At 60.2% G+C, this 55,632-nt stretch carries 54 protein-coding genes, 3 tRNA genes and 1 other RNA gene (2 of these 58 cut by a window edge); 34 read left to right on the plus strand and 24 right to left on the minus strand.

What is annotated here, in order from left to right:
* The 6 genes from MHAR_RS01385 to carA all read right to left on the minus strand — a co-directional run.
* Positions 1–244, minus strand: partial view of a HEAT repeat domain-containing protein gene (locus MHAR_RS01385; protein ID WP_014585845.1) — the start only. Its footprint begins 434 nt before the window's first position; 244 of the gene's 678 nt are visible here — the first part of the coding sequence; it begins with the start codon at positions 242–244; the stop codon falls past the left edge of the window.
* 271 nt (positions 245–515) lie between these two features.
* Complete coding sequence (locus MHAR_RS14015) at positions 516–647, minus strand: hypothetical protein (RefSeq protein ID WP_266335526.1); 132 nt, start codon at positions 645–647, stop codon at positions 516–518.
* A 132-nt stretch (positions 648–779) separates the two neighbouring features.
* Positions 780–853, minus strand: a tRNA-Phe gene (locus tag MHAR_RS01390).
* Positions 854–861: 8 nt separating this feature from the next.
* A tRNA-Val gene (locus MHAR_RS01395) sits at positions 862–935 on the minus strand.
* A gap of 116 nt (positions 936–1,051) precedes the next feature.
* Complete coding sequence (carB, locus tag MHAR_RS01400; protein ID WP_014585846.1) at positions 1,052–4,264, minus strand: carbamoyl-phosphate synthase large subunit; 3,213 nt, start codon at positions 4,262–4,264, stop codon at positions 1,052–1,054.
* 5 nt (positions 4,265–4,269) lie between these two features.
* Positions 4,270–5,361: a glutamine-hydrolyzing carbamoyl-phosphate synthase small subunit gene (carA, locus tag MHAR_RS01405; RefSeq protein WP_014585847.1), complete on the minus strand. Its 1,092-nt coding sequence runs from the start codon at positions 5,359–5,361 to the stop codon at positions 4,270–4,272.
* Between the two features lie 256 nt (positions 5,362–5,617).
* Between carA and MHAR_RS01410 the strand changes: the two genes are divergently transcribed.
* A complete protein-coding gene (locus MHAR_RS01410) occupies positions 5,618–6,856 on the plus strand; it encodes a saccharopine dehydrogenase family protein (RefSeq protein ID WP_014585848.1) in 1,239 nt (412 codons plus the stop codon).
* A 162-nt stretch (positions 6,857–7,018) separates the two neighbouring features.
* On the opposite strand, the gene MHAR_RS01415 is transcribed toward MHAR_RS01410, so the two are convergent.
* On the minus strand, positions 7,019–7,372 hold the full coding sequence (locus MHAR_RS01415; RefSeq protein WP_014585849.1) for a hypothetical protein: 354 nt from the start codon (positions 7,370–7,372) through the stop codon (positions 7,019–7,021).
* A 204-nt stretch (positions 7,373–7,576) separates the two neighbouring features.
* Here MHAR_RS01415 and glyS point away from each other — a divergent pair, with 204 nt between their 5' ends.
* From glyS to pyrH, 6 genes are all read left to right on the plus strand, one after another.
* Positions 7,577–9,310 (plus strand): glycine--tRNA ligase, encoded by a 1,734-nt coding sequence (glyS, locus tag MHAR_RS01420; RefSeq protein ID WP_014585850.1) that lies wholly within the window; start codon positions 7,577–7,579, stop codon positions 9,308–9,310.
* A 56-nt stretch (positions 9,311–9,366) separates the two neighbouring features.
* Complete coding sequence (locus MHAR_RS01425; protein ID WP_014585851.1) at positions 9,367–10,023, plus strand: membrane protein; 657 nt, start codon at positions 9,367–9,369, stop codon at positions 10,021–10,023.
* A gap of 29 nt (positions 10,024–10,052) precedes the next feature.
* The gene (locus MHAR_RS14020) at positions 10,053–10,187 is read left to right on the plus strand and encodes a hypothetical protein (RefSeq protein WP_266335527.1); all 135 of its coding nucleotides are present in this window, start codon (positions 10,053–10,055) and stop codon (positions 10,185–10,187) included.
* A gap of 57 nt (positions 10,188–10,244) precedes the next feature.
* Positions 10,245–10,889 carry an adenylate kinase gene (locus MHAR_RS01430; protein ID WP_014585852.1) on the plus strand — a complete coding sequence of 215 codons (645 nt, stop codon included), beginning with the start codon at positions 10,245–10,247 and terminating at the stop codon, positions 10,887–10,889.
* A 197-nt stretch (positions 10,890–11,086) separates the two neighbouring features.
* Positions 11,087–11,224, plus strand: a complete 138-nt coding sequence (locus MHAR_RS13570; RefSeq protein ID WP_187287836.1) for a hypothetical protein — start codon at positions 11,087–11,089, stop codon at positions 11,222–11,224.
* Between the two features lie 44 nt (positions 11,225–11,268).
* A complete protein-coding gene (pyrH, locus tag MHAR_RS01435; RefSeq protein ID WP_048144229.1) occupies positions 11,269–11,937 on the plus strand; it encodes a UMP kinase in 669 nt (222 codons plus the stop codon).
* A gap of 17 nt (positions 11,938–11,954) precedes the next feature.
* Here the strand turns inward: pyrH and MHAR_RS01440 are convergent, their stop codons facing one another.
* Genes MHAR_RS01440 through hisI form a run of 3 tightly spaced genes read right to left on the minus strand, consistent with a single transcriptional unit; the run spans position 11,955 to position 14,354 of the window.
* A complete protein-coding gene (locus MHAR_RS01440) occupies positions 11,955–12,848 on the minus strand; it encodes a CBS domain-containing protein (protein WP_338039951.1) in 894 nt (297 codons plus the stop codon).
* Entirely contained in the window at positions 12,733–14,010 is a 1,278-nt protein-coding gene (locus tag MHAR_RS01445; protein WP_014585855.1) for a radical SAM/SPASM domain-containing protein, read from the minus strand. Before MHAR_RS01445 ends, MHAR_RS01440 begins: the two co-directional genes overlap by 116 nt.
* Positions 14,007–14,354 (minus strand): phosphoribosyl-AMP cyclohydrolase, encoded by a 348-nt coding sequence (gene hisI, locus MHAR_RS01450; protein WP_014585856.1) that lies wholly within the window; start codon positions 14,352–14,354, stop codon positions 14,007–14,009. The genes MHAR_RS01445 and hisI overlap by 4 nt, the downstream gene beginning before the upstream one ends.
* Positions 14,355–14,403: 49 nt before the next feature.
* Here hisI and MHAR_RS13575 point away from each other — a divergent pair, with 49 nt between their 5' ends.
* From MHAR_RS13575 to hsp20, 4 genes are all read left to right on the plus strand, one after another.
* A complete protein-coding gene (locus MHAR_RS13575) occupies positions 14,404–15,729 on the plus strand; it encodes an Nre family DNA repair protein (RefSeq protein ID WP_081472240.1) in 1,326 nt (441 codons plus the stop codon).
* A gap of 37 nt (positions 15,730–15,766) precedes the next feature.
* On the plus strand, positions 15,767–15,943 hold the full coding sequence (locus MHAR_RS13580; RefSeq protein ID WP_014585858.1) for a hypothetical protein: 177 nt from the start codon (positions 15,767–15,769) through the stop codon (positions 15,941–15,943).
* Between the two features lie 72 nt (positions 15,944–16,015).
* The gene (locus MHAR_RS01460; protein ID WP_143763225.1) at positions 16,016–16,651 is read left to right on the plus strand and encodes a hypothetical protein; all 636 of its coding nucleotides are present in this window, start codon (positions 16,016–16,018) and stop codon (positions 16,649–16,651) included.
* A 373-nt stretch (positions 16,652–17,024) separates the two neighbouring features.
* Entirely contained in the window at positions 17,025–17,609 is a 585-nt protein-coding gene (gene hsp20 / locus MHAR_RS01465) for an archaeal heat shock protein Hsp20 (protein WP_014585859.1), read from the plus strand.
* Between the two features lie 82 nt (positions 17,610–17,691).
* Here the strand turns inward: hsp20 and ffs are convergent.
* An RNA gene (ffs, locus tag MHAR_RS12765) (signal recognition particle sRNA) lies at positions 17,692–18,006 on the minus strand.
* Positions 18,007–18,150: 144 nt separating this feature from the next.
* Here ffs and MHAR_RS01470 point away from each other — a divergent pair.
* Genes MHAR_RS01470 through MHAR_RS01485 form a run of 4 tightly spaced genes read left to right on the plus strand, consistent with a single transcriptional unit; the run spans position 18,151 to position 20,317 of the window.
* Positions 18,151–18,396, plus strand: coding sequence for a hypothetical protein (locus MHAR_RS01470; protein ID WP_014585860.1), 246 nt, complete (start codon positions 18,151–18,153; stop codon positions 18,394–18,396).
* Between the two features lie 4 nt (positions 18,397–18,400).
* Positions 18,401–18,913: a nitroreductase family protein gene (locus MHAR_RS01475; protein WP_014585861.1), complete on the plus strand. Its 513-nt coding sequence runs from the start codon at positions 18,401–18,403 to the stop codon at positions 18,911–18,913.
* A 55-nt stretch (positions 18,914–18,968) separates the two neighbouring features.
* Positions 18,969–19,385 (plus strand): peptide-methionine (R)-S-oxide reductase MsrB, encoded by a 417-nt coding sequence (msrB, locus tag MHAR_RS01480; RefSeq protein ID WP_014585862.1) that lies wholly within the window; start codon positions 18,969–18,971, stop codon positions 19,383–19,385.
* A gap of 35 nt (positions 19,386–19,420) precedes the next feature.
* On the plus strand, positions 19,421–20,317 hold the full coding sequence (locus tag MHAR_RS01485; RefSeq protein ID WP_014585863.1) for a DUF2099 family protein: 897 nt from the start codon (positions 19,421–19,423) through the stop codon (positions 20,315–20,317).
* Positions 20,318–20,354: 37 nt separating this feature from the next.
* On the opposite strand, the gene MHAR_RS01490 is transcribed toward MHAR_RS01485, so the two are convergent.
* Positions 20,355–21,428, minus strand: a complete 1,074-nt coding sequence (locus tag MHAR_RS01490) for a GHMP family kinase ATP-binding protein (protein ID WP_014585864.1) — start codon at positions 21,426–21,428, stop codon at positions 20,355–20,357.
* A 517-nt stretch (positions 21,429–21,945) separates the two neighbouring features.
* On the opposite strand from MHAR_RS01490, the gene MHAR_RS12770 reads away from it, so the two are divergent.
* Positions 21,946–23,736 carry an ATP-dependent nuclease gene (locus MHAR_RS12770; protein ID WP_014585865.1) on the plus strand — a complete coding sequence of 597 codons (1,791 nt, stop codon included), beginning with the start codon at positions 21,946–21,948 and terminating at the stop codon, positions 23,734–23,736.
* Positions 23,737–23,742: 6 nt separating this feature from the next.
* Positions 23,743–25,644, plus strand: a complete 1,902-nt coding sequence (locus MHAR_RS12775; protein WP_014585866.1) for an ATP-dependent helicase — start codon at positions 23,743–23,745, stop codon at positions 25,642–25,644.
* Between the two features lie 166 nt (positions 25,645–25,810).
* On the opposite strand, the gene ribC is transcribed toward MHAR_RS12775, so the two are convergent.
* Together ribC and MHAR_RS01510 are read right to left on the minus strand one after the other, a co-directional pair.
* Positions 25,811–26,272, minus strand: coding sequence for a riboflavin synthase (ribC, locus tag MHAR_RS01505; RefSeq protein WP_014585867.1), 462 nt, complete (start codon positions 26,270–26,272; stop codon positions 25,811–25,813).
* Positions 26,273–26,375: 103 nt separating this feature from the next.
* Complete coding sequence (locus tag MHAR_RS01510; RefSeq protein WP_228369589.1) at positions 26,376–28,286, minus strand: adenosylcobalamin-dependent ribonucleoside-diphosphate reductase; 1,911 nt, start codon at positions 28,284–28,286, stop codon at positions 26,376–26,378.
* Between the two features lie 101 nt (positions 28,287–28,387).
* Here MHAR_RS01510 and MHAR_RS01515 point away from each other — a divergent pair, with 101 nt between their 5' ends.
* Complete coding sequence (locus tag MHAR_RS01515; RefSeq protein WP_081472241.1) at positions 28,388–29,185, plus strand: ATP-binding protein; 798 nt, start codon at positions 28,388–28,390, stop codon at positions 29,183–29,185.
* A gap of 145 nt (positions 29,186–29,330) precedes the next feature.
* Positions 29,331–29,516: a hypothetical protein gene (locus tag MHAR_RS01520; RefSeq protein ID WP_014585870.1), complete on the plus strand. Its 186-nt coding sequence runs from the start codon at positions 29,331–29,333 to the stop codon at positions 29,514–29,516.
* Between the two features lie 133 nt (positions 29,517–29,649).
* Here the strand turns inward: MHAR_RS01520 and purM are convergent, their stop codons facing one another.
* Entirely contained in the window at positions 29,650–30,642 is a 993-nt protein-coding gene (gene purM / locus MHAR_RS01525; RefSeq protein WP_014585871.1) for a phosphoribosylformylglycinamidine cyclo-ligase, read from the minus strand.
* A gap of 11 nt (positions 30,643–30,653) precedes the next feature.
* Positions 30,654–32,054, minus strand: a complete 1,401-nt coding sequence (locus tag MHAR_RS01530) for an aspartate kinase (RefSeq protein ID WP_048144234.1) — start codon at positions 32,052–32,054, stop codon at positions 30,654–30,656.
* A 275-nt stretch (positions 32,055–32,329) separates the two neighbouring features.
* Between MHAR_RS01530 and MHAR_RS01535 the strand changes: the two genes are divergently transcribed.
* The 7 genes from MHAR_RS01535 to gatB all read left to right on the plus strand — a co-directional run bounded on the left by MHAR_RS01535 (position 32,330) and on the right by gatB (position 39,616).
* Positions 32,330–34,525 (plus strand): elongation factor EF-2, encoded by a 2,196-nt coding sequence (locus tag MHAR_RS01535; RefSeq protein WP_014585873.1) that lies wholly within the window; start codon positions 32,330–32,332, stop codon positions 34,523–34,525.
* A gap of 71 nt (positions 34,526–34,596) precedes the next feature.
* Positions 34,597–35,865 carry a translation elongation factor EF-1 subunit alpha gene (gene tuf / locus MHAR_RS01540; RefSeq protein ID WP_014585874.1) on the plus strand — a complete coding sequence of 423 codons (1,269 nt, stop codon included), beginning with the start codon at positions 34,597–34,599 and terminating at the stop codon, positions 35,863–35,865.
* Positions 35,866–35,890: 25 nt separating this feature from the next.
* Entirely contained in the window at positions 35,891–36,199 is a 309-nt protein-coding gene (rpsJ, locus tag MHAR_RS01545; protein ID WP_014585875.1) for a 30S ribosomal protein S10, read from the plus strand.
* 2 nt (positions 36,200–36,201) lie between these two features.
* Positions 36,202–36,275 (plus strand) — tRNA-Arg (locus MHAR_RS01550).
* A 182-nt stretch (positions 36,276–36,457) separates the two neighbouring features.
* Positions 36,458–36,739: an Asp-tRNA(Asn)/Glu-tRNA(Gln) amidotransferase subunit GatC gene (gene gatC / locus MHAR_RS01555; protein ID WP_014585876.1), complete on the plus strand. Its 282-nt coding sequence runs from the start codon at positions 36,458–36,460 to the stop codon at positions 36,737–36,739.
* Positions 36,740–36,744: 5 nt separating this feature from the next.
* Positions 36,745–38,172 carry an Asp-tRNA(Asn)/Glu-tRNA(Gln) amidotransferase subunit GatA gene (gene gatA, locus MHAR_RS01560; RefSeq protein ID WP_014585877.1) on the plus strand — a complete coding sequence of 476 codons (1,428 nt, stop codon included), beginning with the start codon at positions 36,745–36,747 and terminating at the stop codon, positions 38,170–38,172.
* Between the two features lies 1 nt (position 38,173).
* Complete coding sequence (gene gatB / locus MHAR_RS01565) at positions 38,174–39,616, plus strand: Asp-tRNA(Asn)/Glu-tRNA(Gln) amidotransferase subunit GatB (RefSeq protein WP_014585878.1); 1,443 nt, start codon at positions 38,174–38,176, stop codon at positions 39,614–39,616.
* Between the two features lie 66 nt (positions 39,617–39,682).
* Here the strand turns inward: gatB and MHAR_RS01570 are convergent, their stop codons facing one another.
* Positions 39,683–40,777 (minus strand): hypothetical protein, encoded by a 1,095-nt coding sequence (locus MHAR_RS01570; protein ID WP_014585879.1) that lies wholly within the window; start codon positions 40,775–40,777, stop codon positions 39,683–39,685.
* A 182-nt stretch (positions 40,778–40,959) separates the two neighbouring features.
* Between MHAR_RS01570 and MHAR_RS01575 the strand changes: the two genes are divergently transcribed.
* Positions 40,960–42,264 carry a phenylacetate--CoA ligase family protein gene (locus MHAR_RS01575; RefSeq protein WP_048144236.1) on the plus strand — a complete coding sequence of 435 codons (1,305 nt, stop codon included), beginning with the start codon at positions 40,960–40,962 and terminating at the stop codon, positions 42,262–42,264.
* Between the two features lie 55 nt (positions 42,265–42,319).
* Entirely contained in the window at positions 42,320–42,754 is a 435-nt protein-coding gene (locus MHAR_RS01580) for an ACT domain-containing protein (protein WP_014585881.1), read from the plus strand.
* A 92-nt stretch (positions 42,755–42,846) separates the two neighbouring features.
* On the opposite strand, the gene MHAR_RS01585 is transcribed toward MHAR_RS01580, so the two are convergent.
* The 6 genes from MHAR_RS01585 to MHAR_RS01610 all read right to left on the minus strand — a co-directional run bounded on the left by MHAR_RS01585 (position 42,847) and on the right by MHAR_RS01610 (position 51,447).
* Positions 42,847–44,031, minus strand: a complete 1,185-nt coding sequence (locus tag MHAR_RS01585) for a hypothetical protein (RefSeq protein WP_014585882.1) — start codon at positions 44,029–44,031, stop codon at positions 42,847–42,849.
* A gap of 60 nt (positions 44,032–44,091) precedes the next feature.
* Complete coding sequence (locus tag MHAR_RS01590; RefSeq protein ID WP_014585883.1) at positions 44,092–44,673, minus strand: hypothetical protein; 582 nt, start codon at positions 44,671–44,673, stop codon at positions 44,092–44,094.
* Between the two features lie 75 nt (positions 44,674–44,748).
* Positions 44,749–47,745 carry a PKD domain-containing protein gene (locus tag MHAR_RS12335; protein ID WP_052300972.1) on the minus strand — a complete coding sequence of 999 codons (2,997 nt, stop codon included), beginning with the start codon at positions 47,743–47,745 and terminating at the stop codon, positions 44,749–44,751.
* A 333-nt stretch (positions 47,746–48,078) separates the two neighbouring features.
* Positions 48,079–49,083 (minus strand): THUMP domain-containing protein, encoded by a 1,005-nt coding sequence (locus MHAR_RS01600; protein WP_014585886.1) that lies wholly within the window; start codon positions 49,081–49,083, stop codon positions 48,079–48,081.
* A 1-nt stretch (position 49,084) separates the two neighbouring features.
* A complete protein-coding gene (locus MHAR_RS01605) occupies positions 49,085–50,182 on the minus strand; it encodes a phosphotransferase family protein (protein WP_014585887.1) in 1,098 nt (365 codons plus the stop codon).
* Positions 50,183–50,193: 11 nt separating this feature from the next.
* Positions 50,194–51,447, minus strand: a complete 1,254-nt coding sequence (locus MHAR_RS01610) for an adenosylhomocysteinase (protein WP_014585888.1) — start codon at positions 51,445–51,447, stop codon at positions 50,194–50,196.
* Between the two features lie 175 nt (positions 51,448–51,622).
* Between MHAR_RS01610 and MHAR_RS01615 the strand changes: the two genes are divergently transcribed.
* Positions 51,623–52,372, plus strand: a complete 750-nt coding sequence (locus MHAR_RS01615; RefSeq protein WP_048144238.1) for an MBL fold metallo-hydrolase — start codon at positions 51,623–51,625, stop codon at positions 52,370–52,372.
* Positions 52,373–52,401: 29 nt separating this feature from the next.
* Here the strand turns inward: MHAR_RS01615 and MHAR_RS01620 are convergent, their stop codons facing one another.
* Positions 52,402–52,980, minus strand: a complete 579-nt coding sequence (locus MHAR_RS01620) for an FmdE family protein (protein WP_014585890.1) — start codon at positions 52,978–52,980, stop codon at positions 52,402–52,404.
* Between the two features lie 411 nt (positions 52,981–53,391).
* Between MHAR_RS01620 and MHAR_RS01625 the strand changes: the two genes are divergently transcribed.
* The 5 genes from MHAR_RS01625 to MHAR_RS01640 all read left to right on the plus strand — a co-directional run.
* Positions 53,392–53,718, plus strand: a complete 327-nt coding sequence (locus MHAR_RS01625; RefSeq protein ID WP_014585891.1) for a DUF3467 domain-containing protein — start codon at positions 53,392–53,394, stop codon at positions 53,716–53,718.
* Between the two features lie 10 nt (positions 53,719–53,728).
* On the plus strand, positions 53,729–54,265 hold the full coding sequence (locus MHAR_RS01630; protein ID WP_014585892.1) for a tetratricopeptide repeat protein: 537 nt from the start codon (positions 53,729–53,731) through the stop codon (positions 54,263–54,265).
* 53 nt (positions 54,266–54,318) lie between these two features.
* Entirely contained in the window at positions 54,319–54,552 is a 234-nt protein-coding gene (locus tag MHAR_RS01635; RefSeq protein ID WP_187287837.1) for an Lrp/AsnC ligand binding domain-containing protein, read from the plus strand.
* Positions 54,553–55,027: 475 nt separating this feature from the next.
* Positions 55,028–55,306 carry a hypothetical protein gene (locus tag MHAR_RS13885; RefSeq protein WP_143763226.1) on the plus strand — a complete coding sequence of 93 codons (279 nt, stop codon included), beginning with the start codon at positions 55,028–55,030 and terminating at the stop codon, positions 55,304–55,306.
* Between the two features lie 239 nt (positions 55,307–55,545).
* Positions 55,546–55,632: the 5' portion of a hypothetical protein gene (locus MHAR_RS01640; protein WP_048144239.1), read on the plus strand. Its footprint extends 285 nt past the window's final position; 87 of the gene's 372 nt are visible here — the first part of the coding sequence; the start codon lies at positions 55,546–55,548; its stop codon lies off the right edge, out of view.

Below are 55,632 nucleotides of genomic sequence, written 5' to 3' on the forward strand. Positions count from 1 at the left end.
ATCTGACCATCATCTCTCCGTCCTTCAGGGCTTCTATGATGGGCTCTGTGGCCCTGGGGTCGCCGATCTTCCCTAGAGACCAGGCGGCTCGCTCCCGAACCTTCCCGTCCCCGTCCTTCAGAGCTTCGATGAGGGGTCCGACGGCCCGGGGGTCGCCGATCCTCCCCAGGGCGTAAGCCGCCATCTGACGGGCATGCAGATCGCCACCCTTCACAGCCCGCAACAGGTCATCAATCTCTGCCATCTCAGGCCACCGCCGCAAAAATCAGCTCCGATCTCATCTCCTCACCCTCTTTGAAGGGGACTGTAACAACCCACCAAAAATGTATCGGCATCGCCAAGCTGATTCTTCTTCCGCTGTTCTCGCTAATCCGCCTTCCGCCAGCACCAGGGGCCATAGGGGGAATCAATTAAACTAAAATTATGAAGCCAGAAGAGCCATTTCTCTTCAGTGACTTATGCCCCTCAGGTCCCCATCGTATCCTACTAATCGAGGGTGGCATCTTGGGCAGGCTTCACCTTTTGACGACCACGACCTTCATGCTCTTCGGCTCTGCCTCAGATCTCCCCTTCTGCCCGACCTTTTCAGCCCCTTCTCCGCCTACCTTCTCGAGAGGATCCAACTTCGATTTGGTCTTCTGCGCCATGACCAAATATTTTTATACTGCATCTATATAACCATTTCTTTCCTTTACCAGAACTCTTGGTGGATCCCCGCCCGCTGGAGACGAGCAGATGGCTCGGCCACGAGGAAGTATCGCTATATAAAAGAAAGCTAGTGCCCAGACCCGGATTCGAACCGGGGACATTCAGATCTTCAGTCTGACGCTCTCCCGGACTGAGCTACCTGGGCGAGTAAGGTGGGCTCGATGCGATTCGAACGCATGATCCCCGCCATGTCAAGGCGATGTCATAACCAGCTAGACCACGAGCCCACGCGACGGAAGCCCCCTCTGAGCTTTTCGGAGATAAACCCTTCGGTCTGGGGAGGGCGGGAGCGGGATGCGGATGGCGTCGGAGCCCCTCTCCGGCCCCCTTCCCTCGCCATCCCTCACCGGACCTCCCGGTGGTACTCTTCCAGGGGCTTGATGGTGATCTCCCCCACCTTGGCGATCTCGATTGCCTGGGCTGCGGCCCGGGCCGCCTGGACGGTGGTGATGTAGGGGACGTGGTAGTCGACGGCGTTCCGGCGGATCTGGAAGCCGTCCTTCACCGACTGCTTCGTCGTCGGGGTGTTGATGATGAGGCTCACCTCTCCCCGCTTCATGTAGTCGAGGACGTTGGGGCTTCCGACGTAGATCTTCTCGACCCTCTTGACGGCGACCCCCATCTTCGTGAGGAACTCGGCCGTCCCCTGGGTGGCGATGATCGAGAGCCCCGAATCGGCGAGCTTCCTCGCCACCTCGGCCACCGGCCCCTTGTCCTCGTCCCTCACCGAGATGAAGACCACCCCCTCCGTCGGGAGGGGGTTCTCGGCGGAGAGCTCCGCCTTGAAGAAGGCGAGGCCGGGGATGTAATCGATCCCCATCACCTCCCCCGTCGACCTCATCTCCGGCCCCAGGAGGGTGTCGGCGCCGGGAAGCTTCTCGAAGGGCAAGAGGACCTCCTTCACCGAGACGTAGGGGATCGTCGGCTCGCGGGTGACACCCTGCTCCGCCAGGCTCTTTCCCGCCATGACGCCCGCGGCGATCTTCGCCAGGGGCAGCCCCACCGTCTTCGAGACGAAGGGGATCGTCCTAGACGACCGGGGGTTCGCCTCCAGGACGTAGACGATCCCGTCCTTGTACGCCATCTGGATGTTGAGGATCCCCTTCACCTCCAGGGCGAGGGCGATCTTTTTGACGTACTCCCGGACCGTATCCTGGACGGCGGCGGGGATCGTCTGGGGCGGGATGATGCAGGCGCTGTCGCCGGAGTGGATTCCCGCCTCCTCGATATGCTCCATGATCGCCCCGATGAGGACGTCGTGGCCGTCGGAGACGGCGTCGACGTCGATCTCGACGGCGTTCTGGAGGAAGTCGTCGATGAGGATCGGATGCTCCGGGGAGACCCTCACCGCCTCCCTCATGTAGACCACAAGCTCCCGCTCGTCGTAGACGATCTCCATCGCTCTGCCGCCGAGGACGTAGCTCGGCCTCACCAGGACGGGGTAGCCGATCCGCCGCGCCTCCGCCTTCGCCTCCTCGGGGCTGGTGGCGTAGCCTGCCTCCGGCTGGGGTATCCCCATCTCCCGGAGGGCGAGGTTGAACCTCTCCCGGTCCTCGGCCATGTCGATCCTCTCGGGGCTCGTCCCCAGGATCTTCGTCGGCAGGCCCCTTCTAGCGATCTCCCTCTCCAGGGGGATGGCGAGGTTCATCGCCGTCTGGCCTCCGAACTGGACCATGACGCCATCGTGCCTCTCCTTCTCGATGATGTTCATGACGTCTTCGAGGGTCAGGGGCTCGAAGAAGAGCTTATCGGAGGTGTCGTAGTCGGTGGATACCGTCTCGGGGTTGTTGTTTGCTATGTGGGCCTCGATCCCCAGCTCCCGGAGGGCCTGGACGGCGTGGACGGTGGAGTAGTCGAACTCGATCCCCTGGCCGATCCTGATGGGGCCGGAGCCGATGATCAGGACCTTCTTCCTCTCGGAGGGGAGAAGCTCGCACTCGTCCTCGTAGGAGGAGTAGTAGTAGGGGGTCCTGGCCGCAAACTCCGCGGCGCAGGTGTCGACCATCTTGAAGGTCGGTAGGATCCCGCTCTCGATCCGGAGGTCGGCGATCTCCTCCCTCCTCTTCCCCAGGATCTTTCCTATCCTCTCGTCGGAGAACCCCATCCTCTTCGCTCTCCGGAGGACCGGGACCGAGAGGCCGGCGGCGATCTCCCTCTCCATCTCGATGACGTTCTCGATCCTCGCGATGAAGTAGGGGTGGATCCCGGTCAGGTCCGAGATCTCCTCAACGGTGACCCCCCGCCGGAGGGCCTCATAGATGGCGAAGAGCCGCTCGTCGGTCGGCGTCGCCAATAGATGCCTCAACTCCTCGTCGGTCCAGGGCTCGTACTTGCCGGCGTAGCCGAGGTCTTTGTCGATCTCCAGGGACCGGACCGCCTTCATCAGGGCCTCCTCGTAGCTTCTGCCGATGGCCATCACCTCCCCCGTCGACTTCATGGAGGTGGTGAGGGTCCTGTCTGCCTTGACGAACTTGTCGAAGGGCCACCGGGGGATCTTCATGACGACGTAGTCGACCGTCGGCTCGAAGGAGGCGGGGGTCTCGCCGGTGACGTCGTTTCCGATCTCGTCGAGGGTCATACCGACGGCGATCTTCGCGGTGACCCGAGCGATGGGGTAGCCGGTGGCCTTGGAGGCTAGGGCCGAACTCCTCGATACCCGGGGGTTCACCTCGATCACCCGGTACTCGCCGTCCTTCGCCGCGAACTGGATGTTGCACCCCCCCTCAATCTTGAGGGCGCGGATGATGTTTATGGCGGCGGTGCGGAGGGTCTGGACCTCCTCGTCGGTGAGGGTCTGGATGGGGGTTACGACGATCGATTCGCCGGTGTGGATCCCCATGGGGTCCATATTCTCCATGTTGCAGATGGTGATGCAGGTGTCGTTTCTGTCCCTCATCACCTCGTACTCCAGCTCCGTCCAGCCGACGAGGCTCTCCTCCACCAGGACCTGGTGGATCCGGGACCTCTTCATCCCCATCTCGACGATCCTGAAGAACTCCTCCTCCGTCTCCGCCGAGCCCCCCCCGGAGCCGCCGAGGGTGTAGGCGGGCCTGATGATGAGGGGGAGGCCCAATTCCTTCAGGGCCTCCTTCGCCCCCTCCGGGGAGTCGACGGCCCGGCTCCTGGGGACCGGCTCGCCGATCCTGATCATGGCGCTCTTGAAGAGGTCCCGGTCCTCCGTCTCCCGGATGGCGGAGACGGACGTCCCGAGAACCTCGACCCCGAACCTCTCCAGGACCCCTCCCTCGGCGAGCTCGCTGGTGACGTTCAGGCCGGTCTGCCCCCCGATCCCGGCGATGATCCCGTCGGGCCGCTCCCGCTCGATGATCTTGGCGACGACCTCGGGGACGAGGGGCTCGATGTAGATCCTGTCCGCCATCTCCGGGTCAGTCATGATGGTGGCGGGGTTGGAGTTGACGAGGACCACCTCCACCCCCTCCTCCCGGAGGGACTTGCAGGCCTGCGATCCGGAGAAGTCGAACTCCGCCGCCTGGCCGATCTGGATCGGTCCAGATCCTATCAGGAGGACCTTCTTTATCTCGGGCCTCTTAGGCATTTCCTTCACCTCCTCCTCTTCTCAATCTCTTTCGCCACGGAGGAGAAGAACCTCTCCCGGGTGCAGAGGGGGCCGGGCCTCGCCTCGGGGTGGTACTGGACCGCCTCCATCCCCAGGTAGCTGCTCCTGACCGCCTCCACCGTCCCGTCGTTGGCGTTGACCTGGGTGATCTTGAGGCCGGTCCCCTCTGCCGACTGGGGGCGCAAGGCGAAGTTGTGGTTCTGGGATGTTATATAGACGATCCCGCTCTCTAGGTCCTTCACCGGCTGGTTTCCGCCGTGGTGGCCGAACTTCAGCTTGTAGGTCTCCGCCCCCAGGGCGAGGCAGATCACCTGGAGCCCCAGACATATTCCGAAGACCGGCTTCTCTCCCGCGAAGTGCTTCACCGCCTCGATCGCCCGCCCGGCCTTTTCAGGGTCGCCGGGGCCGTTGGATATGAATAAGGCTTCTGGATCGTACCTCTCGATATCCGATATCCTCGAGTCCGAAGGCACCACCACTATGTCAAAGCCCTGGCACGCCATGGAGTCGAGGATGTTCCTCTTGATCCCCAGGTCCATCATCACCACCTTCGGGCCGTCTCCGGGGATCCGGTAGGGACTTTTGCAGGAGACGGCGCTTATCAGGTCGAGGCTCGATATGTCCGGCTGATCTTTTGCGAGGCCGACGACGTCCTCGTCGATCACATCCGGCCCCTCGCCGACGGCGAGGGCAGCCCTCATAGCCCCCTGATTTCGAATCTTGATGGTGAGCATCCTCGTGTCCAGGCCGTGGATTCCGGGGACCCCCTCCTCCTCCAGGAACTGGGATATCGTCCTCGTCGACCGGTGGTGGAGGGGCCTGTTCCAGATCTCCTTGCAGACCATGGCGGCGGCACCGATCCGGTCTGACTGAAAGTGGTCGCCGCTCACCCCGTAGTTGCCCATGAGGGGGTAGGTGAACGTCAGAAGCTGTCCCTTGTAGGAGGGATCAGTGAGAGCCTCCTCGTAGCCGGACATCACCGTCACGAAGACCAGCTCGCCAGAGACGACGCCGGGAGCCCCGAAGCCCACCCCTTCGACCCTGGTGCCGTCTTCCAACCCTAAGACGCCGATCATAGTATCGCCAACACAAGCAAGGAGGTGGTCTAAATAGGTTTCGACATGATCGAGGGGCGAAGGGCGCAAAGCCCCGCCGGAAAGCCGTTTCCGGGTCGGGCGGCGCCCGGGCCCCCAGCAGGCCGAGATCGTTGGCCCCATCTCCCGTCTCCCGCCTCTCTCCACCCGGCGGGTCCTTGATATAAAATAGGGGACGAGAACCTCAAAGAGGTGATGATATGCCGAGAGAGGACGGTCGCTGTGGAGGTGCCGGAATATGAGGGTGCTGGTCATTGGAGGGGCCGGCAGGATCGGGTCGGCGGCGGCCCGGGACCTGGCGGGCTCCGGCGAGGTGGAGGTGGTGGGGCTCGTCGGCCCCAGGGCGGGGCGGCTGGAGAGGGCCGCCGCCTGGATCGGGGGCGACAAGCTCCGCCTCCATCCTTGCGACGTCGGCGGGGGCGACGCCCGGGAGGTCCGGCGGCTGATGGAGGGCTACGACGTCGGGGTCATCGCCCTCCCCGATCGGAGGACGAGCTACCGGGCCCTGGAGGCGGCCATCGACGCCTCCCTCGACGCCGTCGACGTCCTGGAGGAGTACCACCGGCGGCCCGACCCCTACGAGACGGAGGGGCTCCCCGTCCCGGCCAGCATGACCCCGGACGAGTACGGCGAATCCCTCCACCGGAGGGCGGAGGAGAACGGCGTCACCCTCCTCGACGGGATGGGGTTTGCCCCGGGGCTCTCGAACGCCTCCATCGGCCGGGGGATCGACCTCCTCGACTCCGCGGAGAGGGCCACCGCCCGGGTAGGAGGCGTCCCCTCGAAGGAGGCGGCGGCCCGCCACCCCCTATGGTACACCGTCACCTGGTCCTTCGGGCACGTCCTCCGGGAGTACATGGTCCGGCCGAGGGTCCTCCGGGGCGGGAGGATCGTCGAGGTCGCCCCCCTGACGGAGCGGGAGAGGTTCGTCTTCGGGCCCCTGGGGGAGGAGTTCGAGGCCGCCGCCACCCCCGGGATGCCGAGCCTTCTCTATACGAGGCCGGGCCTCGCCGAGTTCACCGAGAAGACGGTCCGGTGGCCGGGGCACTGGGAGGGGATCGACCTCCTCCGGCGTTGCGGCCTGTTGGATCTTGAGCCGATGGAGGTCGCTGGCTGCTCTATCAGCCCCAGGGAGCTCTTCATCTCGGTGGTGGAGCCGAGGCTCCGGCCTCTGCCGGGGGAGACCGACCTCTGCATCATGGCAAACTCCGTCCAGGGGCTGAAGGGAGGGGAGGCGGCCAGGGTTGACCACCTCCTCCTCGCCGGCCCCGACCAGGTGGCTGGCGTATCGGCGATGGCTAGGGTGACGGGCTCCTCGGCGGCCGTCGCCGCGAGGATCCTCGGCCGCGGCGAGCTCCGGGGGCGGGGGATCGTCGCCCCCGAGGACGGGATCCGGGGGGCGGTCTACGAGGGGTACCTCCGGGAGCTGGAACTGCGGGGGATCTTCCTCCTGGAGACGGTCCGGACGGGGGTCTGAGCCTCTCCTGGGATCTATCGAGGACGGAAGAGAGGGCTCCCCGGGGGGGCGGCGGAACAAAATGAGGCGCTGGCTCTAAAGTACGGAATTTAGCCGAGGATGGAATATGGTTGGAGTTGGCCGGGGCGGTGCATTCCGCCTCCCCGGCCATCATCTCCAAAATCAGGAAATGAGGGGAAGCTCCACCAGATAGAGGTCCGCGGACCGGTTGTCATCGGGGCCGAAGACCTGGTCGATGACTCCATTCACGTAGGGGATCACCTGCTGGTTGAAGAGGGTGGTCTGGTTGTTGTAGTACTCGACGATGTCTGCCGTCTCCGGGGTGGCTTCTCCGCCCAGAGCGTTGTAGAGCTGCTCCAGGCTTCCGCCCATCCCGGTGGCCTGGCCGATGACCACGGCGGCGTCGTAGAACCCGTTCTTGTAGTCCTCAGAGGGCTCCTCTTGAGCGCTGGCGGCGCCGATGGCGGCGCAGAACAGAACGCCCATCACTAACCCTAACTTTATGATCTCTTTCATGAGTTATCACTCACCGACCGCTGATACGCTCACCTACTTAAAAACTCTGTCGGATAGGGGAGGCCCCCGGCGCTCCGCCCCAGCCGACCCCGGCGCCGGGGCGATCTCGAGGATCTGCCGCCTATTATTCGGATTGAGACCCCAGGAGCCGTACGACAAAGGTTAAATGGGCTCTTGCGGTCTATGGGGGGCGAGGATTGGCTTATGGACACGTACGAGAAGGTGATCGAGCTTGCCAGGAGGCGGGGCTTCATCTGGCCCGCCTTCGAGCTCTACGGCGGAGCTGCGGGCTTCTACGATTACGGCCCCCTGGGAGCCCCGCTCAAGAGGGGGATCGAGGACCTCTGGAGGGGGTTCTTCGTCATCCGGGAGGGGTTCTGCGAGATCGAGTGCCCCACCATCGGTGTGGAGGAGATCTTCAAGGCCTCGGGACACCTATCCGGCTTCTCCGACCCCCTCACCGAGTGCCGGGAGTGCGGCGAGATCTATCGGGCTGACCACCTCATAAAGCACATCGTCGAGGTCCCCGACGCCCTCGCGAACGAGGAGATATACCGCGTCATCCAGGAGAACGACGTCTTCTGCCCCGAGTGCGGCGGCGACCTCTCGGAGATCTACGAGTTCAACCTGATGTTCAAGACCTCCATCGGCCCGGGAGGAAAGCAGCCCGGCTACCTCCGCCCCGAGACCGCCCAGGGGATGTTCGTCAACTTTCAGCGGCTTCTGCGCCACTACCGCGACCGCCTCCCCTTCGGCGCCGTCCAGATCGGAAAGTCCTACCGAAACGAGATCTCCCCCCGCCAGGGGGTCATAAGGCTCCGGGAGTTCTCCCAGGCCGAGGCGGAGATCTTCATCAACCCCCAGGATAAGAGCCATCCCCGGTTCGGGGAGGTGGCGGACCTGGTCCTCCCCCTCCGCTCCCAGGAGGCCCAGGAGAGGGGGGAGACGGAGGAGATGGCCGTCGGCGAGGCCGTCGCCCGAGGGATCATCGCCCACGAGACCCTCGGCTACTATGTCGCCCGGACCTATCAGTTCCTGATCGAGGCCGGGCTATCGAGGGATAGGCTCCGGTTCCGGCAGCACAAGGCGGATGAGATGGCCCACTACGCCGCCGACTGCTGGGACGCCGAGGCCCTCCTGGACAGGTTCGGCTGGATCGAGATCGTGGGGGTCGCCGACAGGACGAACTACGACCTCCGCTCCCACATGGCTCAGAGCGGTTCGAACCTCACCGTCTACCTACCCTTCGCCGAGCCCAGGCGGGAGGAGCGGCTCGTCGTCAGGCCCGACATGAAGCGGCTCGGCCCCCTCTATCGCGGGAGGGCGAAGGCCGTCGCCGACGCCCTCACCGCCCTCCCGATGGAGGAGCTGAAGAGGGTGCCAGTGGTGGTGGAGGTGGAAGGCGAGCGGGTCGAGGTGGACCCCTCCCTCGTCGCCTTCGAGATGGTGACCGAGGAGGTCCGGGGCGAGGAGGTCGTCCCCCACGTCATCGAGCCCTCCTTCGGGATAGACCGGATCCTCTATTCCGTCCTCGAGCACTCCTACCGGGAGGAGGAGGTGGAGGGGGAGACGAGGGCGGTCCTCGCCCTCAAGAACCGGGTCGTACCGATCCAGGTGGCGGTCCTGCCCCTGATGGACCGGCCCGAGCTGATCGGCCCGGCGGAGGAGATCGCCCGGGAGCTGCGCTCCCTGGACCTCCGGGTCGAGTACGACTCCTCGGGGTCGATAGGCCGGCGGTACCGCCGCAACGACGAGGTGGGAACCCCCTACTCCGTCACCGTCGACTACGAGACCCTGGAGGAGGGGACGGTCACCATCCGGGACCGGGATTCCATGGCCCAGATCCGGATCGCCAGGTCCGACGTGGCGAAGATCGTAGCCTCCCTGCTGAGAGGGGAGGCGGACTTCTCCGGGGCCGGATCCCCCCTCCGGGGCTGAGGGCGAGGGGATCTCAGGCGGCAGGCGGCCGGACCTCTCCATCGAAGGGGGATTGGATGGCGTTGATGAAGGGGTCAGAGCGGCGGGCGGCTCTCTCGACGGAGGCGAGGAGGAAGGCGATCCATCTGACAGGGCTCTCGGTCCCGGCGGCCCTACTCCTCTTCGGAAAGGCCGCAGCCATCGGCTTCGTCGCCGCAGCCCTGGCGGTGGCGGCCCTCCTGGAACGGGCGAGGCTCTCCGGGAAGCTCCGGCTTCCGGCGGTCCGGGACCACGAGGAGGAGAGGGTCGCAGGGTACTTCTACTACATCTTGGGAGCCCTTATGACGGTCGCCCTATTCTCCCCCCCCATCGCCGCGGCTGCGATGTTGATGCTCGCCCTGGGGGACGCCGCCTCCGGGATCATCGGATCCGTCGTCCGGGGGTCGGCGGTGAGGACCCGGATGATGGAGGGCGGGGGGCGGAGGAGGAAGCCCCTGCCGGTGGTGGCGGGGACCTTCGCCGTCTGTCTTGCCATCGGATATGCCGCAAGGATCCTCGAGGGGACCTACTTCTCCGGCCCCGGGGTTTTATCCCTCCTCGTCTGCACCGTCGGCGCCGCGGCGGCGACCTTCGCCGATGCCTTTCCCCTCACCTTCCGGGGAAAGGTCGTCGACGACAACCTCACCATCCCCCTCTTCGCCGGGTCGGCGATGTCCCTGGCAGCTCTCCTCTGAATCCGGCGGAGAAAGGTTTTTTAACGTTGTTGAGAGTCTCCTTAACGGAGACGAGAGCAACTGCCAGCGGCCATGCCATCCGCCCCAGGGGCGGGGTCCCGAAAGCTTTGGATGGAGACGCGAGATCAACGCCCCGGAGGGCGAGGGCGAAGGCGAAGCTGTAGGGGGAGGCGCGGGCTCGAAGAGTTGCTGTTCATCGGAAGGAATACAGGAGGGATATTATGAACATAGTACTGCTAGGTCCACCAGGATCCGGAAAGGGCACTCAGGCGAAGATGATCGCAGACAAGTACGGCGTGGTTCACATCTCCACCGGGGACATCCTCAGGGAGAACGTCAGGAACGGCACCCCCCTGGGAGTGGAGGCGAAGAAGTTCATGGAGGCGGGAAAGCTCGTCCCCGACAGCCTCCTCATCGACATCATCAAGGACAGGCTCGCCAAAGACGACGTCAAGGGCGGCTGGATGCTCGACGGCTACCCCAGGACGATGCCCCAGGCCGAGGCGATGGACAAGATCCTCCCCAACCTGGGCCAGAAGATCGACGTCGTCCTGAACATCGACGTCCCCGACGCGGAGCTGGTCAAGAGGGTCACCGGCCGGCGGATGTGCAAGTGCGGGACCACCTACCACGTCCAGTTCAACCCGCCAAAGGTAGCCGGCAAGTGCGACGCCTGCGGGGCCGACCTCTACCAGAGGGCCGACGACACCGAGGAGACGGTCAAGGAGAGGCTCCAGGCCTACCACGCCCAGACCCAGCCCCTCATCGACTACTACGACAAAAGGGGGATCGTCGCCACGGTCGTCGGCGTAGGCGATATCAAGGAGATCTTCGGGAAGGTCGCCGTGGCGCTGGATAAGATTTAAAGCGCCCCTCATCATAACTTTTTTGCTCTTTTTGGTTGGTGTTATCCAAAAACTTATCATCTTCATTCACCAACTTATCTTTCGATTTAAATGGTACTTGATCCGGCAAGTTTGGCCGCCTTTGCCGCACCGCTCTTAGCTAAAGGCGCGGAAGCGTTCACCAAGACCGCCGGGGCGAAGGAGCCGACCTATTCAATATGACCCTCTCTCTTCACGCCCTGGGCCAAAATGAGAAGGCCGTCTCTCTGGCCAGGTCCGCCCTTGCGATCTACGAGGAGATCGAGAGCCCCCACGCAGAGACCGTCCGCCGAAAGCTGGCTGAGTGGGGGAGCTGAATCACAAGCAACCTATTTATCCGCCGATAATCCTGCCCTCCCCCATGATACTCGTCTATTCCCTCGGCGGCTCCATCCTGGCGGGCCGCGATGCTGAGAGCCTCAAGGGTTACGCGCACGCCCTCAAGGAACTCGCTGAAGAGCACCAGGTCTTCGTCGTCGTAGGAGGCGGCAAGATCGCCCGCGAATACATCGCCAAGGCCCGGGCCCTCGCGGCGAGCGAGGCCTTCTGCGACCTCCTCGGCATTGGCGCGACGAAGATGAACGCCATGCTCCTCATCGCCGCCCTCGGGAGAGCCGCCGCCCCCGAGCCGGCCGAGAGCTACGCTGGCGCCCTTTCGGCCTCTGCCGGAGGAAAGATCGTCGTCCTCGGGGGGATGGCCCCCGGCCAGACGACGGACGCCGTGGCGGCGCTGCTGGCCGAGTACGTCGGAGCCGACCGGCTGATCGTCGCGACCTCCGTCGAGGGGGTCTACTCCGCCGACCCCGAGATCGATCCGGGGGCGAAGAAGTTCGATAAGATGACCGCCAAAGACCTCGTCCGACTCGCCATGGAGACGGAGATGAAGGCCGGGTCGCGCTCCCCGGTGGACCCCCTGGCGGCGAAGATCCTGGAGCGGAGCCGGATCCCCGCCGCCGTCGTCTACGGCGGCGAGGTCGAAAATCTGAAAAGAGGGGCCGAGGGTGGCCACTCGGGGACGGAGATCTCCTGAGCCGGAGGGGCCGGGGCTCAGAACCGGACCATGCAACGGATCAGGTCTCTCGCGTCCAGCATCCCGAAAGGAACGTCTGATTCGGTGACGACGACCTGAGAGGCCCCCGTCTCTCCAAGCTTGCTTATGGCGACGTGGAGCGGCTCGTCCCCTTCGACGGTGGGATAATCCCTCTCCATACACTCCAATACAGGCATGTCCTTCTTCCCCTCGGCCATCCCTCTGACGATATTCTCGAGGGAGATGACCCCGCTACGGTTGCCGTTCTTCCCGACGAGGGCCGCCCTCGCCTTCAAGTGGTGGAGCTTGCTGCACGCCTCCAGGAGGGATATTTCGGGATCTATGGTAATGGCAGGCCTTGCCAGGTTTTTCACCGGGATCTTGGGGATCGCGGCCATCTCCTTAATATCGAATATCAGCCGGTTGGTGGTATCGTCCCTGCCTGTCACGACTCCCTTTATGTGGGTCTTGTTGACGGGGGTCGGCCCTATCTCTATCTCGTCGTCTATGTCGAAGTCCCTGATGTTCCCTATGATCTGGACGATCCCGCTGCACTGGTTCGGCCTCATGACGGTGAAGAAGGTGATCTCGTTGGCTGTAGCGCCATCGACGGGCGATCCGTTCCTGATCACCGGCACGTCCACCACATTATCATCGGCGTCCAGGTTGATCGCCTCGTAAGCGGCGGCGATGGCCTTATATCCGCCTTTTGGCCCTGGAACCCCCTCTACCAGGTGGAGGGCTTTGAGAGACTGCATCTGGTTCCTGATGGTTCCAGGGTTGCGATCTATGATATCAGCGATCTCTTCGCCCTTTACGGCTCTTCCCTCTCGTCTTTGCAAGTTTATCAGCGCAGTTAGTATCTCCCTTTGTATCTGTGTGAGTTCCATGCTGATCGGAAGGTCCGTCATGATTATCAGCTATATATACGTGTTGATCTTCAGAGCAAAACCTCCGCGCAGGGCAGCGTTTGCTGCCTCCATAAGGCAGTTTCGCCATCCTTCGCCATATTCTCTTGACAGACTCCTTCCGGACGTTTCCGACCACTTTGGGAAGACAGGCGCAAGGATAGACGTCCCCCTCCGGGGTGATGTGCATCCAGCTCCTCCCGGCGAAGCAGCCCACCTCCCGGAAGGCGGCGGGGACGGAGAAGGTCCGGGGCGGCGGAGCCGCCGAGACGAACTCGTCGAGGGCAGCGTAGTCCTCCACCGACAGGATCGAACCGACCTCCTCCGACCACCTCCCCGTAGGGACGACCTCGAAGAAGGTCAGCTCATCAGCGCCGATCTCGGCGGCCAGCCGATGAAACGCCTCGATCTCTGAGACGTTATCCCGCCGGAGGACGGCGTAGAGGTCGACGAGGAGGCCGGCGGCAAGGGCTTCCTCGACGGCCCTCATGGCGTCGCGAAAAGCGCCTGCCCTACCCCTCATCCGGTCGTGCTCCGCCTCGGCGGCGGAGTCGAGGCTGACGTTGACGGCGTAGAGGCCCGCATCTTTCAAATTCCGGGCGAGCCGTTCGGTGAAACCCGCCCCAGAGGTGAAGATAGTCGATACTGCCCGTTCGTCGACGGCCCGGACGAGGTCGGGGAGCTCCCGGTAGGTTGTCGGCTCCCCGCCGTCGAAGATGACGAGGGTGGTTCCCAGATCGAGGACCTGGCTGACGACGTCTTCGACCTCCTCGACCTCCAGGCGGTGGTGTCTGCCTGAGTCGGGGAGGGCGCAGTGGAGGCAGCGGTTGGGGCACTCTTCGGTGATGGATATCGTCACCTGGTCGGGGGTCCGGACCCCGAAGGAGGCCTTGACGTAGCTTCTCACCAGCCGGTCGAAGGGCCTGCTCGGTATTGGCGGAGACCAGGTGGAGAGGATCAGCCTCTCCCCGGCCGAGACCGGGATCTGGCCGTCGGCGATCCCCAGGGCGGACCGCACGAAGGGGAGGCGGGATAGCGGACCCTCGCCCCTCAGCCGGACCCTCCCCTCCTCCACCGACGCCTCGACCCGGAGGAGGGGGCTTCTGGCGAGGGTGTACCGCCCGGCCTCCTCGCCCTCCGCCCCTTCCCTCGACCTCTCCCTCACCGGTAGACCTCTTCGGGGTCGAAGACCCGTTCTCCGACGATCTTCCCCTCCAGGTCGCGGTAGAAGCAGGATCGATAGCCCGTATGGCACGCCCCCCCCAACTGGTCGACCTTCAGGAGGATCGCGTCCAGATCGCAGTCTATCCTCGCCTCCACCACCCTCTGGAAGTGGCCGGAGGACTCCCCCTTCAGCCAGAGCTTACCCCTCGACCTCGACCAGTAGTGGGCCTTTCCCGTCTCCAGGGTCTTCGCCAGGGCCTCCCGGTTCATGTAGGCGAGCATGAGAACCTCCCCGGTCCGGGCGTCCTGGACGATCGCCGGGACGAGGTCGCCCTTGATCTCCATCATGCCTCGATGATAGGGGCTATATCCTATAAAAGCCGTTTTCGATCCGTTGGCTACGAGGTGCGTCCGGTGCAAGGGGCGGGGGCTCTGCGGAAGGCCGGTCTGTCCGATCCTGAGGAGCTTCCGGGTGGCATCGGAGCTTCCGAATTTGGGAACGACCCTCGAGGGGCCGTCGCCCCCAGAGGTCTTCGTCGGCAGGTTCGGCTACCCTCGGGTCTCCGCCGGCCCCCTCCTCCCGGCCCAGGGCGCAGGGCTGGAGGACGGGGTCGCCGCCCTCGCCTCAGCCCTCGTATCAGGATCCGGCTCCGGCTCCGCCTCCACTGCCGCCGCCACCGCCACCGGATCGGGCCCCGTCCCCAGGGCCCGCCCCCCTCTCTCCCCCTCCCTCTTCACCCGGCCGGCGGAGCTGGCGGAGATGGGGGTCGGCGATATCGTCGCCCTCCGGTCCTCGATGGTGAGGTCCTCCACCAGGGTCGAGGTCTGGGACGCGAAGAACCCAGGAAAGCTCCTGGAGATGGCCCAGGAGATCGCCATCTCCTCGACCCCCGTCGAGACGGAGGTGACCTTCGCAAAGCCGCCCCGAGGGCGGCTCCGATTCGACGGGTTCATGATGCCCTCGGGGCCGGTCGGGACCGTCGAGGAGATGGAGATCATCTCGAACCCGACGGTCCCCCGGAAGGTCGACGAGGTGGTGGGGGATACCGACCTCCTGGCCACCGCCGCCGTCGGCGAGCTCTTCGAGGCGGGGGTCGAGGTGGACGGGATCTCGCGGCTCCTCTCCCTGGGGCTCCTGGGAAAGAACAGAAAGCTCGTCCCCACGAGGTGGTCGATCACCGCCTCCGACGACATCGCAGGAAAGCATCTCGCCGCCGCCATCCAGGACGATCCGCCCGTAGGCGACTACCTCCTCTTCTCCGGCGAGAGGCTGGCAAATCACTTCGAGATCCTCCTCGCCCCGGGCTCCTTCACCTACGAGCTCATCGAGATCTGGCTCCCCCGGTCCGTCTGGTCCGGCGGCGAGGCGTGGATCGGCGCGGACCGGGAGGGGCCCGGCCCGAAGAAGGGTTATAGCGATCTTGCCGGAGGGTACTACGCCGCCCGCCTCGCCGTTTTAGAGCGGCTCGCCGATATGAGGCGGCAGTCTGCGATCCTCGCAGTCCGGGAGATCACCGAGGAGTACTGGGCGCCCCTGGGGGTCTGGGTCGTCCGGGAGGCGGCCCGGGCCGCCCTGGCGGGCGAGCCGCGGAGCTTCGAGACCCTGGAGGCGGCCCTGGCGGAGATGGCGACGCGCCTGCGGACGCCCGCGCGGGAGTGGCGGCCTCACTCGGAGCTGGCGCGAGGGGCGGGGCAGACGACGCTGGCAAGGTTCTTTTGAAGGTGTATGATGGATTATAATTCGGTGAGGAGCGCCTATGGAACGCGGAGATAATGAAACGAGGGATTTGATGTCTTCGGTCAAATTTAGGCGAGATTCGGTTCGATGTGTTGATGAAGGCGAATCCGAGGCCGAGGAGCTGGACAGGCTCGCCCGAGAAACGAGGGAGAAGGGCATTTCGTGGAAGAGCCACAAGGCAGAACTCGGATTATGAGATATGGTCGCACCTATAAATCTCTAGGAATATGTCCAGAAAATTTATATTAGATAAAATTATGTTATATTCATGGCCAATTTCAACTTTGCCGGATGGCAAAATGGAACTAATTGGTATAATATGGCAAAAACTCTAAAAAACTCAGCTGATATGATCCGTGAAGCTTACCTAGAAGCTTATACTCACTTAAATAAGAGAATCATGGAATCACTCAGTAACGGAGGAGTGCTTCACACGACTCACGAACATTTCTTTAATATTGATCAGTACCCCGTTTTTATGATGCTTATGGGATACTCAATGGAGAATATATTCAGAGGAATAGTTATCTGCGGGGAATGGTTAGATGATAGCGATTCTGTTGATGCAATTGTTGATTACGCTGCATTCAAAGCTCAGGTAAGGGGTGATATGAGTTCGAAAATAATTCTCAATAAGCATGGGCTTCGAAGACTCTTGGATGCAAAGCATATGGGGATAAAATTCAGCAAAGAAGAAAAAAGCATGATGGATGAACTCGATAAGTTTGTAAGATGGGGCGGTAGATACGCAGTTCCACTGGAGCACGATCCAAGCGATCCACACGGACTTCTAAAACTACAACCAATTGATGCACCTTATCCCTTTCAGGTTATCGATACTATGTACGTTAAATCGATGGAGGAATTAGAACGACTGTGTATATTGCAAGGGGAAAAAGTCTGATATAGAAGGAATATCGAGTCTTTTTTTCTGCCCTTGTAGCCGCGAGAACATGGGTCACCCATCAGGGAAGCATGTGAAGCCTATTAAATGCGAAATTTCTCTAACGCTCTTCTGACTAAACATTTTGGATAAAAACTTTTAAGATTATTTAGAACTAATGTATTTGCGTATTATCTCTGCTAGCGGTCTCAATCTCCAGATGGTTGGGTGATACAATCATTTAAACCTCAGCTCAGCCTCCAAAATTTCTCATTACAGGACCGTGATTTGGATCTTCTCATCCATTCCTTCGCTCCACGATCACCAAAAAGCGTATATCCGAGCGCCCCTATAATAATAACCTTGACCGATAAAATAGAGGTGACAGATTCGCATGAGAAAGAGAAGATACCCATCCATATTCGACGCCTTCGAGGGGCTCTTCAGAGGCTTTCCCTTCGAGGAGGAGAGAGAGGAGGGGATCTATCGAGACCCCTTCGAGGACCTGATCAGGAGGTTTCAGGAGGGGATCCCCGAGGACCTGAAGGAGCTGGTCCGGGAGGAGGAGACCCCCGGCGGGACGTCCCGTCGCTACGGCCCCTTCGTCTACGGCTTCAGCTACACCGCCGAGCCGGGCAAGGAGCCGACCTTCCGGGAGTTCGGAAACATCCGCCCCAGCCGCGGCGGGATCGAGCCTAGCTCTGGGCGGGAGCCCTTAGTCGACGTGATGGAGGATGGCGACCTCTACAAGATCTTCGCCGAGCTTCCCGGTGTGGAGAAGGAGAATATCAAGCTCGACTCGACGGAAAGGTCGGTCCGGATCGAGACGACCGGCGAGAAGAAGTTCGCGAAGACCATCGCCCTCGATGCCGAGGTCGACCCCGACAGCGCCAAAGCGTCCTACAAGAACGGGGTCCTCTCCATCGAGCTGGAGAAGAAGCTGAAGGCGGAGAAGGGGAAGGAGATCAAGATCGAGTAAATTTATCCCGGATCGATTTATCCCGGACGGATCCCAGTCGGATCCCCGTCGGATAATCTATCTCGGATAAGTTTATTTTTTAATGCGGGCGCGCCGGCGGTAGCCAGCAACGCCACAGGCCAGGTGCCCCAGAGACCTTCTCCTCCCCGCAAGTCTGCAAGCGACAGTTATCCGCGGTAGGTCTGCTCCCTTCCGGGCCTGAACCGGTCCCCGCAGTTGAGATGAACAGACCTGCCCTCCGGCAGGCCCGAACGTCAATGCTGTCCCCACAGGGCGGAGAATCACAGTCGGCAACTGGACTGTACCTGCAGCACCGCAGTCGTCCACCAGCTTCGTCCCCCGCATATCGGCGATCTCGGGTTACAGGTGACGCCGAGCCACCCGGACTAGCCCGCGGATATCAGAGTCTTCTGGTGGAACATAAACCTAACGCAAGATTTGACCCAAAATATGATCCCGGATCGGATCGAGGATCAAATTCGGGGTTTGGACGGGGATCTCTATAAGGACCTGAACGACGATTAAGGTGAGGAGGTGCGAGATGATGGAAGAGCTGATAGGCTTTGTGATGGGAAACAAGCAGAGGATCAAGGTTTTGGAGATCATCGAGTCGAAGGGGCCCCAGCCCGCGGATAAGGTCGCCAAGTTCGGCAGACTCACCGGACCCGTGGTGGGGAGGGCCCTGGAGGAGGTCGCCGGCAAGGGGCTTCTGAGGGAGAAGGGCGGGGTCTGGGAGTTCACCGACCTCGGGGTCGAGCTATCGAAAGAGCTGAAGAAGAGGGCGTGATCGGATGGACCTCGCCGAGGCGATAAAAAAGAGGCGGAGCATAAGAAAGTACCTCACCCGGAAGGTCGAGAACGACAAGCTCGACCGGGTCCTGGAGGCGGGACGGCTCGCCCCCTCCGCGAAGAACCTCCAGGAGTGGAGGTTCGTCGTCGTTCGGGACGAGGGGAGGCGGAAGCGGCTCGCCGAGGCGGCGAAGGGCCAGACCTTCGTCGGCGAGGCCCCGGTGGTGATCGCCGCCTGCGCCACCGTCACCGACTACGTCATGACCTGCGGCCAGCTCACCTACCCCATCGACCTCGCCATCGCCGTCGAGCATATGGTCCTCACGGCGGCGGCCGAGGGGCTGGGGACCTGCTGGATCGGGGCCTTCTACGAGGAGGAGGTTAAGAAGATCCTGAACATACCCCCAGAGGTGAGGGTGGTGGCGCTCCTGCCCTTGGGCTATCCGGACGAGTCCCCCCATCCGAGGCCCAGAAAGGAGATCGGCGAGATCGTCGCCTTCGAGAGCTGGGGATGAGGGGGCCGCCGGGAAGAGATGGCGCGAAGATCTCAGGTCCGAGGTAGGTATTCTGATGGTCGAGAAGGTGGTCAAGACCGACGAGGAGTGGAAGAATCTTCTCACTCGGGAGGAGTACATCGTCACCAGGAGGCGGGGGACCGAGCCCCCCTTCACCGGCAAGTACTACGACTTTAAGGGAAAGGGCATATACCGGTGTGTGGCCTGCGGAAATGACCTCTTCTCCTCAAAGGCGAAGTTCGACTCTGGCTCCGGCTGGCCGAGCTTCGTGGAGCCGATCTCCGAGGATGCCGTCGCGGAGCGGGAGGACGAGAGCTACGGGATGGTGAGGGTCGAGGTGATCTGCGCGCAGTGCGACTCCCACCTCGGCCACGTCTTCGAGGACGGGCCGCCCCCGACGGGGCTCAGGTACTGCATCAACTCGGCCGCCCTGAAGTTCGTCCCCGAGGAGGAGCTGGTTTCTGAGGGATGAGGAAAGAAGAGAGAGGCGTTTGAAGGCGGATTCGCTTGGCAGAGCACATGCTGGAGATGGCCGGGGCCCTGGTGAGGGTGAGGGACGGCGAGATCGAGGTCCTGACGGACCCGAAGGTCAGATGGTGTCCCTTGCGAAGCGGCCTCTATGGGCACGGGGTCGAGTCCCGCAAGACCGTCGAGTCGGTCCTGAGGGGCCACATGGTGGAGCTGGGGATGTACGGCCCCCATCGAGTCCTGGAGCTCTCGGATAGGCCCGTCAGCTTCGGAGCCTCGGAGATGATCGCCGACGCCATGAGATCGGGGCTCGTCGACGCGGCCGTCGTCGTCTGCGAGGGGGCGGGGACGGTCGTCGCCGCGAGGCCCGAGGTCGTGGCCGCCCTGGGCGCCCACATGACGGGCCTCATCAGAACCGAGCCGATCGAGGAGATCCAGGCGGGCCTTCGTGAGAGAGGGTGCATCCTCCTCGACGACCGGGGCAGCATCGATCAGGTGGAGGGTTACCGGAGGGCCCTTGCCGCAGGCTACCAGCGGATCGTCGTCACCATCACCGGGAAGAGGGCCTTCGAGGCCGGAGAGATCAGAAAGCTTTCTTCAGCCTCGGCTTGCGGGCAGGCGGGCGAGGGGCCGGTGATATTCGCGGTCCACAACCTCGACGTCGCCGAGGATCAGGCGGAGGTCCTGGCCGAGACCTGCGACGTCGTCTGGGGCTGCGCCTCGCGGGAGGTCCGGGAGGTCGTCGGAAAACGGGCGAAGCTTCAGATCGGGATCTCCATACCCGTCTACGCCCTCACCGATTCTGGGAAGAGGCTGGTCCTGAATCGGGCGCTCGCCTTCGACGAGAGCCTGGTGATGCACAGGGCGACCCTTCCTTACGGGCCGGAGGAGAAGCTGCCGGTCTACCAGGGATTGAGGGGTCCAAATAAGGGATGAGGAAGGGTCTCGGCGGGGGATGGGTCGAAGGCGGCTCCTACTCGATCCACTCCACCTTCAGGCCAACGTTGTCCACCTTCGTCGATATGGCGACGGAAAGCCCCATCGGCGCCAAAATCTCCGCCATCTCCATCTCCGACCGCTCGGTCACGACGGCGATCGAGGGGCCGACGGAGCTCATCCCGACGAACTCCAGCCCCGCCTCCCGAAGGCGGCTCATATGCTGGTAGATGAGAAAGCCGTGGTGCTCGACCTCGGCCCGTTTCGAGCCCCGAAACTCGATCTCCCAGATGACTTCCCCGATCTTCTTGAGGTCGCGGCGCTCCAGGGCGGGGATCAGGTCCATCAGGATGAAGTAGGCCTTCAGCTCCCGGTCCTGGTAGTCGAGGTTACGGGCCCGGTTCATCAGGAGGTCGAACTCCGCCCTCCCCGAGGAGGAGACGGTCGTCTCGGGGATGATGACGAAGACGTTCTTTCCTTCGGCGAAGGGGTGGTGGTAGGCAAGAGTCAGTTCGTCGCCCATCACCGCCATCCCGCCGTAGGTGACGGCGGCGGGGCCGACGCCGGTCTCGAAGCCCAGCGTCACGCGGCCGTCCTCCGTCTCCTCGACGTAGTTGTTACCGATGAGGAGGCGGATCTCGTCCTTCGTCAGGGGTCCCCCGAGGGCCTCGTTCATGGCGTTGGCAAGAGCCACTAAAACCGAGCCGGTGGACCCGAGGCCGACGTGCTTTTGGTCGTGGTCCCTCACCCTGATCAAAAAGCCGCCGCTGTAGCCGGTCGCCTCCTTGAAGACGGCGACGAAGTGGCGGACGATCGGCTCTCGCGAGTAGTCGATCTCGGTCTTTCCGGGCGTGCACTCCACCTCGGCGAAGCAGTAAATCTGTAGGGCGAATCCGACCCCTCCGCCGCCGGGCCTGTTGGGGGCGAAGCGGTTCATGTCCAGGACGGTGAGGTGGATCCTCCCCGGCGCCGTCACCCTCACCTTCCCCTCCCGGGGGGCGAGGGTCCGGCCACCGATCCCCAGGGCCTTGATCTTCTCGCCGGGGGTGAAGGGGCTGAACTCGTACTCCACCAGGTCCAGGTCCCCGCCCCGGATCTTCAGCTTGGGCATGTAAGGGGCCTCCAGCCTATTGTGATTATGATCATGATCGAGCTTCCGCTGGGCATATCCTCATAATGTTCGGTCAAAGTATATTCTCTTGGCGGGGATCGGGGAGCCTTCGGCCGGGGATGAAGGTGGCGGCGACGCGGACGGCGAGGTGGGTCAAGGTATTACAGAGAAGGTGATCGCGAGGATGAGGATCATCGAGGCGGGAAGGGCCGGGCAAGGCCGCTGCGCGAGGAAGATCAGGGCCGCTGCTGCGGCGGGGAATCGTGAGCGTTTGAGTGCGTCGGTGCAAGGTCTCTCGGATTCAAATCGATCTCTCCTCCAAACATGTACGATAACATAAAATTATGGGCGACAGTAAGCGGTTTTGGTTGAAAAGGATTTCGCTGTTTAGGCGGGCGTGTATATTAAAAATATAAATAGATACAATATTATGGGAGACGCTTCTTTGAACCTACCAAAACTTATTTCTGACAAGGCGAAATATCAACCTAAGCTTCAGCGTGTAAGGTGATGGGAGGTGTGTGCCATTTCGCAATTTAGTGGCGTTAAAATCGAAGAAGTTCGTATTCGTAACTTCCGTTCCCTCAAGGAAGTTGACGTCAAGCTAGATTGGCTGACCGTCATTATAGGAGAGAACAACGCAGGAAAGACGAGCTTTCTTGATGCACTTTTTGTGGCAATTGGAGCAGGAAGGCACAATATATCATCAGATGATATATTTTTGGCACAATCTGAGACAAAAGCTCCTAAAGAACGAGAAGTTATTATTGATTTGCTTATCCGACCAATCGATAAAGGTGGAAATATAATTGATATTTTTCCCGAAGGGTGCTATTGGATTGAACTATATGGAGAAGGTATATCACAAGATGATGATGGTAACGAATTTGTGGCTATTCGTACTCAAATGAGGTGGGATTCAACGGAAGGGGGGTATGAAGTTGAGCGAAAATTCTTGGCAGATTGGCAAGATCCTAATAGGTTAAATCTATCAAAAGTAAAAGGCAGTGTTTCCTCGTATCAAATAAAACCCTTAGCTCTCTATCTGTTGGATGCTAAACGTGATATAAAAGAGGAATTTCAGAGTCGAAATTCCTTTTGGTATAAATTAATATCCGATCTCGGTCTTGAAAATGGAAAAATAACTGAAATCGAGGCGGAGCTTGGCAGAATCAACGAAGGTATTATCTCTGGCAGTGGCGTCTTAGGTCACCTTCAAGAACATTTGAATGATTTATACAAAACGATAGGAGGTGATAGTGAAAGCGTCTCTATTACCCCTATTCCACGCCACCTAAGAGACCTTAGTAAGGGTGTAGATGTAAATTATTCAACTAAGGGTGCTCAGTCGTTTCCCCTTTCTAGACACGGTATGGGCACGAGAAGCCTTGCTGCAGTGCTAACCTTCAGGGCATATATGACTTGGAAGCAGCGAAATTCAAATGATAATATTCATCCAATGCTTGCGCTAGAAGAGCCTGAATCTCACCTTCACCCCCAGGCGCAACGAGCACTTTTCAGTCAAATAGAAGAAATACCTGGGCAACGAATTATCAGTACACACTCTCCATATATCGCGGGTCAGACGGATGTATCTAAATTCCGCCACTTCAGAAAAGTTGGTGAAAATACCATGGTAACTCAGATGGACACCTCAGAACTAGAGGCAGATGATATACATAAGATTGACCGAATGGTTATGAACACAAGAGGTGAAATTCTTTACGCAAACGCTCTTTTGCTATTCGAGGGAGAGCAGACTGAAGATCAAGCACTCCCCATCTTCGCGGAGAAATACTGGGGGCAGCATCCCAACGCGTTGGGTATTTCAATGGTTGGTGTTGGTGGTAATGGAAGATATCTCCCATTCCTTCGCCTTGCGCGTAGTTTCCAAATTCCCTGGTATATCTTTTCAGATGGTGAAAGTGAAACGATTACCAACGTTGATAAGGCACTAAGCAAAGCAGGCGAGCCTATCACTTCCACTCGCCGATTTACAATCCCCGATGGGAAAAATTTTGAGGAATACATATCTGTTCAAGAATACGAGGATGTTTTAATTGATGTTATATTATGTACCGAATCCAAAAATCCACATCATAAGGCTGCACTAAAAGCTAAATGGGAAGAAGAAACTAATCCTCTTCAAGAAATTTGTTCCACTCTCGAAAAGAATAAGACATTATACGGGAAGCAAATAGCTGACGCAATAACAGGGATGGAAGACGAGAAATTAAGATTCCCTCCCTTAATTAGATCCTTATTCGAAAAGATGTCAGATGACCTTGGTTTGGAAAAGAGAGGTTGAGTTCCTGTGAATATTCAACTTTCTGAAACACAACGTAAAATTGTCGAACATGGTGAAGGCCCTTTACTTGTGGTCGCTGGCCCGGGCTCTGGAAAGACGCGAGTTCTAACTGAACGTGTTCGAAGACTGTTAAATGAAGATACGGGTCATTTCCGTATATTGGCTTTGACCTTTACAAATAAAGCTGCAAATGAGATGAAAGAACGATTATCGGAGATCCCAAATATAGAGAAACGTGCTTTTATTGGCACACTCCACAGTTTTTGTATGGAAGTTTTGGCCAATAGAGGAAAACCAGTAGGAATCGATGAGCTGCCCAATATCTTTGAATCGTACCAGGATCGCAAACAAGTACTATTTCAAGCAGCTATGGCCAATCCATATCTACGGCATAAACTAAATATTATTTTGGATGCAAACACTCAAGACCGACTTCTAAACCGCTGGCTTGATATGATTTCTTCAGCAAAAAATAATCTATTTGTTCCTGAGATGATGGATAATGAAACTGATAGGCAAGTTTATGAGGCATATAACAACGGTCTTCGTGTGTCATATGCTATAGATTTTGACGACCTATTGTTGCTCACATATCGCTTATTCCAAGAGCGTCCAAAAATAGCAGATTTCTATCGGCGCCAATACCGTTACATTTGCATAGACGAGGGACAAGATCTAAACGAAGCACAGTACCAAGTTATCAGTGCTCTTTGCGGTTTAGAACATCGAAATGTAATGATAGTAGGAGACAAAAAACAGGCTATTTTTGTTTGGAATGGAGCAAATCCAAAATATCTCGATCAATTTGAACGCGATTTTGGTGCGAAAAAGATCTTTATGAACGATAACTTCCGATCTTCACAGGTTGTCGTCAATGCGGCAAAATCCTTAGTTTCAGAGTACGAAGTTGAAGGGCAACTTCCAATTGCAGGGTCAATTGAGTTAATGGAGGGAATAGATGAGCAACATGAAGCACGTCTTGTCCTCGATTATATTCAAAATCTCCTTAATGAAGGACATCGGGATGTAGAGGGTCCCATAACTTTAGAACGCTGTGCATTACTGGGCAGAAATAGGTATGTTTTATCTGCGGTTGAAGACGAATTAAATAAACGCCATTGGCCCTACTACAAACAACTTTCAGCACAACAAGAAAGCGAATCGAGCCTCATTCAGGATTTTGAACTTTGTTTGCGTCTACTGGCAAATCCCCGTGATCGCTTACACTTTAGTATGTTAATTGCGCGTTGGGATATGCGCGAAGATGCCTCCGATTTCGGCCAACATGTCAGTGATGGATTGCGCCTGTTGTCTGCCTTAAAGAGACGAACGTCTGATAATGATCGATTAGCTGTAATTTTGGCACTAGAATCGATGGACTGGACGGAAGAAAATTTCAAGTTTAAAAACGCTATGGAGTATTTATATGATTATTCTGAGACTAAAGAAAGCCAAGAAGAACGTGCTTTGATAATAGAAGATATAAGAACTTGGCAAAAACATTGGAATTACTATCTTCGTTCGCAACCTGGCGGATATCACACGCTTACATCTTTTTTAGGACAAGTTGCACTGGGGACAACGCAGCAGCCACGGCAAGAAGGATTAGCCTTGCTGACGGTTCATTCAGCTAAGGGCCTAGAATTCGATGTGGTTGTGGTGATGGGTATGGCCGAGGGGACATTTCCTGATTATCGTGCTAGAGATGGTCCAGCGCTGGAAGAGGAGATGAGAGACGCTTTTGTAGCAGTTACACGTTCAAAGCGCTTGCTTGCATTTTCCTATCCTAGGACTAAATTAATGCCTTGGGGCAGCGAACGGAAACAAAGGCCCTCAAGATATTTGTCAATAATTGGCCTTATCAAACCTGATAATCCAAGAGGGCCAAACCCAGGGAAAATTGTATGATATCATGCTGGCTCAGCCGCCAATCGGATCGAGACGTTGGGGTAGGTTCAAGAAACCCCTAGCTTTTTCTGCCTATTTTCGAAGGGGCTCAATTTGATCGAGGGAACGACAAATCCGGGATTGCTGTAGATTCGTCTCACAATTGGATATAATTCCCCAAAATCTCTCACCGCTCCACCCGCCCCGCGTCCTCGAACCCCTCCCGCTGGCCCGTCCCCGCCTCCCGGGTGAGCCTTTCGGGGTAGTAGAGGAGCTTGATGGCGTTCTCGGCGTGCTCCCGGGTCCGCCGCTCGGCGAGGGAAGCGAGTTCTTTTTCGGATTCGGCCTCGTCCTCGTGGACGAAGACCTCGAGGATGTGGGTGTTCGTCATAAGCTGGGCCATGATCAGGCCCGTCGAGGCCTCGTGGGCGCAGGTCTTGTCTATGGGCTTTGGCCCCGGCATCCCCAGGGCCATCACCAGCTCGCAGCCCCGCTCCTCGATCAGGATTTTCGCGGCTACCGGGAGGTCCTTGACCCCAGGGACGGTATAGCGGACGATCTCGGCGGAGCAGCCCCGCTTCAGCTCCTTGATGGCGGCCCTGGCCATATCGTACCGGGCGAAGTTGGTGTCGGCGATCCCGATCTTCATGTCTGGAGGATGGATCTTCGGGGGTTTAAGGCTTATCGGAGGCTCTCTTGGCGGTGAAGGGTGGAAGGGAAAGAGGGGTCGGGGGTCAGGGGTGGAGCGCCCTTCAGTCGCAGATCCGGCAGCCGAGGCCGCGGGGATCGGTCTCCGCCTCGGCCCTGGCCCTGGACCTTCCCCCCTCCCCCAGGTGGAGGAGCTGGTCTCGCGACCCGTACCGGTAGACGGTGATCCCTTTGCAGCCGAGGTCGTAGGCGAGGGCGAAGATATTGAGGACATTCTCGACCGTCGCCTCCGGCGGGAGGTTGACGGTCTTGGAGACGCCGTTGTCGGTGAACCTCTGGAAGGCCGCCTGGATCTTGACGTGCTGGGCCGGCGCGACCTCCATCGCCGTTACGAATAATTCTTTGAGGTCGTCGGGGACGCCTTCGGCGCCATCCAGGGTCCCCTGCGCCGCGACGGTGCGGATCAGGCCATCGCCGAGGCCCCTATCTTTCGCCATCCGCTCGAAGAGGGGATTCATTGCCACCATCTCTTCGCCCAGGAGGTCCCGGGAGTAGGATAGGCCGAATAAGGGCTCGATCCCGGGGCTCGTTCCGGCGATGAGGCTGATCGACCCCGTCGGCGCGATCGTCGTGACGGTGGCGTTCCTCATGGCGTCCCAGTCGAGGCTGCTCTCCTCCAGGAGGGGGAAGGAGCCGCGCTCCTCCCCGAGGAGGCGAGACTCGTCCCTGGCGGCGGCGGCGATGAATTTCATCGCCTCCTCCGCCATCCCGACCGCCTCCTTTGAGGCGTAGCTGATCCCAAGCTCGATGAGCATCTCGGCAAAGCCCATCACCCCTAGGCCTATCTTCCTGCTCTTCAGGGTCTCCTCCCGGATCCGCCGGAGGGGGAAGCGGTTCACCTCCAGGACGTCGTCCAAAAAGCGGATGGCGAGGCGGGCCGTTCCTTCGAGGCCGTCCCAGTCGACCTCGCCCCTTCCGGCGAAGCGGGAGAGGTTGACCGAGCCGAGGTTGCAGGACTCGTAGGGGAGGAGCGGCTGCTCGCCGCAGGGGTTTGTAGCCTCGATCGTCCCGGGGAGGGGGTGGGCGTCGTTGATCCTGTCGAGGAAGAGGACCCCGGGGTCGCCCCGCCGCCAGGCGCTGGCGGCCACCTCCTGCAGGAGGCCGGCGGCTTCGATCTTCTCTGCCACCTGGCCGGTCCGGGGGTTTATGAGGTCTAACTTCCTCCCCGACCGGGCCCTCCTCATCTGATCGTCGGTGATCCCGACGGAGAGGTTGAAGTTCTGAAGCCTCCCCGCCCTCTCCTTGGCGCGGACGAAATCGAGGATGTCGGGGTGGTCTGCCCGGAGGACCGCCATGTTCGCCCCGCGCCTGCGGCCCCCCTGCTTTATCACCTCGGTGGCGGCGTCGAAGACCTCCATGAAGGAGACGGGGCCGCTGGCGACGCCCCCGGTCGCCCGGACGGGGTCGCCCTTCGGCCGCAGGCGCGAGAAGGAGAATCCCGTCCCCCCGCCGCTCTGGTGGATCTTCGCCATCTCCTTCAGGGCGCCGAAGATCCCGTCCATGGAGTCCTCCACCGGGAGGACGAAGCAGGCCGAGAGCTGCCCCAGGGAGAGGCCGGCGTTCATCAGGGTCGGAGAGTTGGGGAGGAAGAGCCCGCCGGCCATGAGGTCCCGAAACCTCGCCGCCATGGCGGAGGCATCTCCGCCGAACCTCCCCTCGGCCCGGGCGACGGTCCGGGCGACCCGGCTGAACATCTCCTCGGCCGTCTCGGCGACGTCCCCGGAGACGTCCCGCCGCAGGTACCTCTTCCGGAGAAGCTCCGGGGCGAAGGGGCCGAGGGCCGGTCTGGGAGTGGGCTCCTTCCCGGGCCGGGGATGGGGCGGAAGGCCCCGGCCCTTACAGCTCCGGCGTCCCTCCTCCCCTCCCCGGCATCCGGCCGTCTCTCTCCCCACCTCGACCCCCCCTCTCCTCGCGCCCTTTTCCGTCCTCCCCGTCTTTCCTCTCTTCTCCGCCATCTCCTTGCCGCCTCCGTTACCAGGCTTCTCCAGAAGCGATATAAACTCCGATCTTACCATATATACCTGAAGATCGGAGATGAAGTCCTGGAGGTTTTACCATCAAGATAGCCATCACTGGAAAGGGGGGCGTCGGGAAGACCACCCTCGCCGGAACCCTCGCCCGGCTCTTCGCCCGGGACGGGTACAACGTCATCGCGATAGACGCAGACCCCGACATGAACCTCGCCTCCGCCCTGGGGGTCGCCAAGAACCCGCGGCCCATCACCGACTACAAGGAGATGGTCCAGGAGAGGGCGAGCGCCGAGTTCGGGATGTTCAAGCTCAACCCCAAAGTAGACGACGTCATCGAGAAGTGCGGCTGCGTCGGCCCCGACGGGGTGAAGCTGGCGGTGATGGGGACGATCGACACCGGCGGAAGCGGCTGCATGTGCCCCGAGACCGCCTTCCTCCGGGCCCTCCTCCGGCACGTCATCCTGCGGGAGAAGGACCTGGTGATCCTGGACATGGAGGCGGGGATCGAGCACCTCGGCCGCGGGACGACCAGGGGGGTCGACGTCATGATCGCCGTCGTCGAGCCGGGGCTCCGCTCCGTCGAGACCCTGGAGAGGATCAAGAGGCTCGCCAAGGACCTGGGGATCGAGAGGGTGATGGCCGTCATCAACAAGGCCCCCGAGGAGCAGGCGAAGATAAGAGAGAAGCTGGCGGAGATGAACGTCCCCGTCCTGGGGATGATCCCCTTCGACAGAAGCCTGATGGACGCGGACCTCGCCGGAATGTCGCCCCTGGACGTCGGCGGACCCGGCATAGAGGCGATTAAGGAGATCAAGGGGAAGCTGGAGGAGCTCTTCGGCTCGATGGCCAAGGAGGCGGCGGAGAAGGGCGGGAGGGCCTTGTAGGCCGCCTCGGAGCTTCTCATCTTTCCTCCACCTCCCTTTAAGTCGGCAATGCTGGGAGAAGCATCGACCCCGGCAAAAGCCTCGGCATGACCAGATATCCCCTCGTTGAAATCTTTGATGATCGCCGTCCCAACTTTGTACTTCTATGAGCACCGCTATCCAGGTCGATGAGGGGGTTAAAAAGAGGCTCCGGCTCTTCGGTCGCGAGGGAGAGTCCTGCGTTGAGATCCTAAATCGGCGGATGGACTCCCTCGAGGAGCTGGGCGTCGAGGCGATCGTCGAGGCTAGATGGTTGAAGCTCTGCGGGAGATGGGGGCGCAGATCCCGCTAGAAGATTGACGCAAGTGGAGGGGTGGTGAAGATCGGCAAAGGGTTGAGTGGGAGGGATCTAGAAATCTGATCCCTCTTCCTATCTGGAATATCGGCCCCTCGCACCCAAATAACGCTTTCTATCTTTCTCCGCTCTACTTCAGCTCCATATCTCCGAGCCGGAGCCCCTCGTCGACGATCTCGCCGACGACCTTGCCGTCGGTCATTTTGAGGACCGCGTCCACGTCGTCCTCTGAGAGGACGAAGACCCAGCCCATCCCCATGTTGAAGGTCCGGTACATCTCGTCCTCGGCAACGCCCCCCTCCTCCTGGAGGAACCGGAATATCGGCTGGGGCTCGATGGGGTCATCGATCTCAAAGCCGAAGCCGCTGATCCGGTGGAGCTTCAATAGGCCGCTCCCCGTTATGTGGGCCATCCCGTGGACATCGGCCTTCTGGATGACCGCCAGAGCCTCCATGTAGATCCTCGTCGGCTCCAGGAGGAGCTCGCCGATCGTCTTCTCCGAGCCGGGCATCCTGTCGAAGTAGGTGTAGCTCGACTCCTCGACGATCTTCCGCGCCAGGGAGAAGCCGTTGCTGTGAAGGCCGCTGCTCGGAAGCCCCACTACGACGTCCTCCTTTTCTATCTTCTCGCCGGTGACGACGTCCTCTTTTTTGATCATCCCGATGGCGGTTCCCGCGAGGTCGAAGCCCCGGATGATCTCGGGCAGGGAGGCGGTCTCGCCCCCCACGATGCTGACGTTCGCGATCTTTGCCCCCCGCTCCAAACCGACGGCTATTTGGGCCGTCATCTCGGGATCGACTCTTTCCAGGGCCAGGTAGTCGACGAAGGCGAGGGGCTCGGCGCCGATGGCGAGGAGGTCGTTGACGTTCATCGCCATGCAGTCGATCCCGACGGTGTCCCATTTCCTCATGGCGCTTGCGATCAGGACCTTGCTTCCGACGCCATCGGTGGTCATGGCGATGGCGTACTCGCCCATGTCGATGAGGCCGGCGTAGTGGCCGATATCGGTGATGGGGGCGCCGATCCCCTTCCTCCGGCCGGTCATCACCCTCTTCATGGCGGAGATCGCCCTCTCCTCCTCCCGGATGTCGACGCCCGAATCGGCGTAGGTGAGCCTTTTCATCTCCTCACCTCTTATCTCTTCGCCCCGCTCTCAAGGCCGAACTCCCGGTGGAGCTCCTGGACCGCCCTCTCCGCCTCGCCGATGCTGACGACGAAGGAGATGTTGTGCTCGCTCGACCCCTGGCTGATCATCAGGACGTTGATCTTCGATCGGCCCATGGCGCCGAAGACCCTGCCGGCGACCCCCGGGGTCCCCACCATCCCGGCCCCGACGACGGCGATCACCGCCACGTCCTTGTTGTGGGAGACCTCCCGGACTATCGTCGTCGGAAACTCCGCCCTGAGGGCTATCTCCGCGGCCTCAACCTGGGGCTCGTCGACGACGACCGAGATGTTCGCCTCGCTCGACCCCTGGCTGATCATGACGATGTTCACCCCGGCGTTGGCGAGGGCCGAGAAGGCCCGGGCGGCTATCCCAGGGGTCCCGATCATCCCGGCCCCGGATATGGTGAGGAGGGCGACCTTCTTCGATAGGGTGACGGCCTTGATGACGTCCTCCCTGGCCATCCCCTCCTTGACGATCAGGGTCCCCGGGTCCTGGGGGTCGAAGGTGCACTTGACCCGGACGGGGATGCCGTTTCTGATCGCCGGCTCAATGGCCCGGGGGTGGAGGACCTTAGCCCCGAAGTAGGACATCTCCATCGCCTCTCTATACGATATTACGGGGATGTTCTTCGCCTCGGAGACGATCTTCGGGTCGGTGGTCAGAACGCCGGTGGTGTCCTTCCAGAACCAGATCTCGTCCGCCCCGATCGCCGCCCCGATCAGCGACGCCGAGAAGTCCGAGCCGCCCCGGCCCAAGGTGGTGATGTTACCCCTCTCGTCCTCGCCGATGAACCCCGTCACCACCGGGACGCCATCGATGGGGGTGAGCCTCGAGGAGAGGAGGTCGTAGCTCTTCTCCAGGGGCTTTGCATTCCCGTAATCGCTGTTGGTGATTACCCCCGCCTCCCCCCCGGAGTAGTACCTCGATTTGAGCCCCAGGTCCCGGAGGACCCCCGAGAGGATGGGGGCGGCGAGCCTCTCGCCGAAGCTCGAGATCCTGTCGATGGACCGGGGGGAGAGCTCCCCCAGGTAGCAGATCCCTATGTAGGCCTTCTCCAGCTCGCCCAGCCTCTGGGTGATGATCTCCTTCAGCTCCTTTGCGATATCGGGATCCAGGACCGCATCCATCAGGGCCTGGACGTGCCTCTTGCTCAGCCTGTCGACGAAGGTCGCAATATCCTCGACCTTTCCGCCTTCAGCTGAGGTTCTGGCGCACTGGAGGAGGTCGTCGGTGACACCCCCCAACGCCGAGGTGACGACGACGATCTCGTTCTCTCCGCTCAGGCTCTTCACCAGCTCTCCGACGTTCCGCAGCTTCGCCCCGTCGGCCACCGAGGATCCGCCAAACTTCATTACCAAGCGTGCCATCTTGAAAACCCTGTGAAGGTCCCACCTCACCGATATAAGCTTTACTGGACTTTTTATAATTGGCATTTTATAATCTAATTCCCGCCGCTCTTCCGCCCTCTATATCTTCTCCTCCCGACGCTGGATGGGGCCCCAAACGCCATCCCGTGGCGAAAAATCGATGGTAGCGGCCCTCTGACCCCCGTCGTCCATGGCCGAAGGCTTATATAGGTGTACGAAAATGGAACCGAGACTCCAAGATTCTGAGCTTTATCTCAAATTTCGCGAGGCTTGATATGGGCAAGAGGAAGAAGATAGCAGAACGCGTGACGTCGCTGATGGACAAGCCAGAGATGATCCGAAACATCGGCATAGTTGCGCATATCGATCACGGCAAGACCACCTTATCCGACAATCTGCTGGCAGGATCGGGCATGATATCGATGGAGCTCGCCGGCAAGCAGCTATTCATGGACTTCGACGAGCTGGAGCAGGCCCGGGGGATCACCATCGATGCCGCCAACGTCTCGATGGTCCACGAGTACCAGGGCAAAGAGTACCTCATCAACATGATCGACACTCCAGGCCACGTCGACTTCGGCGGCGACGTCACCAGGGCGATGCGGGCCGTCGACGGAGCCGTCGTCGTCGTCGACGCCGTGGAGGGGGCGATGCCCCAGACGGAGACGGTCCTGAGGCAGGCCCTCAAAGAGAACGTCCACCCCGTCCTCTTCGTCAACAAGGTCGATCGGCTCCTCAACGAGCTGAAGGTGGACAAGCAGGAGATGCAGCTCCGCCTCGGAAAATTGATCGACAACATAAACAAGCTCATTCGCGGGATGAACGAGGAGAAGTACAAGGCAGGCTGGAGGGTCGACGCCTCCGCGGGGAGCGTCGCCTTCGGGTCCGCCCTCTACAACTGGGCGATCAGCGTCCCCCAGATGAAGAGCACCGGGATCGGCTTCGGCGAGGTCTACGACTACTGCCAGGTTGGAGACATGAAGACCCTCGCCCAGAAGTGTCCTCTCTACCTGGCCGTCAACGACATGGTCATCCGCTTCCTCCCAAGCCCCCTCAAGGCCCAGAAGGAGCGGGTCGGGGTGATCTGGCACGGGGACAAGACCAGCAAGCTATACAAGTCGATGGAGGGCTGCGATCCCCACGGCCCCATCGCCTTCATGGTAACCGACATCTCCGTCGACCCCCATGCTGGGGAGGTCGCCACCGGCAGGCTCTTCTCCGGGACCCTTGAGCGGGGGATGGAGCTCTTCATATCCGGCGTCGCCAAGTCGAACAGGGTCCAGCAGACGGGGATATTCATGGGCGCCGACCGGGTCGAGGTGGAGAAGATCCCCGCCGGGAACATAGCCGCGGTAACCGGCCTCCGGGACGCCTACGTCGGCTCCACCGTATCCTCGAACAAGGAGGCGACCCCCTTCGAGGACATAAAACACGTCAGCGAGCCGGTGGTCACCGTCGCCGTGGAGGCGAAGAACACCCGGGACCTCCCGAAGCTCGTCGAGGTTCTCCGGCAGGTCGCGAAGGAGGATCCGACCCTCAACATCACCATCAACGAGGAGACGGGCGAGCACCTAATGGCGGGGATGGGCGAGCTCCACCTGGAGATCGTCGCCTACAGAATCCAGAGGGACAAGGGCGTCGAGATCACCACCTCGCCGCCGATCGTAGTCTATCGGGAGTCGATAACCGGCAAGACCACCGGTCCCGTCGAGGGGAAGTCCCCCAACCACCACAACCGCTTCTACATCGAGATCGAGCCCCTGGAGCCCGAGGTGGTCGATGCGATCAAGGCCGGGGAGTTCTCCATGAAGATGGAGGAGCTGGAGCGGAGGAACATCCTGATCAGCAAGGGGATGGATAAGGAGGAGGCCCGGAACATCTCCGGCGTCTTCGAGACGAACGTCTTCATCAACATGACCAAGGGCGTCCAGTACCTCAAAGAGACTATGGAGCTGATGCTGGAGGGGTTCATGGAGGCGACGAAGAACGGCCCCATCTGCCGCGAGCCGGTCCAGGGCGTAAAGGCTAAGCTGATGGATATCAAGCTCCACGAGGACGCCATCCACCGAGGGCCCGCCCAGGTAATCCCCGCCGTAAGGCAGGCGGTCCAGGCCGGGATCCTGATGGCAAACCCCGCCATCCTGGAGCCCTTCCAGAACGTCTTTATACAGGTTCCACAGGAGCAGATGGGCGGCGCCATGTCGGAGATCCAGGGCCGAAGAGGCATGATCCTCAGCATGGAGACCGAGGGCGACATGATCATAATCAAGGCGAAGGCGCCGGTCTCGGAGCTCTTCGGGTTTGCGGGAGCGATCCGGGGGGCCACCGAGGGCAGATCCCTCTGGAGCACGGAGTTCGCCGGCTTCGAGCCGATACCCCCAGCGGCGATGCTGGAGACCGTCCGTCAGATCCGGGGGCGCAAGGGTTTAAAGACCGAGATGCCTAAGCCCAGCGACTACCTGAAGGCCTGAGGCCTTCTCTGAAAAGATTTAAACGGAAGAGACGTAAATACGGAGCTAAAAGTTAACCGGAGGAGATAAAGATGGCAGCACAGAAGCCACACATGAACCTGGCGTTCATCGGGCACGTCGACCACGGGAAGTCCACTCTCGTCGGGAGGCTGATGTTCGAGGCCGGCGCCGTTTCTCCACACATCGTCGAGCAGTACAAGAAAGAGGCCGAGGCCAAGGGTAAGGGGAGCTTCGAGTTCGCCTGGGTCATGGACAGCCTCAAGGAGGAGCGAGAGCGGGGCGTCACCATCGACATCGGCCACCAGAGGTTCGACACCGACAAGTACTACTTCACCATCGTCGACTGTCCCGGCCACAGAGACTTCATCAAGAATATGATCACCGGCGCTAGCCAGGCCGACTCTGCGGTCCTGGTGATCGCGGCCCCCGACGGGGTGATGGCCCAGACCAGGGAGCACGTCTTCCTCGCGAGGACCCTGGGGATCAACCAGCTGATCATCGCCATCAACAAGATGGACGCCGCCAAGTACAGCGAGGCGAGGTTCAAAGAGGTGAAGGAGGAGGTCGGAAAGCTCCTGCAGATGGTCGGATATAAGGTCGCAGAGATCCCCTTCATCCCCGTATCCGCCTTCGTCGGCGACAACGTCATCGCTCGCGGCGACAACCTCACCTGGTACAGCGGCCCCACCCTTCTGGAGTCGCTGAACAACCTGAAGGAGCCCGAGAAGCCGACGAAACTGCCCCTCAGGCTTCCCGTCCAGGACGTCTACACCATCTCCGGCGTAGGCACCGTCCCCGTCGGCAGGGTCGAGACCGGTATCATCAAGAAGGGCGACAAGATCATCTTCGAGCCCGCCAACGTCACCGGCGAGGTGAAGACGATCGAGATGCACCACGAAGAGGCCGAAGAGGCCCTCCCGGGCGACAACATCGGCTGGAACGTGAGGGGCATCGGGAAGAAGGACATCAAGAGGGGCGACGTCTGCGGACACGTCGACTCGCCGCCGACGGTGGCCAAGGAGTTCACCGCCCAGATCGTGGTCCTCCAGCACCCGAGCGCCATCTCCGCGGGATACACCCCCGTCTTCCACTGCCACACCGCCCAGATCGCCTGTACCCTCACCGAGATCAAGGCCAAGCTCGACCCCAGGACCGGGGCGGTGAAGGAGCAGAACCCCGCCTTCATCAAAGCCGGGGATGCCGCCATCGTCACCGTGATGCCGACGAAGCCGATGGTGATCGAGAAGGTCAAGGAGATCCCGCAGCTGGGCAGGTTCGCCATCAGGGATATGGGCCAGACGATCGCAGCGGGGATGTGCATGAACATCACCCCCCGCTAACTCAAATTTTTCTGGTGTTTGAGTTATGCAGAAGGCAAGAATTCGGCTATCTGGGACCGACCCCCGCTCCCTGGACGAGATCTGCAGCCAGGTGAGGGGGATCGCTCAGAGGACGGGCGTCCACATGGCGGGACCAATACCCCTGCCCACCAAGAGGATGGTAGTCCCCACGAGGAAGAGCCCCGACGGGGAGGGGACCGCCACCTGGGATCACTGGGAGATGCGGGTCCACAAGCGGATGATCGACCTGGACGCCGACGAGCGGGCGCTCCGCCAGCTGATGCGGATCCAGGTTCCCAAGAACGTCAACATCGAGATAGTGCTGGAATCCTAGCTGGACTCGTAGTATAGTCTGGATAACACGGAGGCCTCCGGAGCCTCAGTCCCGGGTTCAAATCCCGGCGAGTCCGCTACGACCTTTTTTGTTTTTCTCTTCTCCCATATCCGATCCTCGCGTCTTCTCTTTCGGGCCGCCGTTGCAGCCATTGGGGGCCCCAGTCCCTTCAGGGCCCGTCTGCCCAGGGTCTAGGCCACCGGCAAAAGGTTCATAGCCTTCCAGGATTTCATCATCGTCGAGAGGCGTGGGATTGCGATGATTACAGGAGAAGATGTGGATCACATAAGCTGGCTTGCCAGCATAAAGGTATCCGAGGTTGAGAGAGAGGGCTTCGTCGCCTCCTTCAACTCCGTCCTCGACTACTTCCATCAGCTCGATGAGCTCGACACCGAGGATGTGGAGCCGACCTACCGGGTCGTCGACCTCACCAACGTCTTCCGGGAGGACGTGGTGGGAGAGTCCCTCTCCTCGGAGGAGGCGCTCTCGAACGCTCCGCGGACGGAGAACGGCTACTTCAAGAGCCCCAGGATCGTGTGATCGCTATGCTGAGGATGCTGAAGGAGAGGCTTGAGGCAGGAGCTTCGGCCGAAGAGGAGGTATCGGCCCTCTTTTCGAAGATCAATAAGAGCAGGCTCAACGCCTACAACGTCTTATCCGAAGAGGCGGCCCTGGAGAGGGCCCGGGAGTATGATAGGAGCCCGTGGGGGGGGCTTCTGGCCGGGGTCCCCATAGCCATCAAAAGCTCCATCTCGACGAAGGGGATAGAGACGAACTGCTCCTCGCGGATCCTCACCGGCTACATCCCCCCCTACGACGCTACCGTCATTGAGAGGCTGAAGGAGGAGGGGGCGATCATCATCGGGAAGACGAACATGGACGAGTTCGCCATGGGCACCTCCACCGAGACGAGCTGCTTCGGCCCGACGAAGAACCCCTGGGACGCCGACCGGGTCCCCGGGGGCTCCTCCGGCGGTTCCGCTGCGGCCGTGGCCGCGGGGGAGGCGCCGTGCGCCCTCGGCTCCGACACCGGCGGATCGATCCGGTGTCCCGCCTCCTTCTGCGGGATCGTCGGCCTCAAGCCCACCTACGGCCTCGTCTCTCGGTACGGCCTCGTATCTTACGCCAACAGCCTGGAGCAGATCGGCCCCCTCACCCTGAGCGTCGAGGATGCGGCCCTGGTTTTGGACGTCATAGCCGGCCACGACCCCCGGGACTCGACCTCTGCGAGGTCGGAGGGCGGGTACTTCGCGAGGATCGAGGGAGGGGTCGATGGGCTGACTCTGGGGGTCCCCCAGGAGTACTTCGGCGAAGGCGTCGACCCATTGGTCGAGAAGGCGGTCTGGGACGCCATCTCCAAGCTGGAGGGGCTGGGGGCGTCGTGGAAGAAGGTCTCCCTCCCCCACACCAGGTACGCCCTGGCCGCCTATTACATCATCGCCATGAGCGAGGCATCTTCAAACCTGGCCCGGTTCGACGGCCTCCGTTACGGCCTCCGGCTCGGGGCAGACCAGGACTGGCACACCACCTTCTCTGATATCAGAGCCGCAGGCTTCGGCCCCGAGGTGAAGAGGAGGATCCTCCTTGGGACCTACGCCCTCTCCGCCGGCTACTACGGCCGGTACTACCTCAAGGCCCTCAAGGTGAGGACCCTCATCAAGCAGGACTTCGAGAGGGCCCTCTCGGCCGGCGGCGCCGACCTTCTCGTGACGCCCACCATGCCCTTCCCCGCCTTCAGGATCGGAGAGAGGATCGAGGACCCGCTATCGCTATACATGGCCGACGTCTTCACCGTCCCCATCAACCTGGCCGGAGTTCCCGCCATCTCCGTCCCTTGCGGCTTCGCCGACGGCCTGCCCATTGGCCTTCAGATCATCGGCCGCCACTTCGACGAGGCCGCCGTCCTCCGGGCCGCCAAGGCCTACGAGGGCGCGACGCCTTATCACGAGGCTGTGCCGAAGGAGGTGGTATAGGATGGCCGAAAAGGACGTCATCATCGGCCTGGAGGTCCACGTCCAGCTGAACAAATTGAACTCGAAGCTCTTCTGCGGCTGCTCCACCGACTATCACGACTCGCCGCCGAACACCCACACCTGCCCCGTCTGTCTGGGGCTCCCGGGGACCCTCCCTGTCGTCAACAAGCGGGCGGTCGAGTACGCCATCCGGGTCGCCCTCGCCCTCAACTGCGCGATCCAGGGGGAGACACTCTTCTACCGTAAGAACTACTACTACCCCGACCTCCCCAAGGCCTTCCAGATCACCCAGTACGACTTCCCCCTCGGCCTGGGCGGCTCGATCCTCATCAAGGGGGAGGATGGCGAGGAGAGGAGGATCAGGATCACCAGGGTCCACATGGAGGAGGACCCTGGCCGGCTCGTCCACGCCGGGACCATCGACCGGGCGAAGTACTCGATGGTCGACTACAACCGGTGCGGCATGGCCCTCCTGGAGGTGGTGACGGAGCCGGACCTCCGGTCCCCCAAGGAGGCGAGGTCCTTCCTCGATAAGCTCCGGAACATTTTGGAGTACTTGGACGTCTTCGACGGGAACCTCGAGGGGGCTATGAGGATCGACTCGAACATCTCCCTCGTCGGAGGCGAACGGGCCGAGGTGAAGAACATATCGAGCCACAAGGGGGTTGAGAAGGCCCTCGCCTACGAGATCACCAGGCAGAGGTCCGCCCGGAGGAGGGGGGTCGCCCAGGTCCAGGAGACCCGCCACTACGACGAACTCCGGGGGATCACCGTCACCATCAGGACGAAGGAGGAGGCCCACGACTACCGCTACTTCCCCGAGCCCGACCTCGTTCCCATGAGGATCGCCGACTGGGTCCCCCGGGTGGAGGCAAAGCTTCCAGAGCTCCCCGACGCCAAGAGGGAGAGGTTCGTCGCGGAATACGGCATAGCCGACGATCACGCGAAATCTCTCACCTCCGAGATCCGGGTCGCAAACTTCTATGAGGTGGTGGCAGAAAGGGCGCCCCCGAGGCTCGCCGCGGCCTGGATCGCCGACGTCCTGAAGGGGGAGCTGAACTACCGGGACGTCACCATCGAGAGGTTCAGCCCCGATCAGATGGTCGTTATCCTCGATTTGATCGAGGGGGGGAAGATCACGGAGAAGGGGGCCGTCGAGGTGATCCGGACGATCCTGGACGGTCCGGGAGAGACCACTGAGGCGGATCCGGCCGCCATCGTGGCGACGAAGGGGCTTTCCAGGGTCGAGGACGACGCCGTTATGGCGGCGGTCCGGGCTGCCGTCGAAGAGTCGTCCCAGGCGGTCGCCGACTACAGGGCAGGAAACGAGAAGGCGATAAACTTCATCGTCGGCGTGGTGATGAAGAAGACCCGGGGGAGGGCGGATCCGGGGGAGGCGAACCGGCTCGTCAGGGAGGCCCTCGAAGGAGCCGGGAGGGCTTAGGGGGGAACTCCTTCGCCCCCACCTCCCCTCTTCTCCACTTTCTACCTTTTCCTCTCCGTCACCGTCCTAGGGGGCGAAGCGGATCCCCCAGAGCCATCCGCCCTGCCCCTGGGCGAAGACCCATATATCCCCCATCCCATCGGAGGCGGCCGTCGGCTGGCCCGAGATCGAGCCCTTGAGGTTCTCGCCGGCCGCCCAGCCGCTGCCGCCGCCTTCGAGATGGACGAGCTCTCCATCCAGGACCCCGAAGAGGTGCGTCCTTCCCTCCTCGATCACCACCGCCGGGGTTGAGTCGATCGCCTGGTCTATCGTCTCGAAGGACCCCTCCCCCGTCTCGGGGTCGAGGGCGAGATGGCCGATCCCGCCCCCTGGGTCCTTGGCGAAGAGGTGGATCCGCTCCCCGTCGGTGGCCGCGGCCGGTGGGGTGGAGAAGGACCACTCCAGGGGCTGCCACCCATTCCAGGCCGGATCCTCCCCCGAGCCGACGGGGGGTAGGGTGGCAACGTTCCAGAGGAGGCCTCGGGATCGATCCAGGGCGAAGAGGTGGATCTCGTCGCCGAAGATGACCGCCGAGGGCCTCGATCCGATCTCCCCCCCCAGGGGGGTCCAGTCGGCGGTCCTGTCGCAGCCGACGCCGCCTCCGCTACCCCAGCACCTCTTGTAGAGGCAGTGGTTTGTGGGCCCCCAGGTGAAGAGGTGGTAGTCCCCACCTTCTGACCCGGTCGCCGCCGCCGCCAGCTCGTACTTTCGGAAGTGGACCCCGCCGAGGTTCTTGTTGTAGGGGGGCGGCCCAAAGATCTTCGACCAGTCGGACCAGCTCTCTTGCTCCTGGAGGCGGATATGCCAGAGGTCGTTGTCGTTTCCCCCCGTGAATACGTCTACGATGCCCGGCTCCGAAGAGATGGCGACGGGGGCGGTGGTCAGCCTCACCCCCTTCACCGAGATCCAGCTGGACCATCCCGTCTCGGTCCGGAACTGGACCCGTTTCACCGAGGGCAAGAGGCCCTGGGGTTCGTTGGACGCACCGATGACCACCACCGGCGAAGACGCGTCGTTCCCGGGTCTCACCTTCTCGAACTCCGCCAGCTGACCCCACGACGGTCCCGCCAGGAGGAGGGCCGCGAGAAGGGCGGAAAGGTATGCAATTGCCCTCAGATCCATTTTTGCCTCCGGGGAGGTCTTGGCGATGATCGTATATCTGATTTCCTGAGGCCCCGGGGGCGGCCGGGCCCGGAGCCGGCCTCCTCCATCGCCATCCGTCTCTGTCAGAGCTGCCGGAGTGGCCGGAGGCGATCGATTGATATTTATCGTACAAGAGAGTGATGGTTTTCAGGTTGATGGCCATGTTTGACTACTGGAATCCGCACATAGAGCGCATGCCCCTCGAGGACCTCTCCAGGCTTCAGGAGGAGCGGCTCAAATCGATGGTCCATTACGTCTACGATCACTCCCCCTTCTATCGAGAGAGGTTCCGGGAGGCTGGGGTGGCCCCTTCGGATATAAAGGCCCTCTCCGACCTGGCGAAGCTCCCCTTCACCTACAAGGTCGATCTCCGGAACACCTACCCGACGGGGATGTTCAGCCTTCCGAGGAACAGGATCGTGCGGTACCACGTCTCCAGCGGCACCACCGGAAAGCCGACGGTCGTCGGCTACACCAAAGACGACATCGAGATGTGGTCGGACTCCCTCGCCCGGGCCCTGACGTCCATCGGCCTAGGCCGCGGCGACGTCATCCAGGTCGGCTACGGATACGGTCTCTTCACAGGCGGCCTGGGCCTCCACTACGGGGCGGAGAAGATCGGGGCGACTGTTCTGCCCACCGGCACCGGGAACACCGAGCGGCAGATCATGCTGATGCAGGATCTGGGGAGCACCGCCATCGCCTGCACCCCCTCCTACTTCCTCCACATCGCTGAGGTGGCGGAGAGGATGGGGGTCTCCATCCGGGACGACACCAGCCTGAAGGTGGGGGTCTTCGGGGCGGAGCCCTGGTCCGACGAGACCAGAAGGAGGATCGAGGAGGCGACGGGGATCAAGGCCTACGACATCTTCGGGACGAGCGAGATGAGCGGCCCCCTCTTCACCGAGTGCCAGGAGCAGAACGGGATCCACATCTGGTCCGACATGTTCCTCATCGAGGTTATCGACCCCAAGACCGGGGAAGTGCTCCCCGACGGCGAGACGGGGGAGCTGGTGATAACGACCCTCTCCAAGTGGGCGATCCCCCTCATCCGGTACCGGATCGGGGACCTGACGAAGATCGACTCCGAGCCCTGCCCCTGCGGCCGGACCCACCCCCGGCTGATGAGGATTCTGGGCCGAACCGACGACATGATCGTCATCCGCGGAATAAACGTCTTCCCAAGCCAGGTGGAGTCGGTCTTGATGACCATCCCTGAGGTCGGCGACCACTACCAGATCATCGTCGACCGGAAGGGGCCCCTGGACATCATGAAGGTGATGGTGGAGGTGACGGAGACCGGCTTCAGCGACAAGATCTCCGACCTGATGTCATTATCCAAGAGGATCTCCAAGGAGCTGAAGGGCGTCCTCAACGTCGTCGCCGACGTGGAGCTGGTGGAGCCGGGGCGAATCCCGCGGTCGGAGGGGAAGGCCGTGAGGGTGATCGATAAGAGGAAGGTCTGAAGGAAGGCGAGAACGCGGAAGGCGAAGAAGGACGGCAAATAAGGAGGTGCGAAAGTTGGTGGCAATTAAGCAGATATCGTTATTCGTAGAGAACAAGCCCGGCAGGATGGCGAAGGTCTCAAAGACCCTATCCGACGCCGGAGTCAACATCCGGGCCCTCACCGTCGCCGAGGCGGGGGACTTCGGGGTGATCCGGATGGTCGTTGACGATCCCGAGAAGGGGTACAAAGTCCTCCACGACGGCGGCTTCACCGTCTCCGAGACTGAAGTTCTGGCCGTCGAGATGAAGGACATCCCGGGGGGCTTATACGAGATCGTGAACACCCTCGGCGAGAGCGAGGTCAACGTCGACTACGCCTACGCCTTCGTAACGACGAAGGCCGAGCGGGCGCTTCTGATCATCCGGGTCGACAACCTGGAGAAGGCGAGGCGCGTCCTCACCGACGCTGGGGTGAAGCTCGCGACGAGGGAGGAGATACAGAAGATCTGAGCCTAAAGAAGGGGCGCCAGCCGATGGCGCCTTGAATATCATTTTTCTATCAGAATATGTAGCATATTGACCGGGCATTATATGATTGAGATTCACCAAAATAATTGCAGAGATCCGTTTATGAGCGGTAGAATCTGCTGATTTAATAATTCCATCCCCGGAGTAATTTGTTCCGATATCTTGGAACCTTCTTTTATTATCAATGGGAGAAGATAGGTTGTAATGAACGGAACCAGGGATGAACTTATAAAAATTAATACGGATCTAAAGTTATATGCATGCTTGCTCGCCTCCTTAACTCGATCCCTCTCATCTTTGAGGAAGTTCATAGATGTCAGTATCCTATCGAGCTTCTCCTGATTATCCCAATATCCCTCGCCAGCGATTATCTCCTGTACCCTATGATTCTGCTGTCTATATAGCTCGTTGATGGAATCGATGTTGCGCCCCCGCTCGGCCTCCAAAAGTTCCTGGATTATGAACCAACTAGAAATAAAAAAATAAACTGTAATGCTAAATAATATGGATAGAAATATAATCTCGTGAAACATGATCTTATAGGGATCTATGAAGTTTATAATCGCCAAAGATACTGCGATGAATTGATAGACCACAAGCTTGAGTATAAGGTTTCTTACTTGTTTCAGACCCCCTACATCATCGACGTTGAATAGATCTATCTTGATAATATGTCCATGTGATCTGCCCTTCAGATCGCGGAGTGCCCATCTTGTATTGAAGATGATCCATAGTATCATGGCCATGGTATATAGTATTAACAAAGCTGCAATATTATTGAATATGTCGAGTGATATGCTATCGATGGATAACGATCCCGTCAATTTGTATTCTGTTAAGAGATACGAACGAACCTCACCGCGGATCAGATCTATCCCATAGAATGGAATAATAGCTAGGATCAGTATTATATAAAACTTTTTGGATTTTGTGAACCTATCTTCGAGCTGGATATTCAGGGCAACTATCTTTTTCTGGCATCCAGGAGCCGGCTCCATCATCTCGAAGATTCCACGAACATTATCTATGAAGTATTTGACTCCTGCCATACCATAAGCAACTAGAAGACTGGTAATTAATATCTTTCTTTTAATATTCGCATCCCAGTCGTGGTAATCCGGGAGACTCTCTACAAGTACGCTCAAAATTATATAAATTAAACAGCAGCAAATAAAAATGATCAGCGAAACGTAGGGATATGGAATAGGTATCTTTTTGAACGCCCCATCGATCCAGCTCCAGCTCTTATCCTCCGGCATAATACGACGCCATCCTTTTATCTAGATTATATCATCTTTCCGAAATGAAAAAGCAATCCTCTAAGGGAATAGATCGAAATGCCATTTATTGTACCAATACCAATCGAACCACGAACTCCAGTCGATATGGATTGGTTCCGGCACGAGCACAGGTTGAGACTTAGTCTCGCCTGATACGTACATGCACCCTGAAACGTTCCCCAGCATCTCCTCGCCTTCCCTGGCGTAGCCCCGGTAGTCTCCCGAGAGGCATCCTCCATCGACGACGGAGACGAGCCTGAGGATCAGATCCTCTTCCTGAGTGATAAAAAAGAGCTCCAGGAGGTTTTCTTCAAACGATCCGCCGGCGCTCACCATCCGCGTCGAATTCTCAGAGGTAAGGTTTCCATAGCCGAAGACGGCATCATCGGCTTGATAAAGGGTTAAATTGGCATACCTGGTAACATTATCCTCCAGGATAAGCCTCCAATTCCCCGTGACATCCTGTTTTGACGGTATCAAAACCAAGGCTCCGGGCTGGTCGCTCCCTCCGGTCTCATTGCCCATCTCCGCCGCCGCAGAAGATGCCGGAAGGAGGATCAGGATCAAAGCCGTCGCAATAATCGGCCGAAGCCTGTTCTTTATGCCATCTTTTCTGTTCATCCGCACCCACCTCAAGTCCATAACGAAATTAGGTATTTTTATATCTCCACATCTGTGGATGAGTTGATCTCCTCTTCAGCCCACGAGATTTCCATTTTTGTCCGTCTTGATCAGCCAGAGGTCGTCCCCACCGAAGTTGTCGAGGGTATAGCCTGTTATGATGTAGCCTTCGTCTGTCGTCTGCTGAACCGAAAATCCCACCTCTTGCCCAGCTCCTCCGAAGGTCCTGTCCCATACCCTGTATCCGGAGGAGTCCGTCTTGATCAGCCAGAGGTCGTCCCCACCAAAGTCGTCGAGGGTATAGCCTGTTATGATGTAGCCGCCGTCGACTGTCTGCTGGACCGAATGCCCCTCCTCTTGTCCGGCTCCTCCGAAGGCTCTCTCCCATTCGCTGTACCCGAATGAGTCCGTCTTGATGAGATAGAGGTCTTTGCCGCCGAAGTCATCGAGGGTATAGCCTGTTATGATGTAGCCTTCGTCGGCCGTCTGCTGGACCGAATGTCCCCAATCGGCCCCCTCACCGCCGAAGGTTCTCTCCCATACTAGGTCTCCGGCCAGGTCGGTCTTGATCAGCCAGAGGTCATCCCCACCGAAGTTGTCGAGGGTCCTGCCCGTTATGACATATCCGCCATCGTCCGTCTGCCAGACCGAATCCCCCTGTTCATGCCCCTTCCCCCCGAAGGTTCTCTCCCATACTAGGTCTCCGTCCGGGTCGGTCTTGATCAGCCAGAGGTCGTCCCCACCGAAGTTGTCAAGGGTGTAGCCTGCTATGATGTAGCCACCGTCGGCTGTCTGCTGGACCGAATTTCCTTCATCCTGGCCCGATCCACCGAAGGTTCTGTCCCATACCCGGTTTCCAGCCGAGTCGGTCTTAATCAGCCAAACATCTTTACCGCCTAAGTCGTCTTGGGTATAACCGGTTATGATGTAGCCACCGTCGGCCGTCTGCTGGACCGAATTTCCCCAATCGGCCCCCTCCCATCCGAAGGATGTGTCCCATGCTCTATATCCGGCCGAGTTGGTCTTTATCAGCCAGAGGTCGTCTCCTCCGAAGGCGTCGAGAGTTCTGCCCGCTATGATGTATCCTCCGTCGGCCGTCTGCTCAACTGAATATCCCCCATCCTGGCCTGCTCCTCCGAAGGTCCGGCTCCATCCTTCGAGGCCTTTCTTATCCGATTCGGCCAGTACCCCCCGTTCCGGTCGGTGGTCTTCGGCGGTTGACGACTCTTTCTCACCGACGGTCACCTTTTTGGAGTTAGAGCTTTTAGCCCCGTCGTCGTCAGTTACGGTCAAAACAACGGAGTATACTCCCCCTTTGATATATTTGTAGTCGACACAGGCGAACCCCTGTTTGCGCCCCCCCTCTCCGAAATCCCATAGATAGTCGACTATCCTGCCGTCCAGGTCTTCGCTCTCGTCTGCATCAAAGGTCACGATGCCGTCCGCCCGGGGGCTGGTGGGGGCGTAGGAGAAGGCTGCTACCGGGGGCTTATTTACTCTTAGATCCCTGGTGGTGCTGTTTACCGCGTCGTTGTCATCAATTATTTCCAGTTTTATAATAAAGTTGCCCCCTTTCAGATAATTGTGGATGGCTTGTGGCCCTCTCGCGGTCTTCCCATCGCCAAAGTTCCACCGGTATTCGGTGATCTTGCCGTCGGCGTCAAGGCTTTGGGATGCGTCGACGGCGATCCCTTCACCAACGTTCGGCTCACTATTATTGACGGAGAACTTCGCTATAGGGGGCAGATTTATCTTTATGGGAATTGACTTGACCCCCAGGGCCCGGTTGCTGTCTTTGACGGTCAGGCTCACGTTGAAGGTGCCACTCCTTGGGTAAAAATTGGTTGCCAAACCATCGGATAGCTCCATGGTCGTATGGCCGTCTCCGAAGTTCCACGTAAATGAGGCAACTTCCCCGTCCTCCTCGTCGTAGCTCTCCGAGGCGTCGAAAGTTATGAGATATCCCGATTTTTTATCCTCGATCGAATAGCTGAACTCGGCCACCGGTGGCTCGTTCACCTCGATCGAGGATATGGTCCGGTTCTCCTTCCCCTCCACGTCGGTTACTTTTAGCATGACGGGGTAAGGGCCGCCTTTCCGGTAGGTATGATTGACAACAGGGCCCTTTTCTCTTACACCATCCCCGAAGTCCCATTCGTAGTCTGCGATCCCTCCATAGAGGTCGTAGCTTTGGGATGCGTCGAAGATTATAGGTTCTCTGGCGTTGGGTTCTTCGACCTCCCATGAGATAACCGGATTGGGTGGTATGTTGGGTGGGTTCAGTGAGACGATGGGAAGATGGGGGTTTACCCGGACGAAACCTTTATGATTATCAACTGGATAAAAGGGCCCCCCGGGGTGGTCAGCCCACCAGTCCAGGTTGAGCCAGACAAAGCCCGACTCGTCCACATGTGCATATATTTTCTCTACATTATATTTCTTTTTCAACCACGTGGATGTTTTATTAACTTTATTATCATTGCTATTATGTTTGCCAATACAGACCTCGGTATATGCATGCCCTTGCCATTCATCATAAACCAGATTGATCTTGGTAGTTCCGCCAATATTTTCTATCAACGCCGCCATGAGGATGGCGAAATCGTCACAATCTCCCGCCCCTGCCCGCCCGATCTCCTCTCCCAGTCGGATGGTTTGGTTTGCATAACGGTAGAACTCTCCGCACCGTGGATCTCCGGTATAATTCCAGTTATTTTTAAGGTATTCGAAGATTTCGCAGACCTGTTCCACCGAATGATCCCCAGGAAATCGTTGCGCCAACGAAGCGGCCTTATCGACGACTTTTTGGTTGCCCACTTCCACCCTTTTCTCGATCTCCTTCTTTATGGAGGCTAGATCTCTCTCTCCGGGACAGATGGTTTTTTCGCCCGTATCGCCTGATCTGCTGGTGACGGTGAAGGTAGCTATCTCTGACCCGTTCAGTTCCGATAGGGAATACTGATCCAGCTTCATCGAGCCGGATTCCCCGAGGGCGTAGGCTGCCTCTTCACAGGATGTGACATAGCAACATACAATCGATACCGACAGCAACAGACTCAGAATCTTGCGCATAATATCTCTATAATATCAAACTTTTTAACATATATACTTTTCTTTGAGGGCTCGTGTCTGTCCATTTTTAGGGACTTCATTCTGACCATCGATCTTTTGTTTTGAGCCGCTTTAAGTCTCCCACCTGATCGGGATAATGGGCTTTGATGATGAAATCGCCGGATGATTCCGATGCCGTGTTAATATAAATCTCGGAGGCTTCTGATAGACGGAATGGCGGGTCATCTCTGATTACGGAGGTTTTAGGACGCCTCAATTTATCTGCGCCGCCCGCCCACCGGACCTCCGCCCGTCCTTTGGAGCCACTGTTAAAAATCGTTGGCTGCCTCTTCTTCACCTGCAGACGAATATATGCCTCGTCAGGCTCCGGTGTACCCTCTCCTGATGAGCTTCCAGAATCTCGAACCCCGCCTCCTCGATCGCCCCGCCGACGGGCCGGTCTTCGACATAGATCATCCTCCGGCCGGGGACCAGGACCCGCCGCAGCTCGGCGAGGCTTCCTGTGAGAAGCTCGTCCCTCGATCCCGCCTGGATCAGGGCCGACCTCCCGTAGGGGGCGTCGGAGACGGCGGCCTCGACGGACTCGTCTTTGAGGGGGAGCCTCATGGCGTCCCCGACGATGAGGGTGCAGTCGAGCCCCTCCAAATTGGAGGCGGCGCCCCGGACGATTCTCCACTGGACGTCGACGCCTACGCCGCGAACCGCCATAAGCCCCGCCTCCACCAGAAACCCTCCGGTCCCGGCGAAGGGGTCGAGGAGCCGCTCGCCTTCTCTCACTTGAGAGAGGTTGACGAGGGCTCTTGCGAGCTTGGGGAGGATCGCCCCCGGGTGGAAGAAGGGCTTTTTGTGGGGGCGGCGGTCCCGAAACCCGGTCCGGTCGGAGCGGGCGACCTCCCGGCCCAGGAGGACCCCCTCGGAGGTGACCACCGCCCGGATCTCAATCTGGGGGTCTGCCAGATCGGCCTTGTAGCCTCGCCTCCAGAGGACCGAGCCGACCATCCTCTCCACCTCGTCGCTTCCGAGGGGAGCCTCGCCGAGCCGCTTCGCCCTGACCCTGTAGGATCTATCGGGAAGGTCGAGCTCTGCGGCGGCCCTGGCGACGCCCACCGCCGTCGGCTCGGCCTCGGCCGCCACCTCGACGACCCGGTGGACCATGGCCATCCGCGCGCCGAGGCGGTCGAGGGAGAGGTCGAGGTCCTTTGCCTCGACGACGAAATGGCGTTCGCCCTCGGAGACGGCCCGATATCCCGCCGAGGTGATCGCGAGCAGCGCTAGCGCCTCGCTCCGGGGGATCGTGGGGTGCTCCCCTGAGAGCTCGAAGGCGTACCGGGGCGCCATCTCAGATCCGGGGAGCTTCGAGGTAGCGGTTGACCCGCTTGTAGTCGAACTCCTCGGCGTCGAGGACGTTCTCCAGGAAGTTGAAGAGGGCCCTCCGGACGTCGCCGGTGAGGAGGGGATACCAGGTGGGGCTGGCGACGACGACCATCCGAAAGGCGAAGAAGGGGGCGATCACCGAAAGAAGCTCCTCGTCCCCCGTTTTATCGAGGTAGTTCTCGAAGAAGAGCTCGAATAGGGCCGCTAGGCCGCCTTCGAGCCGGAGGCTCTTCTGGACGGAGTAGAAGATGTAGTTCGTCGTCATCGCCGTGACGTCGTCGGCCGCCTCCCCCCACTCCCCCCGGGACCGGTCCAGGACCGAGAAGTCCGTCCCCGACCGGAACATCACGTTCCAGGGGTGGAAGTCGCCGTGGGCCATGCAGAGCCGGTGGGTCTTCTCCCGAAGACGCCACCTCCAGTCGACGCACCTCTTTTCGATCGCCGCGAGCTCTCCGGGCTTGAGAAAGGCGGGGTCAGCGGGATAGTCGTCGAGGATCCCCATGATGCACTCGCCGTGGCCGACGGTCTCCCGGATCTTCCGGCGGTAGAGGGCGGGGGAGGCCTTCTTCGCAGCGTGGATCTCGGCGAGATAGGTCGAAAGAACCTCGGCCCGTCTCATGTCCAGGTCCGTCGCCCCCTCCTCCTTCACCCGCTCCAGGTCGAAGAAGTACTCCTTCCCCTCGATCGTCTCCATGAGGATGAAGAACTCCTGGGCATCGCCGCAGGAGCTGAGATCCCCATCGGAGCTGAAGTATCCGACATCCATCGACCTGGCGTGCTTCGGGAGGCCTCCGAAGGCGGAGTGCTGCCATAGGAGGACCTGGGCCCGGTCGGAGAAGTGGTCGTGGCCGAACCCCTCCTGGACCCGCATCGTCGAGAGGACCGCAGATCTGGTCTCGCCGCCCGCCCGATACTCCAGAAGGACGGGGCTCCCGTAGCCGAAGCCCTTGACGTCTTCGGTGGTGGGGATCGTCTCTCCGAGGGTCTTCATGCCGACCAGCTCGGCGTCTTCGCCCTCCAGGCTTCTCAGGTAGGCCTCGACCGCCTCTCTCTTCAGGTCCATATCCGTCCCCCTCAGGTCCCCGTCTCCCAGCTGTGGAGGTACTTATCCTGCTCTGGGGTCAGGGACTCGATCTCGATCCCCATCGCCGCGAGCTTCAGGGCGGCGACCCGCTTGTCGATCTCCGATGGGACGGAGTAGACCTTCCTATCGAGTCGTCGGCCGTTCTCGGCGATGTACCGGACGGAGAGGGCCTGGTTTGCGAAGCTCATGTCCATCACCTCCGGCGGGTGGCCGTAGGCGGCGGCGAGGTTTATGAGCCTCCCCTCGGCGAGGAGGTAGATCCTCCTGCCGTCGGCCATTTTGTACTCCAAAACGTTCTCCTGGACCTCGCTCACTCCCGAAGCCATCTCCTCCAGGGCCGGGATGTCGATCTCGACGTTGAAGTGGCCGCTGTTGGCGACGATCGCCTGGTCCTTCATCAGCTCGACGTGCTCTTCCCTGATGACCGAGACGTTCCCGGTGACGGTGACGAATAGATCGCCCAGGGGCGCCGCCGCGGTCATCGACATCACCCGGAAGCCGTCCATCGCCGCCTCCAGGGCCTTCCTCGGTTCCACCTCGACGACGATGACGTTCGCCCCCATCCCCCTCGCCCTTGTGGCAAGGCCGCGGCCGCACCAGCCATAGCCGCCGACGACGACGGTCTTCCCGGCGAAGAGGAAGTTGGTGGCGTTCATGATCCCGTGGATGGTGCTCTGGCCGGTACCGTACCGGTTGTCGAACATCATCTTCGTCTCGGCGTCGTTGACGGCTATCACCGGGTAGAGGAGCTTACCGGCGTCGGCCAGGGCCCGCAGCCGGATAACCCCGGTGGTCGTCTCCTCGCACCCTCCCAGGATCTCGGCGGCCAGATCGGGTCGGTCCCGGTGGATGGTGGCGATGGTGTCGGCGCCGTCGTCGAGGGTTACGTGGGGGCGGATCTCCAGGGCCCGGTTGATGCAGTCGTAGTACTCCTGGTCGTTCTCCCCGTGGAAGGCGTAGACGCGCATACCATCCTCCGCCAGGGCCGCGGCCACGTCGTCCTGGGTGCTGAGGGGGTTGGAGCCCGCCACGGCGATCTCGGCTCCACCGGCCGTGAGGGTCGACAGCAGGTTCGCCGTCTCGACGGTGACGTGGAGGCAGGCGACGACCCTGACCCCCTCGAGGGGGCGCTCGGCGGCGTACTCCTCCCTGATCTTCTGGAGGACGGGCATGTGCCTCCTCGCCCACTCGATCCTCTTTTTGCCCTTCTCGGCCAACTTCGGGTCCTTGATGACGTTCTCCATCAAAATATCACCTTGATCGATCTTGAGCTCTGATTATGGCTTTTGGGATCAGATTCTTTGTATATACTTAAAACCGATCGGTCGGGGCTGTCGGCAACCTCAAGTCTGGGCCATCGACAACTTCAAGTCTGGGCCATCGACAACCTCTATTACTTCGGGATCCAAAAAGCCCCTCATGGACCTGGAGGTCACCCTTCTTGGAACCGGGGTCGGGATCCCCCACTCGGGCCGGGCCCAGGCGGGCCTTGTGATCAGGGCCGAGGAACCTATCTTGTTCGACTGCGGCGCTGGCGCCCTGTTGAGGCTCGCGGAGGCGGGGCTCTCGCCCCTGGAGGTCGACCTCGTCCTCCTCACCCACCTCCACCTCGACCACGTCTCCGACCTCCTCCCCCTGGCCAAGGCCCGGTGGCTAATGGGCGAAAGCGAAATGGAGGTATACGGCCCCGAGGGGACTGCAGGGTGGTTTGAGGCGGTCCGGGGGCTTTACTCTTACCTGAAGGACTTGGACGTATCTTTCACCGTCGTAAATCCCGGAGACGAGTTCTGCCTAAACGGCCTGAGGATCAGGGCACGCGAGGCGGTCCACAGCATTCCAGCCCTCGGATATCGGATCGAATCTGAGACGAAGTCTGTCGTCTACTCGGGGGACACCGAGCCGGTGGAGTCGATAAGGCTCCTTGCCGAAGGCGCGGACCTCCTGGTCCACGAGTGCTCCTTTCCCGAGCCCTTCGTCATCACCAACCACGCAACCCCCCGGCGGCTCGGCCTGACCTTCAAAGGCGCCGGCGTCAAGAGGATAGTCCTCACCCACCTCTACCCCCAGACCGTCGGCTTCGAGGAGGCGATGGTCCGGGACGTCCTGGAGGGCGTCGGCCCCGGCGTCGAGGTTGAGATCGGGCGGGATCTGCAGAGAATATCAATTTAGTTTTTGAGCGGAGAAGAGATGATCTTCCTCTAGGCCACGAACTTCTGGTAGCACTCCTCGCAGACGATCTTGCCTGCCGCCGTCCGCCCTCGGACCTCCATGAAGGCCTCGCCGCACTCCTGGCACTCGAGGGAGGGGTGGATTCGGGCCTTCGGCGGCGCGGGGATATCGACCTGTCGGACCACCAACAGATCCTCGTCGGGGGCGGTGAGGATGTAGTTTGTAGCCTCCTCCCGGAGCTTCAGGAACCTCTCCCTCTCCTCGGGGGTCATCTCCCCTGCGAAGAACCTCTTCATGGCGGTGGGATCGGTCCGGGGGAGGACGTTTTTGACGTAGATCCGAATCGCCTTATTGTGGTCTCGCGAGTAGAAGGTGTAGACGTGCTTTCCGTGGTCCTTGAAGATGAAGTTCCCCTTCCCGAAGGTGCAGCCGAGGAGAGACTGGATGGCGTCGACGCTGCATGAGCTGTTCTCGACGATCGCCACCAGCTCCTCGTCCTCGGACCTTTTGTAATGGTTCTTGACGTACCTGGCCACCCGGTAGCCTATGGCGATGCCAGGGCAGGTATGGCCGTGAAACTTGACCACTTCGTTGAAATCCTCTTCCATCTCGTCACCTTGTTCCGAATTTATCGGATCGGGTTATGATCTGATACTAAATAAACCGTATCGTTTCAAATTCTGATAAGCGTCCTTCCGAGGGCCTGGCGGAGCGGGGTGGGGGGGCTTCCGGGTCAGAGGACGGATTTATTCCCCAGGAGGAGGATTGCCGCCGGAATGGGCATGGAACTGACCAATCTGAGAAGGAGTTTGGGAGGCGCCGAGCCGCAAGTCGCCGGTCTTTTATCCGACGCTCCCATCACGGAGACTGCCGACCTTCCTGGTCTTCTGCTCGCGCCTCGATAATAACTACCACCCCATTCTATTTATTTTTTATGCAGGAGGCGTCCGGCAGAAGCTGTCCGGGCCGGAGGGGGTCAGGTCATCAGTTATTTTAAGCTTGAGGGGGAAGTCGCCTCCATGGAGTTTGCTTTGGAGATCGTCAAGGCCGATAAGTTCAGGCAGATCTACGCCGTGGGGGCGATGGGAGGCCACAGCCCCTACGACTTCAGGATGGCCTTCTACAACGACTCGCCGAAGGCCGTAGTCCAGGACGGAAAGCAGGTGAGCGTCATGGAGAGGAGGGTGGAGACGGAGCTGATCCTCTCTCCCCTCGCCGCAAAGGAGCTCGCCGACTGGCTGAATAACCACATAAAAGAGTACGAGCGGCAGTTCGGCGAGATAAAAAAGCCGGGGGGGAGGAAGGCCGGACCGGAAGAGTCCGCTCCCATCCAGGGCTACATGTGAGGCGGGTCTCATGAGATCAAAGGAGAAGATCCTCGTCCACAAGGGGATGGATCGGGTGAAGAGGAACGAGTTCGAGGAGGCCATCGGCTTCTTCGACCAGGTCCTGGAGATGAACCCCGAGAACGCCGACGCCTGGAACAACAAGGGCGTCGCCCTCTTCCAGCTGGGACGGCCAGAGGAGGCCCTCGCCGCCTACGACCGGGCCCACCAGGCCGACCCTGAAAGCCGCGAGCCCCTCAGGAACCGGGCCTTCGTCCTCCGGACGATGGGGCGGTTCGAGGAGGCCCTCGAAGTATACGAGGGGATCATCACCGAAGAGCCGGAGGCCTCCGACTTCCGGAACCTCGCCACCGTCCTGGTGGGGATGGGCCTCCTGGAGGAGGCCCTGGGAGCCCTGATGGAGGCGGCGAATATCGAGCCGTCGATCTCCATCGAGAGGGAGATCGAGGCCCTGAGGCGGGTGATGATGGAGGTGGCGATCCGGGCGGAGTTCGGCGGCGTCCTTCCGGGGGAGGGAGGCGGGGCGGAGCGGCCCGGCGAAGGATGATATAGGATCGGTGTTACATACAAATAAATCTCCGAAGAAAGGGGGGTTCTAGGTTGAAAGGTTTCGTCATGATCAACGCAGAGCCGGGGTCCGAGAAGGCGGTATACGACGCCCTCACCGCGATCCGGGGTGTCCGGGAGGTGGTCCCGGTCTACGGGGAGACGGACTTCATCGCCATAGCCGACGTGGAGGGGATCGCCGACCTGAATATGATAGTCCTCAAGGTCCGGGAGATCCACGGCGTCACCTCCACCGAGACGATCCTGGGGATGGAGCTGAAGTTTTAGCTCCCCCCGCAGGCGAGGCCGCCCTCAGGATCGGTCAGCGGGGGGGCTGGCCCGAGAGGAGAAAGCCTTCGGCGGCTGAGATCTCTTTTCCCTCCCCCGGTCCGTCCCCTAACCCGCTTCTTTTATCGTGGCCAGGAGCTCGCTTCCGCCCGCCCCATCTCTTGCGGCACCCCTGGGAAGGGCCCCTCGCCCCCCATACGATCCTGGGCATCCGGCCGGGATGGGCACGGCGAGGAATGGCGGAGGGCATCCGCCGAGCATATCGATGGGGATCGATAAGACTGGGACGATGATGGGAGGGGCGAGATCTTCGCGGGGGTGAAAAAACTCGGCGATTCTCCGTCTTTACATCGGATTCAGATGAAGGCTACATAAACATGAAATTTAAATATCGATGCCGGTATAGATGCTGACATAGCAGTATCGAATCTAAGGGGAGATGAGGTATATGAAGCGAAGCAGAGTTCCCAAATTGGTGCTGATCTTCGTCCTGCTTTCTTTGATGACAGCATCGATCTGCATTGCCGCCCCGGGCGGGCATCCGCCGGGGCAGAAACATAAGGATGGGACCCACCCGCCGGGATACCACCCGCCGTATTCCCACCCACCGGCGTACCACCCGCCAGCGTATAGCCAGCCGGTCTACTACTATTACACCAGGCCTTACGTAACCTCCTGGAATTACGTGGTCTCTTGGAGCTACTGGAGGCCGTGGGGTTACAGCTGGCCCTGGGGATCCTACTGGTACTGGTGATCTCTGAAGGGCCATCCCGGGGATCGGCAGGGACAAAACCCCTCTTCCGACGGGAGATTAAAGCTGGGGGTAGGGGGCTCGCCCCCGCCGCCCCATCCTTTTTATCGAAGGTCTTTACGCCACCGGCCCCGAAAGGAAGATAAATTCATATCTTTTGAACGCATCAACTCCTCGGGGAGGAACTTCCTCCTTTACTGGATCAGCATTATCCGAGGGATATAAAAGGGGATGCAGCGGGGATGAATAGGATCATATTCTCTATAGTCCTCATCATGGCTTTGATGGGGTGTGTCTCAGCCATCGGAGGAGATGGCGGCGTTGGGATG

The organism is Methanothrix harundinacea 6Ac (assembly GCF_000235565.1).
Taxonomy (GTDB): Archaea; Halobacteriota; Methanosarcinia; order Methanotrichales; family Methanotrichaceae; genus Methanocrinis; species Methanocrinis harundinaceus.

What these genes read in the sequence shown, in the direction of transcription:
- gatB (WP_014585878.1), top strand. Translation starts at nt 38,174, where the DNA reads ATGGCCGAAAAGGACGTCATCATCGGCCTGGAGGTCCACGTCCAGCTG.
- ribC (WP_014585867.1), bottom strand. Translation starts at nt 26,272, where the DNA reads ATGAAGATCGGGATCGCCGACACCAACTTCGCCCGGTACGATATGGCC.
- purM (WP_014585871.1), bottom strand. Translation starts at nt 30,642, where the DNA reads ATGAAAAGGCTCACCTACGCCGATTCGGGCGTCGACATCCGGGAGGAG.
- MHAR_RS13570 (WP_187287836.1), top strand. Translation starts at nt 11,087, where the DNA reads ATGACCCTCTCTCTTCACGCCCTGGGCCAAAATGAGAAGGCCGTCTCT.
- MHAR_RS01610 (WP_014585888.1), bottom strand. Translation starts at nt 51,447, where the DNA reads ATGGAGAACGTCATCAAGGACCCGAAGTTGGCCGAGAAGGGCAAAAAG.
- MHAR_RS01490 (WP_014585864.1), bottom strand. Translation starts at nt 21,428, where the DNA reads ATGCCCAAGCTGAAGATCCGGGGCGGGGACCTGGACCTGGTGGAGTAC.
- hsp20 (WP_014585859.1), top strand. Translation starts at nt 17,025, where the DNA reads ATGAGAAAGAGAAGATACCCATCCATATTCGACGCCTTCGAGGGGCTC.
- MHAR_RS01570 (WP_014585879.1), bottom strand. Translation starts at nt 40,777, where the DNA reads ATGGATCTGAGGGCAATTGCATACCTTTCCGCCCTTCTCGCGGCCCTC.
- MHAR_RS01410 (WP_014585848.1), top strand. Translation starts at nt 5,618, where the DNA reads ATGAGGGTGCTGGTCATTGGAGGGGCCGGCAGGATCGGGTCGGCGGCG.
- MHAR_RS01425 (WP_014585851.1), top strand. Translation starts at nt 9,367, where the DNA reads ATGGCGTTGATGAAGGGGTCAGAGCGGCGGGCGGCTCTCTCGACGGAG.
- carB (WP_014585846.1), bottom strand. Translation starts at nt 4,264, where the DNA reads ATGCCTAAGAGGCCCGAGATAAAGAAGGTCCTCCTGATAGGATCTGGA.
- gatA (WP_014585877.1), top strand. Translation starts at nt 36,745, where the DNA reads ATGCTGAGGATGCTGAAGGAGAGGCTTGAGGCAGGAGCTTCGGCCGAA.
- MHAR_RS01605 (WP_014585887.1), bottom strand. Translation starts at nt 50,182, where the DNA reads ATGGACCTGAAGAGAGAGGCGGTCGAGGCCTACCTGAGAAGCCTGGAG.
- MHAR_RS01600 (WP_014585886.1), bottom strand. Translation starts at nt 49,083, where the DNA reads ATGGCGCCCCGGTACGCCTTCGAGCTCTCAGGGGAGCACCCCACGATC.
- MHAR_RS01615 (WP_048144238.1), top strand. Translation starts at nt 51,623, where the DNA reads ATGGACCTGGAGGTCACCCTTCTTGGAACCGGGGTCGGGATCCCCCAC.
- MHAR_RS01625 (WP_014585891.1), top strand. Translation starts at nt 53,392, where the DNA reads ATGGAGTTTGCTTTGGAGATCGTCAAGGCCGATAAGTTCAGGCAGATC.
- tuf (WP_014585874.1), top strand. Translation starts at nt 34,597, where the DNA reads ATGGCAGCACAGAAGCCACACATGAACCTGGCGTTCATCGGGCACGTC.
- MHAR_RS01440 (WP_338039951.1), bottom strand. Translation starts at nt 12,848, where the DNA reads ATGACGGACCTTCCGATCAGCATGGAACTCACACAGATACAAAGGGAG.
- MHAR_RS01535 (WP_014585873.1), top strand. Translation starts at nt 32,330, where the DNA reads ATGGGCAAGAGGAAGAAGATAGCAGAACGCGTGACGTCGCTGATGGAC.
- MHAR_RS01585 (WP_014585882.1), bottom strand. Translation starts at nt 44,031, where the DNA reads ATGCCGGAGGATAAGAGCTGGAGCTGGATCGATGGGGCGTTCAAAAAG.
- MHAR_RS13580 (WP_014585858.1), top strand. Translation starts at nt 15,767, where the DNA reads ATGGAACGCGGAGATAATGAAACGAGGGATTTGATGTCTTCGGTCAAA.
- gatC (WP_014585876.1), top strand. Translation starts at nt 36,458, where the DNA reads ATGATTACAGGAGAAGATGTGGATCACATAAGCTGGCTTGCCAGCATA.
- carA (WP_014585847.1), bottom strand. Translation starts at nt 5,361, where the DNA reads ATGATCGGCGTCTTAGGGTTGGAAGACGGCACCAGGGTCGAAGGGGTG.
- rpsJ (WP_014585875.1), top strand. Translation starts at nt 35,891, where the DNA reads ATGCAGAAGGCAAGAATTCGGCTATCTGGGACCGACCCCCGCTCCCTG.
- MHAR_RS01460 (WP_143763225.1), top strand. Translation starts at nt 16,016, where the DNA reads ATGGCCAATTTCAACTTTGCCGGATGGCAAAATGGAACTAATTGGTAT.
- pyrH (WP_048144229.1), top strand. Translation starts at nt 11,269, where the DNA reads ATGATACTCGTCTATTCCCTCGGCGGCTCCATCCTGGCGGGCCGCGAT.
- MHAR_RS01630 (WP_014585892.1), top strand. Translation starts at nt 53,729, where the DNA reads ATGAGATCAAAGGAGAAGATCCTCGTCCACAAGGGGATGGATCGGGTG.
- MHAR_RS01590 (WP_014585883.1), bottom strand. Translation starts at nt 44,673, where the DNA reads ATGAACAGAAAAGATGGCATAAAGAACAGGCTTCGGCCGATTATTGCG.
- MHAR_RS01575 (WP_048144236.1), top strand. Translation starts at nt 40,960, where the DNA reads ATGTTTGACTACTGGAATCCGCACATAGAGCGCATGCCCCTCGAGGAC.
- msrB (WP_014585862.1), top strand. Translation starts at nt 18,969, where the DNA reads ATGGTCGAGAAGGTGGTCAAGACCGACGAGGAGTGGAAGAATCTTCTC.
- MHAR_RS01430 (WP_014585852.1), top strand. Translation starts at nt 10,245, where the DNA reads ATGAACATAGTACTGCTAGGTCCACCAGGATCCGGAAAGGGCACTCAG.
- MHAR_RS01415 (WP_014585849.1), bottom strand. Translation starts at nt 7,372, where the DNA reads ATGAAAGAGATCATAAAGTTAGGGTTAGTGATGGGCGTTCTGTTCTGC.
- MHAR_RS01470 (WP_014585860.1), top strand. Translation starts at nt 18,151, where the DNA reads ATGATGGAAGAGCTGATAGGCTTTGTGATGGGAAACAAGCAGAGGATC.
- glyS (WP_014585850.1), top strand. Translation starts at nt 7,577, where the DNA reads ATGGACACGTACGAGAAGGTGATCGAGCTTGCCAGGAGGCGGGGCTTC.
- MHAR_RS01510 (WP_228369589.1), bottom strand. Translation starts at nt 28,286, where the DNA reads ATGGCGGAGAAGAGAGGAAAGACGGGGAGGACGGAAAAGGGCGCGAGG.
- MHAR_RS01475 (WP_014585861.1), top strand. Translation starts at nt 18,401, where the DNA reads ATGGACCTCGCCGAGGCGATAAAAAAGAGGCGGAGCATAAGAAAGTAC.
- MHAR_RS14015 (WP_266335526.1), bottom strand. Translation starts at nt 647, where the DNA reads ATGGCGCAGAAGACCAAATCGAAGTTGGATCCTCTCGAGAAGGTAGGC.
- MHAR_RS01520 (WP_014585870.1), top strand. Translation starts at nt 29,331, where the DNA reads ATGAGCACCGCTATCCAGGTCGATGAGGGGGTTAAAAAGAGGCTCCGG.
- MHAR_RS12335 (WP_052300972.1), bottom strand. Translation starts at nt 47,745, where the DNA reads ATGCGCAAGATTCTGAGTCTGTTGCTGTCGGTATCGATTGTATGTTGC.
- MHAR_RS01530 (WP_048144234.1), bottom strand. Translation starts at nt 32,054, where the DNA reads ATGGCACGCTTGGTAATGAAGTTTGGCGGATCCTCGGTGGCCGACGGG.
- hisI (WP_014585856.1), bottom strand. Translation starts at nt 14,354, where the DNA reads ATGGAGATCAAGGGCGACCTCGTCCCGGCGATCGTCCAGGACGCCCGG.
- MHAR_RS01620 (WP_014585890.1), bottom strand. Translation starts at nt 52,980, where the DNA reads ATGGAAGAGGATTTCAACGAAGTGGTCAAGTTTCACGGCCATACCTGC.